60 protein-coding genes and 1 riboswitch are annotated in these 55,628 nt (G+C 54.8%); of the genes, 22 read left to right on the forward strand and 38 right to left on the reverse strand.

Features of this window, described 5'->3' with window-relative positions; all coding sequences use genetic code 11:
- Positions 1–600: 600 nt before the first annotated feature.
- The 4 genes from FH061_RS25140 to FH061_RS25155 form a co-directional block, all read right to left on the reverse strand.
- Positions 601–1,251 (reverse strand): hypothetical protein, encoded by a 651-nt coding sequence (locus FH061_RS25140; RefSeq protein WP_151638582.1) that lies wholly within the window; start codon positions 1,249–1,251, stop codon positions 601–603.
- Between the two features lie 136 nt (positions 1,252–1,387).
- Complete coding sequence (locus tag FH061_RS25145; RefSeq protein ID WP_151638583.1) at positions 1,388–2,080, reverse strand: hypothetical protein; 693 nt, start codon at positions 2,078–2,080, stop codon at positions 1,388–1,390.
- A 625-nt stretch (positions 2,081–2,705) separates the two neighbouring features.
- Complete coding sequence (locus FH061_RS25150) at positions 2,706–3,110, reverse strand: hypothetical protein (protein ID WP_151638584.1); 405 nt, start codon at positions 3,108–3,110, stop codon at positions 2,706–2,708.
- A gap of 79 nt (positions 3,111–3,189) precedes the next feature.
- Positions 3,190–3,864 (reverse strand): hypothetical protein, encoded by a 675-nt coding sequence (locus FH061_RS25155; RefSeq protein ID WP_151638585.1) that lies wholly within the window; start codon positions 3,862–3,864, stop codon positions 3,190–3,192.
- A 686-nt stretch (positions 3,865–4,550) separates the two neighbouring features.
- On the opposite strand from FH061_RS25155, the gene FH061_RS25160 reads away from it, so the two are divergent.
- Positions 4,551–5,582 (forward strand): hypothetical protein, encoded by a 1,032-nt coding sequence (locus FH061_RS25160; protein WP_225984877.1) that lies wholly within the window; start codon positions 4,551–4,553, stop codon positions 5,580–5,582.
- A 410-nt stretch (positions 5,583–5,992) separates the two neighbouring features.
- Here the strand turns inward: FH061_RS25160 and cadR (FH061_RS25165) are convergent, their stop codons facing one another.
- A complete protein-coding gene (gene cadR / locus FH061_RS25165) occupies positions 5,993–6,433 on the reverse strand; it encodes a Cd(II)/Pb(II)-responsive transcriptional regulator (RefSeq protein WP_225984878.1) in 441 nt (146 codons plus the stop codon).
- A 303-nt stretch (positions 6,434–6,736) separates the two neighbouring features.
- On the opposite strand from cadR (FH061_RS25165), the gene FH061_RS25170 reads away from it, so the two are divergent.
- From FH061_RS25170 to FH061_RS25195, 6 genes are all read left to right on the forward strand, one after another.
- On the forward strand, positions 6,737–7,810 hold the full coding sequence (locus tag FH061_RS25170) for a cation transporter (protein WP_404822511.1): 1,074 nt from the start codon (positions 6,737–6,739) through the stop codon (positions 7,808–7,810).
- Between the two features lie 4 nt (positions 7,811–7,814).
- On the forward strand, positions 7,815–8,324 hold the full coding sequence (lspA, locus tag FH061_RS25175) for a signal peptidase II (protein ID WP_151638587.1): 510 nt from the start codon (positions 7,815–7,817) through the stop codon (positions 8,322–8,324).
- Positions 8,317–8,811 carry a protein-disulfide reductase DsbD N-terminal domain-containing protein gene (locus FH061_RS25180; protein ID WP_151638588.1) on the forward strand — a complete coding sequence of 165 codons (495 nt, stop codon included), beginning with the start codon at positions 8,317–8,319 and terminating at the stop codon, positions 8,809–8,811. The genes lspA and FH061_RS25180 overlap by 8 nt, the downstream gene beginning before the upstream one ends.
- Positions 8,812–8,867: 56 nt before the next feature.
- Positions 8,868–10,460: an apolipoprotein N-acyltransferase gene (gene lnt / locus FH061_RS25185; RefSeq protein ID WP_151638589.1), complete on the forward strand. Its 1,593-nt coding sequence runs from the start codon at positions 8,868–8,870 to the stop codon at positions 10,458–10,460.
- Positions 10,461–10,751: 291 nt separating this feature from the next.
- Positions 10,752–11,423, forward strand: coding sequence for an AraC family transcriptional regulator (locus FH061_RS25190; RefSeq protein WP_151638590.1), 672 nt, complete (start codon positions 10,752–10,754; stop codon positions 11,421–11,423).
- Positions 11,424–11,492: 69 nt separating this feature from the next.
- Positions 11,493–12,347 carry a sterol desaturase family protein gene (locus FH061_RS25195; RefSeq protein ID WP_151638591.1) on the forward strand — a complete coding sequence of 285 codons (855 nt, stop codon included), beginning with the start codon at positions 11,493–11,495 and terminating at the stop codon, positions 12,345–12,347.
- Between the two features lie 501 nt (positions 12,348–12,848).
- Here FH061_RS25195 and FH061_RS31535 read toward each other — a convergent pair.
- The 15 genes from FH061_RS31535 to FH061_RS31890 all read right to left on the reverse strand — a co-directional run bounded on the left by FH061_RS31535 (position 12,849) and on the right by FH061_RS31890 (position 26,573).
- Positions 12,849–12,980 carry a hypothetical protein gene (locus tag FH061_RS31535; RefSeq protein ID WP_264158755.1) on the reverse strand — a complete coding sequence of 44 codons (132 nt, stop codon included), beginning with the start codon at positions 12,978–12,980 and terminating at the stop codon, positions 12,849–12,851.
- Positions 12,981–13,807: 827 nt separating this feature from the next.
- Entirely contained in the window at positions 13,808–14,362 is a 555-nt protein-coding gene (locus FH061_RS25205; protein WP_225984879.1) for a protein-disulfide reductase DsbD N-terminal domain-containing protein, read from the reverse strand.
- A gap of 2 nt (positions 14,363–14,364) precedes the next feature.
- Complete coding sequence (locus FH061_RS25210; protein WP_264158756.1) at positions 14,365–15,243, reverse strand: cation diffusion facilitator family transporter; 879 nt, start codon at positions 15,241–15,243, stop codon at positions 14,365–14,367.
- A 139-nt stretch (positions 15,244–15,382) separates the two neighbouring features.
- Positions 15,383–15,814, reverse strand: coding sequence for a hypothetical protein (locus FH061_RS25215; RefSeq protein WP_151638593.1), 432 nt, complete (start codon positions 15,812–15,814; stop codon positions 15,383–15,385).
- A gap of 80 nt (positions 15,815–15,894) precedes the next feature.
- Positions 15,895–19,080, reverse strand: coding sequence for a CusA/CzcA family heavy metal efflux RND transporter (locus FH061_RS25220; protein WP_151638594.1), 3,186 nt, complete (start codon positions 19,078–19,080; stop codon positions 15,895–15,897).
- 18 nt (positions 19,081–19,098) lie between these two features.
- Complete coding sequence (locus FH061_RS25225) at positions 19,099–20,682, reverse strand: efflux RND transporter periplasmic adaptor subunit (RefSeq protein WP_151638595.1); 1,584 nt, start codon at positions 20,680–20,682, stop codon at positions 19,099–19,101.
- Positions 20,683–20,691: 9 nt separating this feature from the next.
- Positions 20,692–21,984 carry a TolC family protein gene (locus tag FH061_RS25230; protein WP_151638596.1) on the reverse strand — a complete coding sequence of 431 codons (1,293 nt, stop codon included), beginning with the start codon at positions 21,982–21,984 and terminating at the stop codon, positions 20,692–20,694.
- Between the two features lie 87 nt (positions 21,985–22,071).
- Positions 22,072–22,461, reverse strand: coding sequence for a cation efflux protein, CzcI family (gene czcI / locus FH061_RS25235; RefSeq protein WP_225984880.1), 390 nt, complete (start codon positions 22,459–22,461; stop codon positions 22,072–22,074).
- 29 nt (positions 22,462–22,490) lie between these two features.
- Complete coding sequence (locus FH061_RS25240) at positions 22,491–22,829, reverse strand: DUF3703 domain-containing protein (RefSeq protein WP_151638597.1); 339 nt, start codon at positions 22,827–22,829, stop codon at positions 22,491–22,493.
- 3 nt (positions 22,830–22,832) lie between these two features.
- The gene (locus FH061_RS25245; RefSeq protein WP_151638598.1) at positions 22,833–23,504 is read right to left on the reverse strand and encodes a cation transporter; all 672 of its coding nucleotides are present in this window, start codon (positions 23,502–23,504) and stop codon (positions 22,833–22,835) included.
- 374 nt (positions 23,505–23,878) lie between these two features.
- Complete coding sequence (locus tag FH061_RS25250; RefSeq protein ID WP_151638599.1) at positions 23,879–24,535, reverse strand: DsbA family protein; 657 nt, start codon at positions 24,533–24,535, stop codon at positions 23,879–23,881.
- Positions 24,532–24,969: a disulfide bond formation protein B gene (locus FH061_RS25255; protein WP_225984881.1), complete on the reverse strand. Its 438-nt coding sequence runs from the start codon at positions 24,967–24,969 to the stop codon at positions 24,532–24,534. The genes FH061_RS25250 and FH061_RS25255 overlap by 4 nt, the downstream gene beginning before the upstream one ends.
- Entirely contained in the window at positions 24,966–25,559 is a 594-nt protein-coding gene (locus tag FH061_RS25260; RefSeq protein WP_151638600.1) for an SCO family protein, read from the reverse strand. Before FH061_RS25260 ends, FH061_RS25255 begins: the two co-directional genes overlap by 4 nt.
- Positions 25,560–25,573: 14 nt before the next feature.
- A complete protein-coding gene (locus FH061_RS25265) occupies positions 25,574–26,002 on the reverse strand; it encodes a copper chaperone PCu(A)C (protein ID WP_151638649.1) in 429 nt (142 codons plus the stop codon).
- 172 nt (positions 26,003–26,174) lie between these two features.
- The gene (locus FH061_RS31890) at positions 26,175–26,573 is read right to left on the reverse strand and encodes a DUF2946 domain-containing protein (protein ID WP_151638601.1); all 399 of its coding nucleotides are present in this window, start codon (positions 26,571–26,573) and stop codon (positions 26,175–26,177) included.
- A 154-nt stretch (positions 26,574–26,727) separates the two neighbouring features.
- Between FH061_RS31890 and cadR (FH061_RS25275) the strand changes: the two genes are divergently transcribed.
- Together cadR (FH061_RS25275) and FH061_RS25280 are read left to right on the forward strand one after the other, a co-directional pair.
- Positions 26,728–27,174 carry a Cd(II)/Pb(II)-responsive transcriptional regulator gene (cadR, locus tag FH061_RS25275; RefSeq protein ID WP_437126324.1) on the forward strand — a complete coding sequence of 149 codons (447 nt, stop codon included), beginning with the start codon at positions 26,728–26,730 and terminating at the stop codon, positions 27,172–27,174.
- Positions 27,175–27,192: 18 nt separating this feature from the next.
- Positions 27,193–28,188: a toll/interleukin-1 receptor domain-containing protein gene (locus FH061_RS25280; protein ID WP_151638602.1), complete on the forward strand. Its 996-nt coding sequence runs from the start codon at positions 27,193–27,195 to the stop codon at positions 28,186–28,188.
- Between the two features lie 444 nt (positions 28,189–28,632).
- Here the strand turns inward: FH061_RS25280 and arsH are convergent, their stop codons facing one another.
- Genes arsH through FH061_RS25315 form a run of 7 tightly spaced genes read right to left on the reverse strand, consistent with a single transcriptional unit; the run spans position 28,633 to position 32,775 of the window.
- Positions 28,633–29,394, reverse strand: coding sequence for an arsenical resistance protein ArsH (gene arsH / locus FH061_RS25285; protein WP_151638603.1), 762 nt, complete (start codon positions 29,392–29,394; stop codon positions 28,633–28,635).
- Positions 29,387–29,818, reverse strand: a complete 432-nt coding sequence (gene arsC, locus FH061_RS25290; RefSeq protein WP_151638604.1) for an arsenate reductase (glutaredoxin) — start codon at positions 29,816–29,818, stop codon at positions 29,387–29,389. Before arsC ends, arsH begins: the two co-directional genes overlap by 8 nt.
- Positions 29,819–29,822: 4 nt before the next feature.
- The gene (gene arsB / locus FH061_RS25295; RefSeq protein ID WP_151638605.1) at positions 29,823–30,893 is read right to left on the reverse strand and encodes an ACR3 family arsenite efflux transporter; all 1,071 of its coding nucleotides are present in this window, start codon (positions 30,891–30,893) and stop codon (positions 29,823–29,825) included.
- 57 nt (positions 30,894–30,950) lie between these two features.
- Positions 30,951–31,460: an arsenate reductase ArsC gene (locus tag FH061_RS25300; protein ID WP_151638606.1), complete on the reverse strand. Its 510-nt coding sequence runs from the start codon at positions 31,458–31,460 to the stop codon at positions 30,951–30,953.
- A gap of 8 nt (positions 31,461–31,468) precedes the next feature.
- Positions 31,469–31,915 (reverse strand): arsenic resistance N-acetyltransferase ArsN2, encoded by a 447-nt coding sequence (gene arsN2, locus FH061_RS31895; RefSeq protein ID WP_151638607.1) that lies wholly within the window; start codon positions 31,913–31,915, stop codon positions 31,469–31,471.
- A gap of 3 nt (positions 31,916–31,918) precedes the next feature.
- Positions 31,919–32,440 (reverse strand): ArsI/CadI family heavy metal resistance metalloenzyme, encoded by a 522-nt coding sequence (locus tag FH061_RS25310; protein WP_151638608.1) that lies wholly within the window; start codon positions 32,438–32,440, stop codon positions 31,919–31,921.
- Positions 32,437–32,775 (reverse strand): ArsR/SmtB family transcription factor, encoded by a 339-nt coding sequence (locus FH061_RS25315; protein WP_151638609.1) that lies wholly within the window; start codon positions 32,773–32,775, stop codon positions 32,437–32,439. The genes FH061_RS25310 and FH061_RS25315 overlap by 4 nt, the downstream gene beginning before the upstream one ends.
- A 152-nt stretch (positions 32,776–32,927) precedes the next feature.
- Positions 32,928–33,097, forward strand: a riboswitch (yybP-ykoY riboswitch).
- 13 nt (positions 33,098–33,110) lie between these two features.
- Between FH061_RS25315 and mntP the strand changes: the two genes are divergently transcribed.
- Positions 33,111–33,677: a manganese efflux pump MntP gene (gene mntP, locus FH061_RS25320; RefSeq protein ID WP_151638610.1), complete on the forward strand. Its 567-nt coding sequence runs from the start codon at positions 33,111–33,113 to the stop codon at positions 33,675–33,677.
- A gap of 107 nt (positions 33,678–33,784) precedes the next feature.
- Here mntP and FH061_RS25325 read toward each other — a convergent pair whose 3' ends face one another.
- Genes FH061_RS25325 through FH061_RS30720 form a run of 8 tightly spaced genes read right to left on the reverse strand, consistent with a single transcriptional unit; the run spans position 33,785 to position 40,984 of the window.
- Positions 33,785–34,198, reverse strand: a complete 414-nt coding sequence (locus FH061_RS25325; RefSeq protein ID WP_151638611.1) for a DUF411 domain-containing protein — start codon at positions 34,196–34,198, stop codon at positions 33,785–33,787.
- Positions 34,199–34,211: 13 nt separating this feature from the next.
- Positions 34,212–34,598, reverse strand: coding sequence for a copper-binding protein (locus tag FH061_RS25330; protein WP_192805254.1), 387 nt, complete (start codon positions 34,596–34,598; stop codon positions 34,212–34,214).
- A gap of 37 nt (positions 34,599–34,635) precedes the next feature.
- Positions 34,636–37,800 (reverse strand): efflux RND transporter permease subunit, encoded by a 3,165-nt coding sequence (locus FH061_RS25335; RefSeq protein ID WP_151638612.1) that lies wholly within the window; start codon positions 37,798–37,800, stop codon positions 34,636–34,638.
- Positions 37,797–39,257 carry an efflux RND transporter periplasmic adaptor subunit gene (locus FH061_RS25340; protein WP_151638613.1) on the reverse strand — a complete coding sequence of 487 codons (1,461 nt, stop codon included), beginning with the start codon at positions 39,255–39,257 and terminating at the stop codon, positions 37,797–37,799. Before FH061_RS25340 ends, FH061_RS25335 begins: the two co-directional genes overlap by 4 nt.
- A 36-nt stretch (positions 39,258–39,293) precedes the next feature.
- A complete protein-coding gene (gene dmeF / locus FH061_RS25345; protein WP_151638614.1) occupies positions 39,294–40,280 on the reverse strand; it encodes a CDF family Co(II)/Ni(II) efflux transporter DmeF in 987 nt (328 codons plus the stop codon).
- Positions 40,281–40,305: 25 nt separating this feature from the next.
- Positions 40,306–40,482, reverse strand: coding sequence for a DUF1289 domain-containing protein (locus tag FH061_RS25350; protein ID WP_151638615.1), 177 nt, complete (start codon positions 40,480–40,482; stop codon positions 40,306–40,308).
- Between the two features lie 9 nt (positions 40,483–40,491).
- Complete coding sequence (locus FH061_RS25355) at positions 40,492–40,770, reverse strand: metal/formaldehyde-sensitive transcriptional repressor (RefSeq protein WP_151638616.1); 279 nt, start codon at positions 40,768–40,770, stop codon at positions 40,492–40,494.
- 40 nt (positions 40,771–40,810) lie between these two features.
- Complete coding sequence (locus FH061_RS30720; protein WP_192805255.1) at positions 40,811–40,984, reverse strand: hypothetical protein; 174 nt, start codon at positions 40,982–40,984, stop codon at positions 40,811–40,813.
- Between the two features lie 540 nt (positions 40,985–41,524).
- Here FH061_RS30720 and FH061_RS25360 point away from each other — a divergent pair.
- A complete protein-coding gene (locus FH061_RS25360) occupies positions 41,525–42,700 on the forward strand; it encodes a GGDEF domain-containing protein (RefSeq protein WP_151638617.1) in 1,176 nt (391 codons plus the stop codon).
- A 230-nt stretch (positions 42,701–42,930) separates the two neighbouring features.
- On the opposite strand, the gene FH061_RS25365 is transcribed toward FH061_RS25360, so the two are convergent.
- Both FH061_RS25365 and FH061_RS25370 read right to left on the reverse strand, forming a co-directional pair.
- Complete coding sequence (locus FH061_RS25365; RefSeq protein WP_151638618.1) at positions 42,931–44,196, reverse strand: type II restriction endonuclease; 1,266 nt, start codon at positions 44,194–44,196, stop codon at positions 42,931–42,933.
- Between the two features lie 348 nt (positions 44,197–44,544).
- The gene (locus FH061_RS25370) at positions 44,545–45,588 is read right to left on the reverse strand and encodes a YVTN family beta-propeller repeat protein (protein ID WP_151638619.1); all 1,044 of its coding nucleotides are present in this window, start codon (positions 45,586–45,588) and stop codon (positions 44,545–44,547) included.
- 559 nt (positions 45,589–46,147) lie between these two features.
- Between FH061_RS25370 and FH061_RS25375 the strand changes: the two genes are divergently transcribed.
- Both FH061_RS25375 and FH061_RS25380 read left to right on the forward strand, forming a co-directional pair.
- The gene (locus tag FH061_RS25375) at positions 46,148–46,480 is read left to right on the forward strand and encodes a DUF4148 domain-containing protein (RefSeq protein ID WP_192805256.1); all 333 of its coding nucleotides are present in this window, start codon (positions 46,148–46,150) and stop codon (positions 46,478–46,480) included.
- Positions 46,481–46,588: 108 nt separating this feature from the next.
- Entirely contained in the window at positions 46,589–47,308 is a 720-nt protein-coding gene (locus FH061_RS25380; RefSeq protein ID WP_151638621.1) for a FadR/GntR family transcriptional regulator, read from the forward strand.
- 194 nt (positions 47,309–47,502) lie between these two features.
- On the opposite strand, the gene FH061_RS25385 is transcribed toward FH061_RS25380, so the two are convergent.
- Positions 47,503–47,856 (reverse strand): copper-binding protein, encoded by a 354-nt coding sequence (locus FH061_RS25385; protein WP_151638622.1) that lies wholly within the window; start codon positions 47,854–47,856, stop codon positions 47,503–47,505.
- Between the two features lie 236 nt (positions 47,857–48,092).
- On the opposite strand from FH061_RS25385, the gene FH061_RS25390 reads away from it, so the two are divergent.
- The 9 genes from FH061_RS25390 (at position 48,093) to FH061_RS25430 (ending at position 55,541) form a co-directional block, all read left to right on the forward strand.
- Positions 48,093–48,530, forward strand: a complete 438-nt coding sequence (locus tag FH061_RS25390; RefSeq protein ID WP_151638623.1) for a YqaA family protein — start codon at positions 48,093–48,095, stop codon at positions 48,528–48,530.
- A 352-nt stretch (positions 48,531–48,882) separates the two neighbouring features.
- Entirely contained in the window at positions 48,883–49,212 is a 330-nt protein-coding gene (locus FH061_RS25395; RefSeq protein ID WP_151638624.1) for a DUF4148 domain-containing protein, read from the forward strand.
- A 924-nt stretch (positions 49,213–50,136) separates the two neighbouring features.
- Complete coding sequence (locus FH061_RS25400) at positions 50,137–50,466, forward strand: hypothetical protein (RefSeq protein ID WP_151638625.1); 330 nt, start codon at positions 50,137–50,139, stop codon at positions 50,464–50,466.
- Between the two features lie 11 nt (positions 50,467–50,477).
- Positions 50,478–51,896: a TolC family protein gene (locus FH061_RS25405; protein WP_225984882.1), complete on the forward strand. Its 1,419-nt coding sequence runs from the start codon at positions 50,478–50,480 to the stop codon at positions 51,894–51,896.
- Positions 51,897–51,909: 13 nt separating this feature from the next.
- Positions 51,910–53,307 (forward strand): multicopper oxidase family protein, encoded by a 1,398-nt coding sequence (locus FH061_RS25410; RefSeq protein WP_151638626.1) that lies wholly within the window; start codon positions 51,910–51,912, stop codon positions 53,305–53,307.
- A 35-nt stretch (positions 53,308–53,342) separates the two neighbouring features.
- Positions 53,343–53,861, forward strand: a complete 519-nt coding sequence (locus FH061_RS25415) for a cupredoxin domain-containing protein (protein ID WP_151638627.1) — start codon at positions 53,343–53,345, stop codon at positions 53,859–53,861.
- Positions 53,862–53,866: 5 nt separating this feature from the next.
- Positions 53,867–54,310 carry a DUF411 domain-containing protein gene (locus tag FH061_RS25420; protein WP_151638628.1) on the forward strand — a complete coding sequence of 148 codons (444 nt, stop codon included), beginning with the start codon at positions 53,867–53,869 and terminating at the stop codon, positions 54,308–54,310.
- Positions 54,311–54,332: 22 nt separating this feature from the next.
- Positions 54,333–54,680, forward strand: coding sequence for a copper-binding protein (locus FH061_RS25425; RefSeq protein WP_151638629.1), 348 nt, complete (start codon positions 54,333–54,335; stop codon positions 54,678–54,680).
- A 228-nt stretch (positions 54,681–54,908) separates the two neighbouring features.
- Positions 54,909–55,541 carry a DUF305 domain-containing protein gene (locus FH061_RS25430; RefSeq protein WP_151638630.1) on the forward strand — a complete coding sequence of 211 codons (633 nt, stop codon included), beginning with the start codon at positions 54,909–54,911 and terminating at the stop codon, positions 55,539–55,541.
- Positions 55,542–55,628 lie beyond the last annotated feature (87 nt).

The following is a 55,628-nucleotide window of genomic DNA, read 5'->3' on the forward strand; positions in this document are numbered from 1 at the left end:
GCCTTAGGCAGAGGTAGACAGCAAGTTATTGATTTAATGAGAATATTTGAAACACGCTCGCCGCAAAGCCGCATGGATGCTTGCTCGCGCTACCGTCGTAATCTGCAGTAAAAACGAAAGCACCCCTAAAAGTACGTTAGAGTAACGGTTATTGCCTAGATGATACATTTTGGGGATGTCAGAGAGCTGGCATCATGGCGCTCGAAGCCGAAGACCGCGACCCATCACGTCGAAAGAAAATATCTCTTGTCAAATTCATGCAGGTGTCGGCACATTTTGACGTCGCAGTGATCAGATGCCGCGGCGAGGCTTCGGCACCCTGATCTTGTTCGTATAAGCGATTGTCACGCATACAATTTCCGCTGACTTGGAGCCACGTGAAAGGGACTGCCGCTACAAAAACACCTGTAGACAACATGTTTTGGCAGCCGGCAGTAGGCGTTACGATCAATCTGCGTGACGTCGAGGTTATCCAGGCGAACAGGAAGCAAGTTGGACGACACATGAAGATTCCAACTCAGGCCTCTGAGGACGCACCGCGCTGCTGCCGGCCGGCCTGGATAAATGGTCTTGACGCCGGTACGGTGTAGCGCGCAGCTGTTAACGCTTCGATGACCTGGTGTTCATGCGCTTAAACATCGTGGCCACCTGTCTCTCAGTGAACTCGATGCTCATGTACACCACCGGTATCTCAAGATGCAGAATGTTCTGCAGTCGCCTTAACTTTTGATGCACATCCTCCGGATCTGCTTTTGGATTGGTGACGCAGTATGCGTGCACGATCTCGGCTAGGTTCGCGTCGGGTGCGAACACACTCGAAATATCGGGTAACCAACCCCTCGGCGGACGCGCGCCAGCGCGTACCGGTCTGAATACCCCGGTTTGTGGATGAAATGCAATTTGCAGAACAGCGTCTTTCTTCCCGTCTGCATCAGGCAAGGGTACGCGGTAAAGAGCCGCCAGTAGTGCCGCAAGACGCCGCTTGCCATCGATGAGCAACAACGGCTCGCCGTCTCTGGCTGAATGTGCATTGCTGTTGCCTTGCGTGCGCTGCATGGTAATCCAGAACGGCACAAAGCCAAAATAAAGCCCCGCGAACAGGGCGGACACATGGCTTGCAGAAAAGAAATATCGACGGGCAAAGGATGCATGGACCATCGTGCCTGCGCGGAGGCTATCAAGCAGATACGCAAGTGGAGCGGTCGTGAGCAGATGCGTTGGCCGTTCGAACGAATGAGTTGCATGGGACATGGGCGGTTCTTTCAATGAAGTGGATTTGACATGGGTCAGCCGCGCTGAAGAGGTGAGGGGATCAGCCCTGTCGTTTGTCTGCGACAGCGCTGGCTCCCCTCAGCAGGCGGTACGACCGAGGGCAAGCGCGTGTTAATCAGCGGTTGAGCGGCTGCACCAGAGCCCCTTTTAGGGCCTTCGCTTGCTTGCGGACCTGATTCTCAGAGCGTGAGGTCCTGTTTGCAACGCAAAAGATGTCCAGCACCTCGCGCCGAGGCAGTCCAGGCTGTAAGTGATAGACGGCAATCGTGTTGTTGAGCATGCTGCGCAAGCGGTGAAGCGTATTCATAATTGCTTCTCGCGAGCAGGCTGGATTCAGAGCGCAATAGTCTGCGGTTACGGCGGCGAGATCGACCTGCGACTCAAAGAGACTCGCGACATCACTCACCCAGGCCGGGTCCGCATCGGTTGCCGAGCTTGCCACCTCTAGAGCCTCCGACGGCTTCAACTGCGGGTTGAGGGCGATGCGAAATCGCACCTGCTCGTAGCGATGTGTCAATACCGGGGCCCTGTACAGCACGGACAGCAGGGACAGTAACGGCTGATTGCCGTCGATCAGTGTCTCGGGCGCGTCGATGCACACAGTGGCGCTGCTGCAAGGGGTCATCGTTTGGACGATCTTGTAGCCCACCGTACAGCCGAGATACATCGAGCGCAGCAGCTCGCACGCTTGTTCAGGTGACCAGACAACTGGACGTGCAAAATCTGCCGGCACCAGAAAGCCGGACTGCAGTCGCTGCAGCAGGTCAGCCAGACGGTCGATTACGACCTGACTTACGACGCGGTTCATCAATCTGTTCTCCTCAAAGCAGGATGGTGATAACTGCCGTAGCCCTTTGCCGCAACAGTCATTTCATCGTAAGGCCGACACGCTTTTCGCAGTGCGAGCACACAGCCGAAAACAGTGAATGAAAAGCGCCATTATTTATGTGTCGTTTTTTAAGACACGCGAGCCGCAGGCAAGGAAATTTGTGTTAGGCACGGCGCATCAGCAGCCTGCGGCTTGGCATGCGCATGCAAGCGGTGACGATGCCTGCTGTCATAGCCGCAGCCGGCATGGTGTCCGGGTACATACGATGGAATGCCGACCAAAGCTGGGCGAAGTGGAAGAGGGTGGTCAGTGTCATAAAAGGACGTGCCGCCTTGGCTATATTGACCAGTCAAGGCAGGTCGCCGGCAGGCAGCCACTAGCCGCTGTGTACGGGGGCGATCTGATGTGGTCGCCATTGAGCCTGCGATCGTGGCGCCAATCAGGAGTTTGACGCACGTTCCTACGGCTTCGTCATGTGCGACGCTTCGCAATAGATTAACGACACGGCGCTCCCTTCCAGGGCCGCACCGTGCATGCTGCGAGCGGCAGAACCCGTCAGCTGTATCAATACAGCTGACGGGTGGTCATACAGAGTTGCGGCCTGCTAAGCAGCTCTCGCGACAAGATACTTCCTTCGAAGTACGTCGATTGCCTTATCGTCCTGCTCTGGCGTGAGAGTCAGGTCTTGTCTTTCCCGTTGCTTCGGATAGACATCAATACGCTGCACGTCGATCAGGTACCAGTCGGTTGCGGCACGGGCGATGCGAAACGCTGTCGCGCCTTGGGCGTAGCTGTAGCTGTTAGCCGACGGGCCTGCCGGCACCTGGTAAAACGACGCGCCGTTGCGCTCGCGTTTGGGAATGCCGAGGGCGTCCAGCTTCGCTTCGGCCCGTCGCATGGCCGCCAATACATCCTGGGCGTCCACCAGATTGACTCGCGCCCGCTGCTGCTGTGGCGCGATCGCTTCGTCAATTGCGACGACGTTTTCCGGCACGATCTTGATTTTCATGAGATCTTTCTCCTCTTTGAAGAGTTTCGTGAATAGCGAGCAGAGTACTGCTGGAAAAATTGCCCGTGACGCCGACTAGCTACCGCACGCGTGCAACGCGTGCGCGAATGTAGTGTTGGACCTCGACCTTTGCTTGTTCGAGCAAGCGTGTTTGATTAAACCGGGAAACTGGAATCCCGGCTTCAAGGAAGATGTCAATGACGGTAAGTGGGCGATCGCTCTTGAGTGCAGCACACTTAATGATTCGCTCGTCCAGATGGTGTAACCAAGGAAGAACCAGACGCAAAAACTTGGCATTGCACACCCGAACAGCGAGCTCCATGTCGTTGTGGTGACGCTGCGCCAGCGGCTGCAAGCGAAGGCCGTGTCGGACCAACCCTTCCAGCACGTCGAGAAGCATGGGCCCATCATCAAGCGTACGTGCGGAGCCGGCGAAGCAATAGTGGACAAAGCCGTTCTTCTTCAGTAAAGATGCCTTGAACAGATCCTCTTTTTGCGTGGCGTCCATTTGTGCCAGAAACGCCTCTAGGATTGGTCCGGCTTGAAGCAAGGCGGCGGACTTGCACAATCCAGCGATAAACTGTTCGGTAAGCGCATGATCGCTGGCCAGCCGCTCGAAGAGTCGGGGAGCGAACACGCGCCAGCTATCATTGCCATGCGCCGCGCAGGCCCACACGATCGCCATGAGATGCGGTCCGCATGTCTGCGTAGCGAAGTCGACCAAACAATCAAGCGGCGATGATTGGGCAGTCATGGTGCACTCCGTTTCTCTGTCCACTATTAACGATGCGCTGGTCGGCCTCTACGTTCGCCAACGCGTCTGACAGCATTATTATTACTGAAGTCCAAACGCATACAGCATTAAACGCCCGTACTGAACCAGTGCCTATTAAGGCAAAATCAGGATGTCGCCAATCTGCAATAGGTATTGACAAATTATGATAATTATTGTAGTAACGATCCAAGCATGACTGATGCCACTATTTTTGCTTTGGAGAGGTGGCGGAAGGCCGCTAAGATTGAGCGATCAACCGTACGGCAGAGCCGCTTGCAGAGCGGTGCAATGCACGGAACGTTGTTGAAGATCAGTTTGATCCATACCTGTGCGGTCAGTGATGAAACGCCACGCCAATGGCAGAGCTAGCTCCGATCAAGCGGGCACGAAAAGTCTACCGCAGGAAATTTTGCAATAATTTTATTTATGTTAAGTTTAATATCGCAGGCCGCGTAGTCAGCGGACAAGAAAGTACATCATGAATGGGCAAGAAAGTCCGAATATATTCTTGAGGGCATAGTTTTCGGGGCATTCGGACTTTGTTGCCCACTTCATTTCAGTGGACAGAAAATTTAGACTTTCTTGCCCGTTTTCGGCCACAAATCTTTCGACGGTAGTTTAATCATCCAACGGTTCGACGATAGCCCCAAAAACCAGCAAATTTCATGGATAAAGCCATAAATCTGGTAGCTATTGGGTTTAAACCATCATTATCACCGTTTAAAATAGGAATTCCTCCAACTATTGCTGACGCACGTTCGCCAGCCTGCCTAATGATCACAATCAGCACATCCAAAGGCCTTATAAAGGTAGAAAATTGGGATGAGATTCAAAACCGCTTCGGGTTCGTAAAGGATCTCGACGCATCAGCGCACAAACTAGACACCATCATTGGGCGCTATAAGTTTGAAGATAAGGTTGCTTGTGGTCTGTCGCACTGTCGTACTCTGCATTCACGAGGGTACATCGTAACGACCAAAGATGGTCACGAGACGAACATTGGCAAAGACTGCGGCAGGAAATACTTCGGAGTGAATTTCGAGATTTTGGCTAATCAATTCGACCGCGACCTCACTGAACAAGAAAACAGAGAATTTCTCTGGAATTTCAAGCTCCGGTTGCCAGAGTTGCGGGCTCGTATTGAGGCGATGCGAAAAGGAGCCAAAGGTGCAGATTGGGTGCATAGATATAGTGATCTACTGATTACTCCTTCCACGCGTTGTCCGAAAGAGATTTCCAGACAAGTAGCTGACATGGTGAAGACCAAGTCTAATTCCCTCATCATTTCACGGGAAGCTACGGAACAGGAGATCCAGAAAATGGAGAACGATCAGAAGAAGTCTTTACCAAGACCGCACTATGTTCATGAGACGATTGCCCAAATAGCAGGCCTCGAAGCACTATACCCGGAGAACAATCTCAAAAAGCTGCTGGTGCTGGACTTGGAAGAAAACATCAAGGCTCTTAACGACCTGAACATCGATCTACTGTCATTCGAGCAGTTAAGTCGTTGGAAACGATGGGCAGGAACAGTCGAGAATGCGCTTGAATCGGCAGCGTCCATTGTCAGTACAGGGCACGTACTTCTGACTTATAAAAATCTCAAGCCTCTTGTCAATGTGTTGACTGACCACCGTGAGATTCCGTTGTTCGAGGGTTTCCTCGCGGCCCTCAACGGGACACCGGTACATAGCTAAGGATTTGCGAGGCCTTTAGATTGGCGAATGGTTTAAAGGCCTCGTAGCTCTAGTGATGTTCCACAGTCACTTATTACAAAAGCCGCCCTGGCGGGAATTGGTAGCAACTTCGGCCGGTTTTTCGTGCGTTTTTTCCAATTCGTAGTCCTTTTATGCTTTTCAACAGTTTTTAATAAGAACCCGTAACAGGCGTCATAAAACCTTCAAAGGTTAGTGGATACTTCTTTCTTACGCCAGAAACAGTGAAGGACTTTACATAAGGAAACTTCTATCGTTTTCGCGTGTAGGTCCCAAATAGTGATATACGAAGAAATAATGGCACTTCCCCATTGGCATCTGATGCTTAGTAAAAGCTTTAGCTACGTGGTTGTTAGTGTATGGCATCATCAAGCTGCTTCTTGTGAAATGACTTAAGCCGATTCACTTGAGTGTTCATCTTCTAATTTTGCTTGAGAGGCAGTTTCGTTTGCCAGCACAGAAAGTACACCGCATCCGGAAGACGCTCCGGGTACCGTGCACTGGCTTCGAAGTTCTTTCAGTTGATCCCGAAGAGCCTGCAAAGCCTTCATCTGGTTTTCGACCTCTACAAGGTGCTTGTCTAGGAATGCATTCACATCACTGCAATCAACACTTGGGTTGTCGTGAATTTCAACCAACCGCTCGACCTCTTGCAACGTCAATCCCAGTGAACGGCAGTTTCTGATGAAAGAAAGCCGTTCCAAATCCTTAGCCGCGTAGATACGGTAGTTCGAGTCCGATCGCTCTGCCTTCCCTAGTAAGCCTTTGCGCTCGTAGAACCGGATCGTTACTGTTTGGCAACCTGTTGCTTTAGCTAATTCACCAATTTTCATGCATTCCTCCATTGACCTTATACCTAGTATAAGGTCTATCCTCTACCAGTGTGTAGAATCGCCTGGAGCCAAATAGTGTCTGAATCGAATGTCCGTCGTCGCAAAAGTATCTTTTCCATACCCAAAATGGATTGCCCTTCGGAAGAAAATCTCATCCGCATGGCGCTCAATAGTAGAGAAGATGTCGAGTCATTGTCCTTTGACTTGAGAAAGCGTGAGCTGGAAGCACTCCATAGAGGCGAACCCGACGACATTCTCAGTCGCCTGGAACCCTTGAAGCTGGGCGCGGTACTCCGCGAATCTATGGACCTTCCCTTGACGGACACGACGGAACATAGGGAAAGTACCTTCTCCATCCCGAAAATGGATTGTCCGTCTGAGGAAAACCTTATTCGGATGGCGCTCGGCAACGAGTCAACTGTCACGTCATTGACGTTCAATCTCGGCCAGCAGGAGTTGAAGGTGAGGCATCAGGGCGAGCCAGAGTCTATCCTTGCCCGACTCCAACCCTTGAAGTTGGGTGCAGTCCTTAAAGACTCCCAAGTGCGGCCTTCTTCGGCACCCGATGGAGAATTGCTGAAGAGCACCTTCTCCGTCCCGAAGATGGACTGCCCTTCGGAGGAAAACATGATTCGGATGGCCTTGAGTGACTTATCAAACATCAGTTCTCTTTCCTTTAACCTCTCCAAGCGCGAGGTTGTGGCCATCCACGGTGGCGACGCCGATGCTGTCCTCAATCGCTTGGAGCGACTGAATTTGGGCGCTGTGCTTCGTGAATCGGTGCACGTTACGGCTGGGCAGGCGACTGTGAAAACAAAAGCTGCCGAAGATGCGGCCGAAGCACGTACCCTGCGTACACTTCTGGCAATCAACGGCGTGATGTTCGTCTTCGAGCTTGCTCTCGGTTTATTAGCGGAGTCGACTGGCCTGATTGCTGACTCTCTGGACATGTTTGCAGATGCGGCTGTCTACGGGCTTGCACTTTATGCCGTCGGTAAGGCGGCCAGCTTGAAGTCGAGAGCCGCCCACCTTGCCGGCTGGCTTCAGCTTCTCCTGGCAGTAGGAGCGCTTTCTGAAGTCGTTCGCCGCTTTATCTTTGGCAGTGAACCGGAATCAGCGCTGATGATGGGCGTGGGCCTGATTGCTTTGGTAGCCAATGTGACATGTCTCGTCTTGATATCGAAGAAGCGAGACAGAGGCGCCCATATGACGGCCAGCTATATCTTCTCGGCGAACGATGTCATCGCAAATCTGGGAGTCATGACTGCCGGTCTTCTGGTGGCTTGGACGAAGTCTTCATACCCTGACCTGGTGATCGGAACGATCATTGGCGTCATCGTGCTGAACGGCGCGCGCCGGATTCTTCAGCTTAGGTAGATCCATGATTCCATCAAACAAACCTGCCAGGAAACTGGCAGTCGTTGTCGCGATCCTGGTCTTTTTGACGGATCTTGCGACCAAGGAAGCCATCTTCCGTTCCTTTGCTCTACAGGAATCGATTCCGATCACTTCGTTCTTCAACCTTGGCTTCTGGCTCAATCCGGGTGCCGCCTTTAGCTTTCTTAGCGACGCAGGTGGCTGGCAGCGCTATTTCTTTTCCACGATCGCCTTTGCTGTCATCACTTGGCTGGGTGCTGGAATCCTCTTCAATGGCTCGCTGACAAGGACCGTACGGATGGCGTTTGCTCTCATTGCCGGGGGCGCTGCCGGCAATCTCTACGATCGGATTGTCCGAGGTGCCGTCATCGACTGGATCGATTTACATTGGGCCGGCTGGCACTGGCCGGCGTTCAATATCGCTGATATGGGGATTGTGTGCGGTGCCGCCCTGATGGTGGTGACCAGCATGCGACCGACTGAGTCGTCTGTCCAACGAGGAACCCATGGTTGATCTCGCCTTCCGTTTTTATGCAACCCCTGCCGTGATTGCATTTGTAATGGCACTGTCGGTTATCCCGACGCCTGCTGCATTCGCACAAGGCGGCATGGTTGAAAAACTCATCGGAAAAACAGCCGAACCTGTGTCGCCTGACCTAGCCTTTTCCGTAAAGGCCAGGCGCGTTGACGCCACGCGCATTGCGCTCGACTATTCGGTTCGGCCAGGCTATTACCTGTATCGCGAGCGCATGGTGATCGCGCTCAAAGACGCCCCGGGGGTGCGCATCGCGCGAATCAACTTTCCGCCGACCGTAACCAAGGAGGACAAAACCTTCGGTCGATCTGAAGTCTTCAAAGCGTCGTTTATCGTTACCGTCCAGCTTGAAGGCAACACAAAAGCTGCGGCAATGGTGATGACTAACTATCAAGGCTGCTACGAAGCTCTCGGCGTGTGCTATCCACCCGAATCCAAGGCCATCACGATTCCGCCCCATAGCTAGCCGGCCATTGGCTGCAGGACAGATGGCGGCAGGCCGTGGGACCATAAGAAGGCCACATGACTCACCTAAGCAGAATCAATAGCTTCCCGAGCTACGCCCGCAGGCGGGATCGCCTGGATAATGTCGTGCTCGATAGGCCCGTAGTGAGCTACGTGCTCGCACTTGTTCTTGGCATGACAATGGTGTTGGGGTACGCCCCCTTCCATCTGTTCTTGGTGCCAGTGGTAGCCCTTGCCGGCTTGTTCCGGTTGGTAGCAGCGCAAGCTTCGGCCGCCCGTGCCGCGTTGGCAGCATTTTGCTTTGGACTCGGCATGTTTGGCACAGGCGTCAGTTGGGTGTTCATCAGCCTGCATACCTATGGCGGAATGCCTGCCATGCTCGCTGTGGGTGCAACGGGCCTGTTTTGCGCGTTTCTTGCCCTGTTCCCAACGCTGTTTGGTACGGTGTGCTGGTACGCGCATTCTCCGGCTTTGTCATTCCGTATCATGACAGTTCCGGCGTTGTGGGTCGGTTCAGAATGGTTACGTGGGACCCTGTTCACCGGATTCCCCTGGTTGACTGTAGGCTATTCCCAAATTCCGGGCAGCCCACTATCAGGGTATGCGCCCGTGTTCGGTGTTTATGGCCTGTCAGCGGTCGTCGCCCTCACCGCTGCGATACTGCTGCTGGCCTTGTTCCCAAGTGCGGTTGTAAGGAGAGCGATTCCCGTTGCAATCGGAATTGGTCTCTGGATCATCGGTGCTGCTCTTCAGCAGGTCGCCTGGACCTCACCGGTGGCCACGCCTATCCCCGTGGCGGTATTGCAGGGTAATATTCCGCAGGACCGGAAATGGCGTGCAGATGCGTTGGCCCCAACGCTGCAGTCGTACCTGTCTCTGGCGCGACAGAGCCAAGCGAAACTGGTCGTGCTTCCCGAAACCGCGATTCCAGTTTTCGCCGATCAGATGTCTGCTGCATACGCGACATCACTTGCGCAGCATGCCGCAAACAATAATGGCGACATGATCATTGGTATTGTAGAGCGCGTTCATCATAACGGCAGTATTCGCTACTACAACAGTGCAATCAGCACGGGCACCTCTCCGGCGCAGACGTACCGTAAGCAACATCTTGTGCCGTTCGGCGAATACATCCCGCCATTGTTTGGATGGGTTCTCAACGTGTTGCAGATCCCACTCACGGACATGACACCTGGTGCACCGGCCGGGGCGACACTTAAGGTCGCCGGAGAGAAGGTTGCAACCAACATTTGTTTCGAGGATGTGTTCGGGGAGGAGATCATTCGAGCCCTGCCTAACGCGACGCTGCTCGTCAATCTCAGCAATATCGCCTGGTTCGGCGACTCATTGGCAATACCGCAACACTTGCAGATCTCGCAGACACGGGCGCTCGAGACCGGACGATATATGCTACGGGCGACAAATACCGGTGCCACGGCCATCATTGATCAACGCGGGCGGGTAGTGAGGCGGGCGCCTTCGCACGAAACCTTCGTATTGACGGGCATGGCGCAAGGGTTTAGCGGCGCGACTCCTTACGTCAGGTTCGGCAATGCGCCAACCATCGTCTTTATCTGCGCCGGCACGTTCATGGCGCTATGGTTCGCCATCCGCCGCCGTACTGAATTACGCACCTGCGTTCTGCCATGAATCGCCACTTAAGCAAACATAGCCAGTGATTTGAAAAGACATGCATCAACGTACACCACAACGGGCATTTAATGCCCTGCCTCCCGATATCGGGCAGGTCATCGCTTCGCTTACCGACAACGAGTTCAGAGTCAAGTCGGTGATGACATCACTCAGAGTGAAGGATCTTCCAAGATTGCAGCTAACGCGAAAGTGGTGACACCTTCATCCGTCAGGGACGCGTTATGGATCGGTGATACCGCCCTTCGCCCTGGGATCGGCGTGTTTCGGGGGCACTCCGGCGACAATCACATGCATGCGCATTATGCGCATCAGCTCACCGTCGGGATCACACAGCCAGTGTGCATTACATTGGGCTCTGAAACGCGCTGTGCCCCTGCCCTGTTCATACCCGCGGGTATTGCACATCGACTTTCGCCGGGGAATGTACTGTCCCTGTATCTGGATCCGACTACCGATGAAGCAAGGGCGGTACTGCCATTGCTCGATAGGACAAGAGATATCGTCGAACCGTCCCGACAATTGCTCTGCATCGTGCTGGACTCGTTCAGTGCGGACAAATTGACACAGCACAGTTTTGAGCGTTTCCGCAGGCATCTGCAGCTAGGCGCCTTGCCGCCACGCGATGCCCGACTGGATGCAGTATTGCACCTGTTAAATCAGTCACTTGATCAGGAAGAATTCCTCAGCCGACGCTCTCTTGCGTCGAGCTCGGGCCTGTCAGAAAGCCGCTTCTCCCACTGGTTTCGTGAACGTACCGGCATGCCGGTACGCAGCTACCGAAAATGGCTTCGTCTCGTACGCGGCATCGAGCACGTACTTGCCGGCGATAGACTGACTGACGCTGCGCACGGTGCCGGATTTTCCGATCAGGCCCACTTTACACGGACCTTCGTCGCAACCTTCGGCATCAACCCGTCACTCGCCCTGGCTCGCCTTTCCAGCCAGTCGCCCGATCAGTAGCAGTTTCGTTCAATTGCTGCATGCGGTCTTCGGACAATATGGCCTCATATCGTTGTCTGGACACCTATCATGAACTTAGTTATTCGACGCATCGTGCGCTGGAGTGCCTATCCCATCGTACTCGGCGGCTGTGCCGTCGCGCTCGTCCGCATCACATCGAGTCATTTACCTTATTGGCCATTGGCACCGCTTGTTTCGTTGTTTGGCATCGCCTGCGTGGCCCTGCTGGAGCGCCTGCAGCCGTATGAACCTGCCTGGCTGGCGGATCACGGCGACACCCGTGAGGATATGCTGCATGCCTTCGTCAGCCTGACGCTGATCTTCACCTCGGTCAAAGCGATCGACTTGGCACTTCGCTATCTCCACGTGCCAAGCACAGCAATCTGGCCAACGCAATGGCCGATGTGGGCCCAAGTGCTGCTTGCCGGAGCCATCATTGATTTCGGCTTGTGGTTCATGCACTGGGCCAGTCACAAGAATGCTTCCTTGTGGCGGCTGCACGCATTGCATCACAGCGCAGAACGCCTTTACTGGCTTAATGGCGAACGACGCCATCCACTGAGTGCAATGGTGCTCGGTACGCCCGGACTGGTACTTGCTGCGCTGGCCGGCGCCCCGCCAGCAGCCATTGGATGCTGGCTGGCCATCGTATCAGTTCATCTCGCCTTCCAGCATGCCAACCTAGATTACAGCGTCGGCCCTCTGCGTCGACTGCTGGGTGTGGCGGAAATTCATCGCTGGCATCATAAACGTGAGTACGAAGATGCCCAAGTCAACTTTGGCGAATTCTGGCTTATTTGGGATCAACTTTTCGGAACGTTTCATTACCATCGCAACGGAGTTGGTGAAGGCGACGTAGGACTGCGCAATGAACGTATGCCGGATACTTATCTTGCACAGCTCACTTGGCCGTGGCGGCGATAGGTCATCGTCGCTCTTTCCGCTCATTGTGATGGGCGCTGCAGGCAATGCTACGATCAGATGCCTAAGGTTCAGTTTTTCATTGAATAGAATTGCACTGGACAGGCTGGGATCGGCCAGTATAAACCTTGTCAGTCACATGATCGTTGTCCGAGCATATGGTGGTTACGGCACGAATATTGAGGGCTTCGCAACCGTACTACGCTGCCGTAAGGCATTGCGTAGCCCACCCGAATGTCGCGGAATATGGGAGCCGTCAGATTACCAACAATGACGGCTCCCGCTTCACATTACGGTAAGTGGATAAACAACCTTGCCGTTACCGACTAGCCCCCGCCTTGATAGACGCTACCGAGTTCAGTTGGATGTTTGCCGGCTTGGCTAGTATTGCCTGTTCCGAACGTAGAGCAACCCGCCAAGACAACAACCGCAACTGCGATGAAAAGAGTCTTCATCCTGTATTTTCCTTTATAAGAGATTGTTTCAGATGCAGGGCTTTCGCTATTACCGGGCACCGCCTCGATAGAGGTCTTCATACCCGGAAGTTGATTTAGCAGGTGTGTTCATCGACTTCGAACCAAAAGTTGAGCAACCTGCGAGAACAACAACTGCGACAACTGCGAACAGCTTTTTCATGGAATTTCCTTTATTTCAAGTTTAAAGATATGGTTGGGTGGCTGATACCGACACCAACCGAGCATCAATGACGCGGCCACGGCGGAGCAACGGTAGCTACCGGATGCACGCAACGTAGCCTTGGACGCCAAGATTCATTTGCTGCGCCTCATTCCGACACGCCGTTCTCGAGACGCAATACGGCTTGTTCAGCGGTATTTGTCTCGCCCAGAATGCGCAAGGTGACACTCGTAGCCATGTCGGCATACAAATTAACCTTGTATGGATTCCCCGCCAGTCACGGCAAGACACCTGTCGCAGACGGTGGACGAAATCCTTCCGTGCAAGACAATGTCAGCCTGTTTGGCTCTGCGTGTATTCGAAGGAGTTCAGCGAGAGTCCCACCCGAACGACAGGGACAGAAAGCAAAAAGCTCGTCGCTTATGCGGTAAGCCGCCGGTCAGGTCTATCAGGACCATCCGGTATATGGGAGGAGTAAAGCAGCGGCGGCGAAGCGAGTGTGCTACGGCCGTGCAGGAGGAAGGTGGAGGAGATTGCGGGAGCTAACGACGCCTGGCACGCCTGATGGCAATACTCACATTCATGCAGGGACGCTGACTTTCCTTTGTCCGGGTCACCCTTGCCCTTAGCGCCCTTATGGTCGTCAGCATGATGTCCAATGTGGGTGACATGTTCTTTCTCGTGTTGGCAATAGGATGCAATCACTGCCCACGAATATTGCAGTGGAAGGAGTGCCAGCAGAAAAATGAGAATCAGTTTTTTCACAGATGGATTGATAGCGAACGAGGACGCAAGTTCAACGCGTATTTTTTCGAGGCCGTAACAAGTTATGGCAACACAAGGTTGACCGCTTTCTCAATGGGCGGATAGCAGACGCCCAGCTTTTCATGGCATCCCTGGTATGACGCGACCAACGTGATTGTCTTACCCTTTGTCGCACCATTTAACGCCAGTTCGACTGGGACGGCCTTCTTATACACCTCTGTCCGTCCAAAAATCTGGTCAGTCTTCATTTCACCAGGTGGCAATTTCACTGCATTGATGCTGACGCCATTTGCGTTCTTGAGCGCAAATTGAACTCGCTGCTTGTAGAGGTAGTACCCCTTTGCAGGAATAAGGTTTGCGGACAAGGCGTTGGTCCCCTTTGCCACCACTTGAAATTTGAACGCTGCATCAGGCTCAAGCAATTCATCTTCGTTGGTATTCGAGAACAGCCCTTTGACCTTGTCCTGCAAACCTGGCGAAGACGATTGCTGCGCATGCGCAGGCAAAGTCAAAGCCGCCACTAGAGGGGTAAGGATTATTGCTGCCTGTATTGCCTTGATTTTCATAGCGCGTTCTTCAATGTACACAGCTTCGCAGAAGCGGTCTATTTCTTCCACACCTAGTGCTGATGATGTGTTTCAGTTTCAGTATGTTCCGGACCAGATCCAATGACACAGAGCTCCCCTTCCAATTCCACATCGACGGTCACATGCTCGAAGGTATGCTCGTCAAGGAGACTTCGGACACGTGCCTTGGCATCGATCATTTCCTCGCGGCTGGCATCGCGTTGCATCACGAGGTGGGTCGTGAGGACATGGACCTCGCCATCAACTGTCCAGCTGTGCGTGTGATGGACTGAAAGGACCTTGGGATGAGCAAGTACTGCTCTCTCGAATGCCACCACATCAAACGCTTCCGGTACCTTCTGGATGAACACATTGAACACCTTGCGCAGATTTCGGACTACGTTCCAGAGCACAAACAGCGAGATGCCGATGGACAGCAACGGGTCAATGATGGGCAAGTCCCATACGGTCATGATGCCGGCGCCGATCAGAACCGCAAGCCAGCCCAGCGTGTCTTCCAGAAGGTGCCAACTGACGACTTGCTCGGTCAGCGAAGTGCCGCGCCTTACCCGGAGTACAGCCGCGCCGTTGAAAGCAACACCGATCACGGCCAGGATCATCATGCCCGGAGCGTTGACTTCCTCGGGAGCGAACAAGCGAGACGCCGCGTTCCAAAGTACAAAGCCCAGGCCAACGATCAGAACCAAGCCGGTAATCAGTCCGCCAAGTAGAGAATACCGACGATAGCCATAGGTATTCTTTGCGGTACGACCACGCCGCGATAACCTATCGAAATACCAGGCCAGGCCGAGCGACATCGAGTCGCCCAAGTCATGAACCGCGTCGCTCAGGATGGCAATACTGTTTGTATATAGGCCGCCAATCACTTCAATAATCGTGAAGGACAGGTTGAGCAAAAAAGCAGTTTTCAAATTTCCGCTGCTTCCATGCCCATGACCATGGTCATGACTACCGTGTGAATGACCGCTACCCATTTTCGCTCGCTGTTGTGTTGTCCAAATGATGGGACGTGCCGCCGCAATCAAGCCGCACGCCAACTCCGAGTCGGTATTATTTCAGTGTGAAGCGAACGCTTTGCGGCTTGCCACCGGTCGTAACAGACGCAACGACCTTGGTGCCCTTGTCGACTTTAAACGTTCCTTTGGCCTGAAGCTTGTTCTCGCCCGCCGGAGCCAGTTTGACTTCAGATTTGTCGGAAGCCGACAGTAGCGTCAACGTCGCGCTGGCATCCTTGGTATCGACCGGCTTGCCATGGTCGGTGATGTACAAAGTCAGTGTGTCGGACTTTGCAACCAGTTCGTAGTTCACATCCTTGACGACCGACACAACGCCGCCGTTTGCCGGTTTGGCGTCGTGCGCGTGCTCGCCACCTTTCTTGTCGTCGTGGTTATGGCCTTTGTGGTCATCGGCCGCCAAACCGAGATTTGCGAGCGACAGGGCGAGAACGGCGATAGACGCGGAAGCCAATTTGTGCAATTTCATAGTTTCTCCTGAGTAGTGATGGAACACTTTGGTATTTCAATCATAGGTGTCCCCGTCGTCGCACAACGGGGACGGACTGCTTAAGTAGGCAATTGCTGAGGAACCGCCTTTATCGGGGCAACTTGTTCTTCGATTTCCTCTTCCTTACGGTAAGCAAGACGATACAGAAGCGGAAGAACCAGAAGCGTCAAGGCCGTCGACGAAAGAATGCCGCCAATGACTACGGTGGCCAGCGGGCGCTGCACTTCAGCCCCTGTACCTGTTGCAAGCGCCATGGGCACAAACCCAAGCGATGCTACCAAGGCGGTCATCAATACGGGACGCAATCGGGTCAGCGCGCCTTCACGCACGGCGGAATCCAGGGAATGACCTTCCTCTCGCAGGGTACGAATGAAGGAAATCATCACCAGACCATTCAACACCGCCACTCCGGAGAGGGCAATGAAGCCAACCGCCGCGGAGATGGATAGCGGAATACCCCGCATCCATAGCGCGACCACACCGCCTGTCAGCGCGAATGGAATACCGCTGAAGACGAGAAGTCCATCCTTGAGGTTGCCAAACATCGCAAACAGTAGCGTGAATACCAACAGCAATGCCAATGGCACGACGACTTGCAGGCGCTGAGCAGCAGACTGCAGCTGCTCGAACTGGCCACCCCAGGTTGTCCAATAGCCGGCGGGCACTTTAACTTGGTCACGGATGGCCGATTCCGCTTCAGACACGAATGAACCGATGTCCCGTCCGCGCACGTTGGCACTGATGACGATACGCCGCTTACCGTTTTCTCGGCTGATCTGGTTGGGTCCGGGAGCAAGTTCCAGATTGGCCACTTCACCCAATGGAATGAACGTCGCTCGTCCATTGCCGTTTTCTGCGCGGGGCAGCGAAATCGGCAGCCGCTTCATCGCCTCGAGGTCGTTGCGCAAGTTTTCCGGAAGCCTGACAATGATGTCAAAGCGACGGTCGCCCTGGAACAGCGTGCCGGCTTCCTTGCCACCAATTGCGGTTGCCACCATGTCCTGAACATCGCCGACATTCAAACCATAGCGGGATGCTTTCTCCCGGTCGATATTGATGGTCAACATAGGCAGGCCTGTAGTCTGTTCCACCTTGACCTCGGCCGCCCCAGACACCCTGCCCAACGTGGAGGCAATCTTGGCCGCCGTGTCGTTGAGCACATCCATGTCGTCGCCGAATAGTTTGACCGCTACGTCGCTTCGCACGCCGGATATCAGCTCATTGAAGCGAAGCTGGATTGGCTGTGAAAACTCGTAGTTGCTGCCCGGGATTTTGGAAATGGTTTGCTGTACAGCCGCCAACAATTCATCGCGAGTCTTCCTGGGCTCAGGCCACTGATCCTGGGGCTTGAGCATGATGTACCCGTCCGAGATGTTGGGCGGCATCGGGTCAGACGCAATCTCGGCCGTACCGGTACGCGCGAAGATGCGGTCGATTTCTGGATGCTTCTGCTTCAACGTCCGTTCAAGCTGCTGCTGCATTGCCACCGACTGCGACAAGCTGGTACCCGGGATGCGCAGTGCCTGGATCGCAAAGTCACCCTCGTTCAGACTCGGCACGAATTCGCTTCCCAAACGGGTGGCCAGCAGGCCCGACAGGATGATGGTCACCGCGGCAAACGTCAGTACCACGGGCTTGTTCGCCATCACGAAGTCCAGTACGGGGCCATAGAGACGCTTGGCTCCCTGCATGACGACATTCTCTTTTTCAGCCACTTTGTTGCCGATGAAGAGCGCGACCGCGGCAGGGATGAAGGTAATCGACAGAATCATCGCGCCCAGCAAGGCGATCACCACCGTCAGGGCCATCGGATGGAACATCCGGCCTTCCACGCCGGTCAGCGCGAAGATTGGCAGGTAGACCACCATGATGATGAGCTGGCCGTACAACAGCGGCCGACGTGCTTCCCGGGATGCGGCAAACACTTCATGGAAGCGCTCGGCCCGCGTCAATGGCCGTCCATGGTGCGCCTGAGCATGGGCAAGCCGGCGGACGCAGTTCTCGACAATCACGACCGCACCGTCAATGATGATGCCGAAATCCAGTGCGCCTAAGCTCAGCAGGTTCGCACTGACCTTGTTCGATACCATGCCACTGAAGGTGAACAGCATCGACAGTGGAATGACCATCGCCGTGATGAGGGCTGCGCGGATGTTCCCAAGGAACAGGAACAACACCGCAATGACCAAAATAGCACCCTCGATCAGATTCTTCTTTACCGTGTCGATGGCCTTGTCGACCAGGACCGTGCGGTCATACACGGTGATGGCCACCACACCTTCCGGAAGGGTGCGGTTGATCTCGGCCATTTTCTTGTCCACGGCCTGGGAAACCGTACGGCTGTTCTGGCCAATCAGCATGAACACCGTACCGAGGACAACTTCCCGTCCATTCTCGGTGGCAGCACCGGTACGCAGCTCGCGACCAATTTCGACTTCGCCGATATCGCGCATCCGAATAGGCACGCCCTGGACGGTACCCAGAATGATATTACGGATGTCCTCGATGGACTGTACCTGGCCGGGCGCACGAATCAATAGCTGCTCGCCGCGCTTTTCGATGTAGCCAGCCCCGGCATTGCCATTGTTACGGTCAAGCGCGTTGACCACGTCCTGCAGTGTCAGGCCATAGGACGCCAGTCGTTCGGGAACCGGTGCGACCTGGTATTCCTTCTCGAAGCCGCCAATCGAGTTGATTTCCGTGACGCCAGGAACGTTACGCAGCTGCGGCTTGATGATCCAGTCCTGGATTTCACGCAAATCGGTCGGGGTGTACGGCGTGCCGTCGGGCTTTTTCGCGCCATCCTTGGTCTCGACCGTCCACAGGTAAATCTCACCCAGACCGGTGGAAATCGGTCCCATGGCTGGCGTCACCCCCGCCGGCAACCTCTCCTTGGCTTCCTGCAGTCGCTCATTGACGAGTTGCCGAGCGAAGTAGATATCGGTGCCATCCTTGAAGATGACGGTGATCTGCGACAGGCCATATCGCGACAACGACCTGGTTTGCTCCAGATTGGGCAAACCGGACATGACTGTCTCTAGCGGATAGGTGATCCGCTGCTCCGTTTCCAGAGGCGAGTATCCCGGTGCTGACGTATTGATTTGGACCTGAACGTTGGTAATGTCAGGGACCGCGTCAATGGGCAGTTTTTGATAGCTGAATATGCCAATGGCGGCCATGCCGAACACGGCAAGCAGGACCAGCCATCGCTGCTCGATGGCAAAGCGTATGATGCGTTCAAACATGGATAAGTCCTTTTCGCATCAGTGAGTATGTTCGGCGCTGGCTTTACCCTGCTCCGACTTGACGATGAAGCTGCCCGCGCCTGCGTACTTGCTGCCCGCCTTCAATCCCTTGACCACCTCGACTACCTTGCCGTCAGTGCGGCCGAGGGTGACTTGCTGGGGAAGGAAGCCGCCGGGAACGCGAACGAAGATGGTCGGCTTGTCGTTGACCGTCTGAATGGCATCGGTACTCACCGCGACCGGAACTTCGGCTTGGTTCGAGACGATTTCAACATTCACGAACAGACCTGGGCGCCAAGACATGTCTGGGTTCGGCAGTGAAACCCTGGCTTTGGCGGTACGGGTTTGTTCGCCAAGCAAAGATCCAACGAAAGAAATCGTGCCGGGTGCTTTCGCATCGAATGCCGTCGCCTTGACGGTAACTTTCTCGCCGACGCGAACTGCGTTCAGGTCTTTTGCAGGGACAGCAACCTCCGCCCACACTGTCGACAAGTCCGAGATCGTGAAAATGTCAGCGTCTTCCTTGATGGCTTCGCCGAGGGAGATGTGTTTTTCCATAATCATGCCATCAAACGGTGCCCGGATTTCGTAGGCATTCAGTGAGCCACGGCTGGATGCGCCGGTACCCAAGGCACTGAGTTTTTGCTGAACATTCCGGACAGCGATTTCCGCTTCCTGCATCGCCTGTTCAGCCTGCAGGTAATCCTGCTCCGCCGAAATCTTTTCCTGCCAGAGCTTCTTTTCGCGTTCGTACGTGGTTTTGGCCAATGCGAGTCGCTTTTGTGCGGCCAACAATTCGCTGCGTTGCTCTGACAGGCCCGAGCTTGCCAGGACGGCCAACACTTCGCCTTTCTTGACCTTCTGCCCGAGATTGACCTTGACGCTCTCAACGACACCGGCCATCCGAGGTACGACATGCGCTGTCCGGTCCTCGTTGTAGCGGATCTCGCCAGGCAACGTGAGCGAGCTGTTGATCCTTGCCGGACCTGCGGTATTGACAGTAACGCCGGCCGCCTTGGACTGCTCGTCATTCATTGCGATCGTGCCTTCCATCTCCTCGAAGGTGAAGAGGTAAGGCTCGTTGGCTGTTTGTGCTGCGACCGTCGCTTCGAATACGTGGGGTTCCGGCACCGAAGTGCTGCTCTTCAGGTAATCCTTTTCAGGAGTAAAGGCGAGTTCCTGTTTTCCGCCATCCGGACGGGTGAGAGTAATAGAAACTTTTGCTGAATTCGGAGGGAGCGGCTTTTCCTTCTCGTACATGTAGACATGGAAACGTGGCTCTCCGCCTTCTTCGGCCATCAGCACCTCAAGCCCGAAGTCGCCTTCGGTGAACAATTTCCCGCCATGAGGGCCTTTTGCCTGTTCTTCCTCATGACCATGTTCATCGCCATGCTCATGTCCGTGCCCACCTTTCTCTTCAGCGTGTGCGTGCTTGTCACCGCCTTTTTCGCCGGCATGTTCTGCATGCCCGCCGCCGCCGTGGCCGTGTCCATCACCTGCCGGTTTGGGCTTATTCATCGTCATGATGAGCACGCCAAGCAAGACGCCGATGATAACGATGGCGAGAATGGAAAATAGCTGTTTCTTCGTAAGATTTTTCATGATCTGCTCTTATTGCTTGGTCGCGGGCGTAGCTTCCCCGAGAATGCGGTCGATATCGGCGGCTGCCCGGTGCGCCTCAGACAGCGCTCGCAGGTACTGGGACTTGGCTTGCAGCAGCGTGCGCTGGGCATCGAGCACATCCAGGAAGCCGAATTTCCCGAACTCGAACCCTTTCGAGGCGGCGTCATAGGCGCTCTGGGCACCCGGGATGACTTCCTTCTGCAGGGACTCCGCCTCCTGACGCGATACACTCAATTTTTCATAGGCCTGTGCGACCTCGCCATCCAGCCGGATCTCTGTGGCGGACAGTTCGTCGCGTGCCTTGTCGACGCGGCGTAGCGATTCCAGGACGTTTCCGCGATTGCTATCGAAGAGAGGAAGCGGGATCGAAACGCCAACCACAGCTTGGTTACGGCCCAACTCTTCAGAGCGCTTGACGCCGAGAGTGACTGCCATGTCCGGGATGCGGCGGCTGCGCTCTACCTGTGCCAGTGCCTGGCGATGATCGACTTCGTAGCGAGCCCGGGATAGTGCCGGAGACGTTGCCAGTCTCCGGGTAAGCATGTCTGTACTAGGCAACTCGGGCAACACATCAAGCTGACCTTCAGCCTTCTCGAATCGAGGAATCAGATTGCCCCAAGTGGCACTGAGCCGCTTGCGAGACGAGCTTAACTCGCTTCTTGCCTGAGCCAGTTCAAGGCGAACGCTCGATTCCGCCACGCGTGCCTTCGTTTCTTCCACAGGCGACACCTTGCCGGCTGCAACGCGTTTGTTGGCGACATTCGTCGCTCTCTGAGCAAGTTCACCTGCTTCCTCGGCAAGGCGAACGCGTTCCTGTGCGGCGAGAACATCAAAGAATGCAGTAATGACGGCCGCACGGATTTCGGCTTTTTTAGCGTTCAACTCGGAAGACGCAGCGGACAGGCTGCTTTCGGCAGCGCGCATGCGCGCAGAGCGCTTCCCGCCTAGCTCAATCGGCTGACTGACTGTTAACGTGGACTCCCGGGTCTCACGGCGCCGGTCTTCAATACCCACTTCCAGCGAGGGGTTGGGCAGCACATTGGCTTGCAGGAGCGTGGCCTCGACCGCCTGAAGCTCATACTGGGCTGCGGACAGGTCCGGGCTGGAATTCATCGCCAAGGCTATTGCAGCCTGTAGCGTCAACGGCAACGCCGGTTCGACTGCACGGCCGGCATTAGCCTGTGCAGCCAGGTGTGCGCTACCAAGTCCGGTCGTTACGGTTTGCGCACTCCCAGGCAAACTGAATACGGCCAGACTGAGCGGTAAAAGATACCGATACATCAAATTCTCCTGACAAATGGGAAAGAATTTGACGAGACGTCACCCCGGTTTTACGTTTTGATAGTCGTGGCAATTCGTCTCGTCGCGTTAGGCGACAAGACGCCAGTCTGGCTTTCGGGGGCCAGATGGAATATGGGAAGAATAATTGTCCGGTAATCGTGCATGATGCACGACATCATTGGGTGGGACACCCGCAGGGAAGGTGGTTAAGAACGATGCCTGAGCAGAAAACTGGCAGATGCCACAATCGTTGTCGGCCTGGGTGTTCTTGCTCGGTTCTTCCGAGTCATCCTCCTCGGCCTGGTGCTGATGCGTATGGTGGCCAAAGTGGGAGGTTTGCTGTTCTTGTTCGTGCTGGCAATACGCAGCCGCCGCTGCCCAGGCATACTGGAGCGGAAGTACGGCTAACAGCAGAATAAGAATAAGCTTTTTCACGGGCGAGATATTAGCATTGATTTCTTGCCTTTTGGCCTGCAAGAAATCGATAGACGGCCATTTGAGTGTGGTTAGTCAAGCAATGTCTTGATGGCGGGATCAACTGGCAGCCGCTTGAACATGTTGATGTTCGTGCCTCCGGTATTTCCTGTCGGGACGATGCCAACGGCTGAACCGATGGCACCAAGAACAATACGCACACCTTGACCAACCACTTCACTTGCCGATCGGCGCTTGATGCCAATTCTCAGCATGCCCCAATGGGTAATGATGTGCGGCACGACATACCGTTGTCCCAGCACATGGGCAACCTCCAGATGCTTGTACGCCTGGTCAAGCTGCCCTCGTGCGTAGCGATTGCGCGCAGCCGCCATTTCGGATTCAAATGCTTTCTTCAATTCAGCTTTCATAGATCAACGGCGTTTGAGTTCGATGGTGACAGTCCTCGGTGCAACGGTCACAGGAGCTGTTGCTGTTTTCATCTCAGCGCGTGCCTGCGTGATGACGGACCGTGCAGCGCTCAAGCCAAGAAGACCCATGATGCAGGCCACCACAATGTCGGGCCACCCGGAACCCGTACCGAACACGCCCAAGGCCGCCAGCATCACGGCAACGTTGCCAATGGCGTCATTACGCGTGCAGAGCCAGACAGAGCGCATATTGGAATCGCCATTACGGTACGCAAACAATAATGCCGCTACGAGCAAATTGGCCAGTAGCGCAACGAAGCCAATGGTGCCCATCGTAATGTGTGCAGGCACGGTCCCGGTTGTGACACTCCAGAACGCAGCGGCCAAAACAAAGATGCCATAGCCTCCCATCGTCAAGCCTTTGATCAGAGCCGTACGCGAGCGCCAGATAGGCGCCAAGCCCAGAACAAAAAGCGAGACCGCGTAGTTCGCCGCGTCACCGAAAAAGTCAACGGCGTCGGCCAGCAACGATACCGAACCGGCGGCCCAACCGCTGAATAGCTCGACGCCAAACATGCCGGCGTTGACCACCAGCGCGATACAGAGAATACGACGGTAGGTCGGGTCTACTGGAGGTTTATCTGAGGCGCAAGCGCCTGCGCAACAATCAGCCATTTGATGCTCCTTCTCGTCTATAGCAGCATTACACACCCTGTAGTGACTACAGGATCAAGCTCTTTTAAAGAGGAAAATGTGGCGAAGAACTTGTATAAATGTCATTTCTTTGTATGCGTCTTACTTCCGCTTGACCGCTTCGCGCTGTCTTTCCTGGCGTAATCAGCTGCGTCTTTTCCGGAGCGCTTCTTTGGACGCTTTGGAGGTCGTCGAGACAAGTAATAATAAAGACCAATCGCAATTGGGATGAATACAAGCAACATTGCCACTTGGATATTTATAAGAAAGTCAGGCATGGCGATGTACCTTGTTGAAACCTGCGGCTAGCAGGCGCTGTGTATCCGCAGGTTGGTGAAACGTCGTTGTTGGGCGGGTTATTTTGCCGCCGCGGTGGTCAATTCCTGTTCCACCAGTTTCTGCAATTGCTCCGGACCGAAGGATGGTAGCGGCTTCCCATTCACAAAAAACTCCGGTGTGCCCCTGACGTTCAATGTTTTCACGTCCTGAAGGTCTTGCTCGATGATGCGCGTGAAATCCGGGGATTTCATATCGTCTTTCAAGCGTGCCATATCAAGGTCGAGTCCTTCAAGGTGAGGCCACAGTAGATCGAGATGCGCTGAATGGTCCGGCGCCCACTGCGGCTGCGCTGCAAGCACCGCTTCAAGCGTTTGCCAGTACTTGTTCTGCTTCCTGGCGGCTTCCAGAACCTTGACCACTTCGTCTGCGCCCTTGTGGAAAGGTGCGTATCGGATGGTCAGCCGAATTTTCTCGGGATTTGCCTCCATGATCTTTTTAACAAAGGGATAAAAGGCGCGGCAGGACTCGCAAGCCGGGTCGAAGAATTCGACGATGTGTACCGGCGCACTGGCATTGCCCAAGGTCGGCGAGTGGAACCGCACAAGCGCCTCACTGTTCTGGGAGGTGGCTTGCGTCGCCTGTTCAGTCTTTTTCGATTGATAGAGATTGATGCCGAGAGCAAATGCAACCGCCAGAATGACCGCGGTCGCGACGAAGATGGTCTTTTGTTTCATTTTGATGCCTTAAAATGAGTAATGATGAGCAGTGCAGCGATGGCTGCGAAGGCGGCCACGGAGAGCATCGGTATGGTCAGAAATCCAAACCATTCGATCTGCTCCTGCGAGCACGGCACGCCTTGTGTGCAAGGTGTCATCGACTCGGCAATGACGCCTTCGGCAACCAGAAGGTGGAACACAGCAATGCCCAATCCAATAAGTGACAGCGGAAAAGCGTATCGCACGACTTTCACGTCCAGAGGAAAAAGGCCTGCGCTAAGAATGAGTACGAGCGGGAACATGCAAATGCGCTGGTACCAGCACAGCACACATGGTGTCAGCCCCATGACCTCACCCAGGAAAATCGCCCCAAGGGTGGAAACCGTTGCCAAAACCCAGCTCAGGAATACCAAGGGCCATAAGGAAGTTTTTATGTCTGTTGATGCCATCATGTTTTGAGCAGCGTTTTGAGGTCTTGTACGATGTCTTCGGCTGGCTGGGCATCCCTGAAAAACAGGCGAAGGCGGCCCTGCGGGTCAAACGCGTAGGTTTGGCCGGAATGGTCCACCGTGTAAAAGCCGTCTTCATTTGGCTTCTGCAGCACGCGAATTACCTTGAACTCCTTCGCCGCAGCGTCAACCTGTTGCTCAGTTCCAGTCAAGCCAAGGAACGGCGGGTGAAAGGCGGGAACATACTTGGCCAGCAGCTCCTGCGTGTCCCGTTGCGGGTCCAGCGTGACCATCAGCACTTGTACCCTTTCAGCGTCCTTGCCAAGCTTTTCCATGGCTGAGGCCAGCTTCACCATTGTCGTCGGGCAGACGTCGGGGCAATTGGTATAGCCGAAGAAGAGGACAACGGCTTTGCCCTTGAAATCAGCAAGAGTCCGCGGCTTTCCAGTATGGTCTGTCAACTGGAATTCCTTGCCCCACTCGCCGCCGGTAATGTCCACCGACGCAAACTTCTGGTCAGGGATGCTCTTGTTGTCACATCCAAGCAAGACGGTGCCAGCCAGAAGCAACGCTGCTACATATCGTAATTTCATGTGCGACCTCCGCATTACTTGCCAAGTGGACGGACTAGCACTGAGACGACTGAAGTATTTCTCGCCTTCTTAGCATCTTCGAACGTCAGCTTCATTGTCAGGTTTTCCCCGGCCGACAACGGCTTCTTGAGACCGAGCAGCATCAGGTGTAAGCCGCCTGGCGCAAGGTCGACGGTTTGCCCGGCTTGAATAGCTAGTTCACCGTGCTCCCGCATTTTCATGACGCCATCATGGTGATGCATGGTGTGAACCTGAACGTCCTTGGCAACCTCGGTCTGAATGTCGACCAGACGCACAGCATTGGAACTGCTGACTTTCATGTACACGGCTCCGACCGGCTGCCCTGGGACAGTCGCACGTGCCCATGCATCAGTCACCGAAACGTCGGCAAATGCGCTTGAGGTCACACTGGCAAGTAATGTGGCGAGCAATAAAGTTTTCATGGCTTCAAAAAAGTGGAATTTGAGGATGGGCGTCAAGCCTGCAGTAGGTCGCGCGCTCAGCGCCCTGCGTAACAGAAGCAGCCAGAACAACCGCAACTAAGATGGCGGAAGCTTGGTTCATAGGCGTAGCTACCCCGCCCTAACTACCTGAGCGGGAGCACTGCAAAGAAAATCAAGAATGCGTAGGTGGGGCGCGAGATTGTGCGGGCGCCCATGTGAACAAGGGTCGAGGCGCCTGGTAGAAGAGGAATGGGCGGGGAAAGGAAGCTACTGTGTTCAATATGGCCGACACGGTAGCAGGGACTGGTCCTGGCGTATCACTGTGGATTCTGCAAAATGGACAGTCTTCAAAATGCTGGTCATGTTTGACCGTCGAGAACGGCTTCAAGGTGCCTTCGTAAGGAACACTAACTTGCTTGACTCCCGAGGCCGTGCAGATTTCGACCGTCTTCGGTGATGAAGGACTTTTCGCAGCAAAGGCGTGCGAAATCGACGGCGCAAGAGCGACCAGCAGGATGGCGAGCAATGCCATCCATGCAGTCAGGAGTCTTGTGTACCGAGTTGTTCTCATTTTTGTATTTTATCGCACCCGTTCTGTTGAGACCTCCGAACAGACCTCAGTGGTGCTCGGTCACAAGCGTAGTTGCAATCCTCTCTATGGAAAATAGACGCAACCAAATTGACGTACAATGTCCGTAGTAACTACGGGGTTTCGGCAAGGGGGGATGAATATGCGTATTGGGGAACTGTCAAAACGTACAAGTTGCGACATTGAAACTATCAGGTATTACGAGAAAAGCGGTTTGTTGGCAGAACCGGGAAGAAACAGTAGCGGATACCGTGAATATGCGACGGAGCACCTCGAGCGACTCCAGTTCATCCGCCACTGCCGTTCGTTGCAGCTGAGCTTGGCAGAAATTCGTGTGCTGCTTGACCTGCAAGCCAACCCTGCTTTGGGATGCCAGAGCGTCGATGAGCTCCTTGATGGGCACATTGCGCAAGTGCGCGAACAAATGGCTGCTTTACGTACTCTTGAGCAGCAACTGGTCAAGCTCCGCAAACAATGCCAAGGGCCACATTCAGTTGAGGAATGCGGCATATTGCAAAATCTGAACGAAGCGGCTGAAAGTCATGAATGTGCTTGCCATGATGACGGCGATAACACTAAGTAATTGAAACAGGAATCACGGATGGCAACAGTTTTCTTCTCATATAGCCACGTTGACGAAGCGCTCAGAGACAAGCTCGAGGAGCACCTGTCGATGTTGAAGCATCAGGGCCTCATCGAATCTTGGCATGACCGGCGTATTCTCGCTGGGTCCAACATTGACGATGAAATTGATGAGAATCTCGAGAAAGCGGACGTCATCCTCTTACTCGTAAGTTCTAGCTTCATTGCGTCGAGCTATTGCTATGGCCAAGAAATGAAGCGCGCAATGGAGCGGCATCACGAAGGAACGGCTCGAGTCATTCCCGTGATTCTTCGCACATGTGACTGGCACCCAGCTCCGTTCGGTAAGCTGTTGGGTGCGCCTAAGGACGGCAAGGCCGTTACCACTTGGCCTGACCAGGACGAGGCCTTCACCGACGTAGCAAGACAGGTCCGCCAAGTAGTTACAGCAACTACTACTAGAAAGGAAGTGGCACAGCCGGCTTCGGCTACCGGCGCTCGTCAAGAGGCTTTCCTGGCATCGCCCGCGAGACCCGCATCGGCGGCCGCGCAGGAACCAAGCCTCACCCCGCGCTCCAGCAACCTCCGTTTGAAGAAGGATTTTACGGAGTTCGACCGTGACCAGTTTCTGCTCGACTCATTCGAATACATGGCGCGCTTTTTCGACACGTCACTGCAAGAGCTTGCGGCCCGCAATCCTGGCACCCGAGGACGTTTTCAGCGCATTGACGGTCGTTCTTTTACTGCCGTAATTTACCGCGACGGAAATGGACTTGCTGAATGCACCATTCGCGTCGATGGTCACGGCGGACGTAATAACTACCTGTCGTACGTAAACAGCGCCTCGGCGCCTCCGGGCACATCAAACGAGATGATGCATGTCGAAAGCGATAACCAAACGCTGTACTTCAAGCCGCTCGGAATGCGAGTTTTTGGCGGCCGGCAGGAGCAGAAGCTATCTCAAGAGGGAGCGTCGGAGTATTTCTGGGATATGTTGATTGAGCACCTCCAGTAAGAGGTCGGGAATCAATTCCCATTTGGATCAGTAGAAGCAAGTGTATGCGTAGTTGGCTGGCCTCTACAGCGTTATATCGGTAGGAATTCGTTGATTTCCCGAGCTGTGTCTCGAGCGCTACGCATCACCCCAATGAGCGTAGCAGACGCGAAGCCAGTCCACTCGCCATAGCCTACAAGCCAAAGACGTCCTTCACTTTTTGCGTGGGTCCCGAGCACATCAACCCGCCCGTTCGGCGTAACACCACCCAATTCTTCGAGATGCTTTAGAACTGGCTCGAAGCCAGTGCACCAAATAATTGCTTCGACGACCTCCTGGCTATTGTTGGTCCAGACAACCCCACCTTCTGTGAAATGGTCGACAACTTTAGGGTGGTCGAACACTCCTCGAGAACGAGCTTCACGAACAGGCGGAACCATGACAATGCGCACAGCTGTTCCGGACTTACTCCAGTTCGTCCTTTGTTTCGTCCTGGCTAGTTTCGTGGCTCATTGCGGCTGCAGCTAAGCTAGTAGCCAAATCCGGAAACGCTTCCTTTCGTTCACTGTATCGGCTCGTCAGGTAGTCCGAACGGTCTCGCACAAGCAAAGTGAACTTGTAGAGCTCTTCCATGACGTCCACCAGACGCTCATAGTAGGACGATGGCTTCATGCGCCCGTTATCATCGAACTCCTGATACGCCTTGGCCACCGAAGATTGGTTCGGTATGGTCACCATCCGCATCCACCGCCCCAAGACTCGCAGCTGGTTGACCGCATTGAAGGACTGCGAACCTCCCGATACCTGCATGACCGCCAGAGTACGTCCCTGTGTCGGGCGAATGCTTCCAATTTCCAGAGGTAGCCAATCGATTTGGGACTTGAACACGCCGGTCATCGCACCGTGGCGCTCTGGACTGCACCAAACTTGCCCTTCGGACCACTCTGACAGCTTTCGGAGCTCCTGCACCTTGGGATGGTCCGCGGGACAGCTGTCCACCATTGGGAGGCCGTGCGGGTCAAACACCCGCGTTTCCGCACCGAAGTGCTGCAAAATACGCTCCGCTTCCAAGGTAAGGAGGCGGCTGTAGGACTTCTCGCGCAGTGAGCCGTACAGCAGCAGGATGCGCGGCGGATGCGTAGACACCGTCGCTGCATCTAGCTTTTCCTGCGTCGGCACGTCGAGATGCGGGGCGCTGACGTTGGGGAGGTTCGACAGGTCAGCCATTTCCTTTGACCCTCCTACCATCGGCGTCAATGACAGCTTCACCGTCTTCCTTGCTGAACGGGCCTTTCTGCGGCAATGGGAGGATGTCAAGCGCTACCTCGGACGGGCGGCATAGACGAACGCCGACCGGGGTAACGACGAAAGGCCGATTGATGAGAATCGGGTTGGCCAGCATAGCGTCCAGCAGTTGCTCGTCGGTCAGCGCCGGGTTGTCGAGGCCGAGCTCGGCATACGGCGTACCCTTTTCCCTGATGGCTTCGCGCACCGTCAGGCCGGCTTTCGCAATTATTTCCTTCAGTTCTTCCCGGCTAGGTGGCGTGTTCAGGTACTCGATGACCTGCGGCTCGACACCGGTATTTCGGATGAGCGCGAGGGTGTTGCGAGACGTGCCGCAGCTAGGGTTGTGGTAAATCTTGATATCCATGGGGTTATGCCTTTGCTTCGTACCAAGTCTGCGAGCGGTTGACGACACCAACAACTAGCAGCATTACAGGGACTTCGATGAGAACGCCGACGACCGTCGCCAAAGCAGCGCCGGACTGAAATCCGAATAGGCTAATGGCGGTAGCTACTGCCAGCTCAAAGAAGTTAGACGCTCCGATAAGACTGGATGGACCAGCAACGCAATGGGCGACGCCCAACTTCCGGTTCAGGAGATACGCAAGACCCGAGTTGAAGAACACCTGAATCAGGATGGGCACGGCCAAGATGGCGATGACCAGCGGTTGCTCCGTGATTGCTTCACCCTGGAAGGCAAACAGGAGCACAAGGGTCAGAAGCAGCGCCGAAATCGAGAACGGGCCGAGTTTCCCGACCGCGCTCTCCAGGTGACCCGGTCCCTTGGCCAGCAAGGACTTGCGAATCAGCTGCGCGAGGATGACCGGCACAATGATGTACAGGCCAACCGACGTAATCAAGGTGTCCCACGGCACGGTGATAGAAGACAATCCGAGCAACAGTGCGACCAAGGGAGCAAACGCCACAATCATGATGGCGTCGTTGAGGGCGACTTGGGATAGCGTGAAGTACGGGTCACCTTTGCACAGCTGGCTCCAAATGAAAACCATTGCCGTACACGGGGCGGCTGCGAGCAAGATAAGCCCTGCAATGTAGCTGTCCAGTTGGTCTGCCGGCAGCCATGCAGCAAACACGTGGCGGACGAATATCCATCCGAGCAATGCCATCGAAAACGGTTTTATCAGCCAGTTGATGGCAAGGGTTACGCCGATACCGCGCCAGTGCCCCTTCACCTGCGAAAGCGCGGCAAAATCAATCTTGATGAGCATCGGAATAATCATTACCCAAATGAGTATCCCAACCGGAATATTCACTTGGGCGACCTCGAGTTGTGCGATGCCATGAAAGACCGAGGGAAATGCCTTGCCGAAGATGATGCCGGCAACAATGCAAAGCGCTACCCAGATAGTGAGGTAGCGCTCAAAGAAACCGATGGCCGGAGCAGCACCGCCGGCAACAGCAGTAGTGTGTGTCGTTGTCATTATTGTGCAGACGTTGAAAATGCCACGCATTTTCCGAGACGTGGCGGTAAATCAAATTTATGCCGGCGTGACCGGTGTATCGCCAATCTTTTTGATTTCCTGCTGAATGGCGTGCTTTTCGAGCATGTTGAGCGGCAGGCTGACAAATGCATTCATGCGGGCCATGATTTGCTTGAAGATCATTTCGAATGCGTCACGCTTTTCTTCATCTGTGCCTTCAACGGCTGCTGGGTCTTCGAAGCCCCAATGCGCAGTTGCAGGATGGCCGGGCCAAATCGGGCATTCTTCACCTGCAGCGTTGTCGCAAACCGTAATGATGAAGTCCATATGGGGTGCACCAGGAGCGGCAAACTCATCCCAGCTCTTGCTCCGCAAATTGTCGACTGGGTAACCAGTCTTCTTCACCTGTTCGATGGCGAAAGGATTGACCTTGCCGCCAGGCTTGCTTCCAGCGCTGAAGCCCTGAAAGCGCCCATGTCCCATAGTAGTTACGAGTGCTTCTGCCATGATGGAACGTGCGGAGTTGCCCGTGCAGAGAAACAGCACGTTGAAAGTCTTGTCGGTCATGATTTTCCCTAAGGTTCTTGGATAAGGCGCCGCCGCATGCAGACAGCTTGCGACGGACATAAGCTAGAAAATTCTGCTGTTTTCTGTAGTTCAGACGGTGCCGCGCGGCGCTCGATGAGTTCATACCCACGGCGCTCGAAGAAATCGGCTGCGGTTGTCGTGAGCAGGTACAGGGTGCCCACACCGGTTCGCCGAGCATGCTCTTCTATGGCGTCGGCCAATTGCTTGCCGAGCCCGGTGAACCGGTTTTCCGGCCGTACGGCGAGGGAGCGCAAGAGCGCATCTTTGCCGTATCGCTCCAACCCCACTATCCCAAGGACAGACCGCCCACCTTCCGCGACCAGGAGATCAGCGAGGTGCGCAGTGGTCAGGTCTTGGTACGGGAGGCCGGTGTCCTCGAGTAAGCCGAGGACTGCCGGCAGGTCTTGTGATGCGGCGAACCGAAGCGGGGTCATGGTTCAGCAGCAGGCGGCCGTTGTGCTCTTCTGCGTATTCGGCACGCAGCACGGCGCGTCAGCCGAAACTTTGATACGCGGCTTAGCGAGCGGTACGCAGCATGCCTCGGTGCCGGCAGCGGTTTCTCCCGGTGCGGCGGTCTTATTAGGCTCGCCGAATACAGGAATGGTGTCGAGCGTATGGAAAGTCTCCCATGCGATTCCGGAGGGGTCGTTGACCCAATACTTGTCCGACTTGGCGTAGCAGCAGGCGACGCCCTCTTCCTTCTCCACGTCCGGCTGGAGGGCACCGAGGCGGCACTGCATTTCGCTCAATTCTGTGCCCGACTCAACCTGGATGCCGAGATGGTTCAGGCCCACTTCGGCTCCACGCTGAGAGATAGCGAAATTTACGCGAGGGTCATCGAGCATCAACTTCGCATAGTCCGTTTTCACGACGGTAGGTTCCGTGGCAAACATGCCAGAGTAGAACTTGATGCTGTCAGCAAGGTTGTCGACGGAGACGTGTACGTGCAGGCGTTTCATGAGCAAGCTCCTTCATTGGAACAGTTGGAAACGCGGACAGGAGAACAAACATTCCCACCGCAGCAGTTCTCGGTCAAAAACCCGAGCAAACCGTTCATAGCCTCGAAATTGGCCGCGTAAATGAGCGAACGTCCTTCCCGCGTCTGGGACACTAGATTGGCGTGCAGCAACTCCTTCAGATGGAAGGACAGCAGGGACGGAGCGATTCCGACGCCCTCTGCAATTTGCGTCGCTGGTAACCCACCAGGGCCGGCTTGCACTAGGAGGCGAAAGACCGCCAAGCGGGTCTCTTGTGCAAGGGCTGCGAGGCCAGCAACAACGCTTTTGACATCCATTTCAATATTCCTTGAATTGTTTTATTCAATAATAGTTGAAATGTTTTACTATTTCAAGACAAGATTTATGACTTTCCTTGCAACAAAGGGCATTGTTCTATTCCAAACACCAAGTCAGTTAGGACGAGAACAAAATAAGCACGTGGTATATTCAAATTCCCTATGGGGAGTAGCCGGCTTCCACGCAGGAAGCGTCCGCATCAACATACTCGGTGGAATCAATCCATCGTGGTGCGGACAACCGGAAGGTTGGCGAGACCATTGGCATGCCAGCACGAGGTAGGACGGGCCGTGCTCCGCATGCCATTTGTACTCGCCCGGCCTAAAGGCTTCCAATGAATTTCTTCTCCACTATCCTGATTGCCCTTGCAATGTCTACCGACGCCTTTGCGGCGGCAGTAGGCAAAGGTGCTGCACTTCACAAGCCGCGATTACAGGAGGCACTTCGGACTGGGCTCATCTTTGGAATCATCGAAGCACTGACGCCAGTTGTTGGTTGGCTAGTTGGACAAGTCGCCGCACCGTACGTTGAGGCATGGGACCACTGGATTGCTTTCGTCCTACTTGGAATTCTTGGCGTGCGGATGATTCAGGAAGGTTTTTCTGAGCCAGAAGTTGAGGACACCAAACCAGGAAGGCACTCTTTCTGGATATTGGCTGTGACCGGTTTTGCAACGAGTATCGATGCAATGGTCGTTGGGGTCGGCTTGGCGTTTATGGACGCAAATATCGTGATTACTGCCGCTGCCATTGGGCTGGCCACGTTCACCATGGTTACGCTTGGAGTAATGGTTGGCAGAGTGCTTGGCATCATTGTTGGCAAGCGAGCGGAAATCATGGGTGGCATCATCTTGATTGGTATTGGATGCCTCATCCTTTACGAGCATATCGGTAAAGCATAGCCATCGTTTCCATTGTGCTGGCTCTTAGGAACTTACAAATAGAAAGGGACAAGCTCAGCTTGCCCCTTTTGTCGCTCGACAAGTCATTACCATGACCTGCTCGAAAATCAGTCCTTGGAAAAGGCTTTTCCAGAAAAGTCGACTGTCACGAGCGTCCCGTCCAGTTTGCCCATACCAGGCGCATTTAACGGCATGCCCGGAGCCGATACCCCTTTGACCTTCGGCTGCGCGATGAGCTTCGCAACTGCGGCTGCTGGAACATGTCCTTCTATGACTTGACCCGATGCCTCGGCCACCCCGGTATGGCAGGATGCCAGCTTTTCCGGCACCCCAAGCCGCTTCTTGACTGCCGACATATCCTCAGAATTGATGGCATTGACCTTGTAACCTGACTCACGCAGGTGCTCAACCCATCCTTCACAGCAACCACAGTTTGCGTCCTTGTAGACGGTTATCGCTTCACCCCCGGCATACACCACCGAGGAAGCTGCAACAAGCAATGAAAAAAGCAATTTCTTCATAGTCAAATCTCTCTTACTTTTGAACGGTCAACGAGGTGACCATCGGGGCATTGTCTACGTTCTCAATGGTGAATTTCACCTTGTCACCGGCCTTCACGTTGGACAGCATTGCGGTATCGCTGACAGTGAAAGCCATCGTCATTGGCGGCATTTCAACCGTCTTGGACTTGATAGGGCCATGGTTCAATGTGATGCTCTTCTTTGCCTTATCAACAGCCTTTACTTCAGCTTCATTGTCGCCAAAAGTCCTTTTTGTAGTCTTTGTGCTTTGGTTTCCCATGTTGTCCATTTTCATACCACCCATGTCGCTCATGCCCCCTTTGCCTTGGTCAGCGGAAGCGTTTAGAGCCAGTGCAGCCATTGCCGCAACGAGTGCGAATTTGTATTTGGAAGAGTTCATTTTGTTGCTCCTGTAGGACTAGGTAAAAAATAATGTGTCATGCCTTGACACTATTCGGCTGAAAATTTACGGCAATACGCAGCTTCCGCTCCTGGAGAAGACGCCACGCTGCCGGAATAACAAAGAGCGATAACAGGGGGGCTGTGACCATGCCCCCTACCATCGGTGCGGCAATACGCTGCATGACCTCGGACCCGGCACCGCTGCCGTACATAATGGGAAGCAAACCAGCAAGAATCACCGCGACGGTCATGGCTTTGGGCCGGACGCGCAGCACTGCCCCCTCTCGAATTGCCTCGAGAATCAGTTCCTTGGTCAACGGCTGCCCGCTCCGAAGGCGAGCGTCCAGCGAGTTTCTAAGGTAGACCAGCATCACAACACCGAACTCGGCCGCCAGACCGGCCAGGGCGATGAACCCGACGGCGGTGGCCACCGAAACCGCATGCCCGAGCGTCCAGACAAACCAGAAGCCGCCAATCAGAGCAAACGGAACGGTCAGCATTAGCAGCAGTGCTTCAGACGTAGAGCGGAACGCCAAGTACAGGAGCAGGAAAATCACCGTCAACGTCAATGGGATAACCGTCTGCAGCTTCGCCGCCGCGCGCTCCAGGTATTCGAACTGCCCTGACCATCCAATTGAATAGCCTGGTGGCAGTTTGACCTCCTTCTGTACTGCTGCCTGCATCGCATTCACAGCAGACCGTAAGTCCGTTCCTCGCACGTCGACGTACACCCAGCCGGATAGCCTGGCGTTTTCGCTACGAATCATCGGCGGGCCATCAGTCACCTGGACTTGGGCCACGTCACCCAGCCGAATCTGTGCCCCTCGCTCCGTCACTACGGGCAGTTCTCGTAAGTTTTGGACTGAATCCCGGTAATCCCTGGGATATCGGACGTTAATAGGGAAGCGCTGTCGTCCGTCGACGACTTCGCCGACGTTTTCACCTCCTATCGCCGAAGAGACCACGGACTGGACGTCGGTGACGGCAAGGCCGTAGCGAGCTGCTTGTCGTCTATCTATGGTGACGTCAATGTAGCGCCCGCCGCTCAGCCGTTCAGCCAAAGCGGACGTCACGCCCGGCACCTTTTTCACAACGGCCTCAATCTGACTCGCAATTTGGTCAATCTGGTTCAGGTCACCACCAGACACCTTCACACCGACAGGCGTTTTTATACCGGTCGAGAGCATGTCGATGCGGTTACGAATCGGTGGAACCCAGACATTCGACAATCCAGGCACCTTGACGACGCTGTCCAGCTCTTCGACCAGCTTCTCGGGCGTCATTCCCGGACGCCATTGGTCCCTTGGCTTGAACTGAATAGTCGTCTCGAACATTTCCAGAGGTGCCGGGTCGGTCGCTGACTCAGCCCGTCCCGCCTTGCCAAATACGGTTGCCACTTCCGGCACTGTTTTGATGAGCCGGTCCGTTTGCTGCAGCAGTTCGCTGGCTTTCGATGCCGCCAAGCCCGGAAGCGCAGATGGCATATACAGCAAATCTCCTTCATCAAGCGGCGGCATGAACTCACCACCAAGCCGGGAAATTGGGATAGCGGTCAAGGCAAGAGCCACGACGGCAACCGCGATTACTACGATTGGATGCCGCAATGTAGCTTCCAACAGCGGGCGGTACGCCGCTATCAAAATCCGATTGAGGGGATTGGATGCTTCGCTTGGAATGCGCCCGCGAATCAGGTAGCCCATCAGCACAGGCACCAAGGTGATAGCAAGGCCTGCCGCCGCTGCCAGCGTGTAGGTCTTGGTGTAAGCCAGAGGCGCGAACAACTTGCCTTCCTGTGCCTCAAGGGCAAAGACAGGCAGAAACGACAGGGTCACAATCAGAAGCGAGAAAAACAGGGCCGGACCGACCTCAATCGACGCGTCCGTCACAATCTTCCAGCGCTCCTGGGTTGTGAGCTCCTTGTCGGGATGGGCGTGTTCATAGGCCTCAAGGTGCTTGTGGACATTCTCAATCATGACAATGGCCGCATCGACCATGGCTCCAATCGCAATCGCGATGCCCCCGAGCGACATGATGTTTGCATTCACGCCCTGGTAACGCATGACGATGAACGCAGCAAGAATACCCAGTGGCAAGGAGACGATGGCCACGAACGCGCTGCGAAGATGGAATAGGAATATCGCGCAGACGACAGCGACAACGATGAACTCCTCAATGAGCTTATTTCGCAGGTTGTTGACCGCTGCTTTTATCAGGTTCGAGCGGTCGTAGGTTGTGACCACCTCCACTCCCTTCGGCAAGGAGGACTGGAGCGTGTCGAGTTTGGCCTTCACGGCATCAATCGTCTGTAGGGCATTTTTACCGGAACGCATCACGATGACGCCACCAGCAACCTCTCCCTCGCCATTGAGCTCGGCAATACCCCGCCGCATTTCAGGACCAAGCCGGATGGTGGCCACATCACGCAGCAAAACCGGCGTTCCGGCCTCGTTTGCATTCAGGACGATGTTCCGGAAATCTTCCAACGAACGCAGGTAACCGCGCGAGCGCACCATGTACTCAGTTTCGGCCATTTCGACGACCGAGCCACCTGACTCTTCATTTGCCTTGCCAAGCGATTCAAGGACTTTGGCGTGGGAGATACCGAAGACACGAAGCTTGTCTGGGTCCAAGACGACCTGATACTGCCGGACCATCCCACCGATGCTGGCCACTTCCGCGACATCCGGCACCGTTTTCAGCTCGAATCTCAGGAACCAGTCATTCAACGCACGTAGCTGGCTCAAGTCGTTCTGCCCGGTGCGGTCAATTAGTGCATATTCGAAGACCCAGCCTACCCCGGTACCGTCCGGCCCCAGCTCCGCACGTACGCCCTGCGGTAGGCGGCCCTGCACCTGGTTGATGTACTCCAGCACCCGAGAACGGGCCCAGTACAGGTCGGTAGAATCGTCAAACAACACGTAGACGAAGGAGTCACCAAAGAACGAATATCCACGTACGGTCTTAGCGCCTGGGACAGCCAGAAGCGTAGTCGTCAGTGGATAAGTGACCTGGTCCTCGACAATCTGAGGCGCTTTACCAGGATACTGAGCGCGGATGATGACCTGCGTGTCTGACAAGTCGGGCAACGCGTCGAGCGGTGTCTTCCCCAGAGACCACAGTCCCCAGGCAGCCAGAATCGCCGTTGCGAACAGGACAAAGAAGCGGTTGGCGATGGAGTGCCGAATGATTTGGGCAATCATTTCTTTCCTCCGCCAGCTGGCTTCACGTCCTGAAGCATGTAGCTGCCGTCATCACCCTCCTTGAACGAGAACTCCACGTCTTGGCCAACCTTGGCCTCCGCAAAAGCGTCTGGCTTTGGTTTGCCGAAGTCCATTGTCATGGCGGGCCACTTCAGCTCAGGAATCGGTCCATGGGACAAGGTCAGTGAGCTTGGGGACACCTTTTCGACCTTGCCGACCCCTCGGTAAACCCCTGGAACAGCGATAGGAGAATACTGCGGTTGAGACTTCTGCCCTTGCTCTTGTTCGCTTCCGGCAAACTTCGGCAGAACCGATTTCAGCCGCGCCTCCGAGTCGATGAGGAACTGTCCTGAAGCGACCACCTTTTGGCCCTCGTTTAAACCGCTCAGAATCTCCGTGTCGTCGCCGATATCTCGCCCGGTTGTTACTTGTACCGGCTGGATGCTATTGTTTTCGCCCGTAACCAAGACGACCGAGCGCTTCCCGCTCGTAATAACGGCTTCGGTTGGAACAAGGAGCCGTGGCACCGCCTTCTCGCCGCCGACCTTTACCCGCATCAGCATGCCCGGTGTGAGGCTGCCGTCACGGTTGTCCAGTTCCAGCCGTGCCTGCACCGTCCTGGTTGTCGAACTCACGCCTGGGAGAACTTCCCGGACCTTTCCGGCATACTTCTGCTCCGTATTTCCTGCAAAGGTTGCCTCTACCTGCATGCCAGGACGGACCAAATTGGCCTGTTGTTCCGGGATTTCGGCCAGTAGCCAGACCTTGTTAAGGGCAACCACTTTGGCGACGGTCATGCCTGGCGAAACCATTGCACCATCACGAACGCCGAGTTCCGTAATGACGCCGGTAACAGGCGATGCGAGCGTCAGGGTTCTCTGTACTTTTCCAGTCCTCTCTAACTGGGTCACGAAGCTGTCAGGGATGGAAAGTGCGCGCATGCGGTCGCGAGCAGCAGACGCCAGAGCATCGTTGCCGCTACGCTTCAATGCCAAGTACTCCTCCTGGGGCGCAATCCACTCAGGCACAAATAGCGTCGCAACCGGTTCGCCGCGCTTAACGCGCTGCATGGGCGCCCGGGCATGAAGTCGCTCGATGTAGCCGGTCACCCGACTCTGCACGACTTCTGCAACGCTCTCGTCAAACTGGGTAGTGCCAACCAACTCGAATGCGTCTCTAGTCTCCTCTCGCCGAACGGTGGCGTATCGGATACCCAGATTCTGCTGGAGTGTCGGATTGACCGTCACTCCTCCTTCGCCACCGGCCTCGTCCGCGTAGACCGGGACAAGCTGCATGTCCATAAAGGGACTTTTGCCCGGCTTATCGAATTTCTGGCCGGGCACCATGGGGTCGTGCCAATACAGGACCTTGCGTCCGGTCTTCGGGTCAGTCTTCTCGCCGGACGCCTCTTGGCTCGTTGCAGCCGGCTGCGAGTACTTGCAGTTGGTTGACCGCATTGGCAACTGTATTCGGGCTCTATGGCTATTGCAGCTCTAGCACTGATGGTGAATCTCAATTGTCGAGTGCACGATTTCTTCATGTATCGACAGCTCATCTCGGATCTTGCTGGCTGTAAGGCATGTGTCTTCGGTGACTACACTTAGGGCACAGGAGTAGAACCGCCGCCCTACTCGCCAGACATGCAGGTCGACAAGCTTGGTATGCCTGATGTTGTCGTTAGCCTCGATAACCTCCCGTATTTCCGCAACAACGGGTGCGTCCATTTCCCGATCTACTAGCACTTTACCAGTGTCTACAATCAGGTTCTTTGCCCAGACAGCCACCAGCACGGCACCGACAATCCCCATTAATGGGTCAAGCCAATTCCATCCATACAACCATCCGCCTACCAGTGCAGCAATCGCCAGGAACGATGTGGCAGCATCTGCGATAACGTGCACGTAGGCGGACTTGAGATTGAGGTCATGGTGCCCGTGATGGTCGTCATCGCCATGTTCATGCTGACCGTGCTCATGGCCATGATGGTGCCCATGCTCACCATGGTGATGGTGCGCACCGCCAAGAATCAGGGCGCAAGCAATGTTCACCACAAGACCGATGGCTGCAATGATAATTGCATCTCGATAGTGAATCGGCTCAGGCGCAAAGATCCGTTCAATGGAGCTGATCGCCATCACCGCTGCAATACCCAGCAAGAACACTGCACTTGTATAACCAGCCAATATCTCGATTTTCCACGTCCCAAATGCGAACCTCGGGTCTTTTGCATACTTACGGGCAGCTGAGTAAGCGAAGGCACTGAGTCCAATCGCTAGCGTATGGGAACTCATATGCCACCCGTCAGCCAGAAGTGCCATCGAGTTGAACCACCACCCGGCCGCTATTTCAACAACCATCATTACTGCGGTAATCCACATCACGAGGCGCGTACTGCGTTCAGCAGCATGGCTTCCCTCAGCGAAAGTGTGGTCATGTACCCAATTGGAGACCTGGTTGTCGTGCCGCTGTGTACTGCTCATAACAATTCTTTCCGATATCGATGGCTTACTTGCCTACCAGTTTCTTTTCGCGTCGTGCGCGTTCATTGATGATTTGGTGGCGCCGGTGGTCTGTCATTTTCTTCCACTCCCGTGCCTCTGCTGCAGTGCGCAGGCAACCAGTACAGAATCCCGTCCTGCCATCGAACTTGCACAACTCAATACAGGGTGATTTCACAGCCATCTATATGCTCTACTTCAGGTAGGTTCGAACGACCTCAACTAGCTCATCAGCGCCTTTTGCACGTTCAGCATCACTCTCAATCGCAGGGCTGGCCACGTGCTCACGAATATGGTCTTCAATGACCTCAGCCATCAGGCCGTTCATCGCCCCGCGAGTCGCAGCCAGCAGTTGTAGCACCTCGGAACAACCGGCCTCGCCTTCAAGGGCACGCTCGACCGCTTCAATCTGGCCGCGAATGCGACGTACACGGTTTAGCAATTTGGTTTTCTCGCGGGATGTGTGTGCCACTAATTTCTCCATAAGGCTAATACCATAGGGGGGTATACTATCAGAAACGTTCGATACCCTTCTGACAGGTCGTTCTTAGCCCACTACTGCCGGCGGCAAATTTGGTAGTGTCGACGTTGGCATCGCCCGTACTGGAACGGATCGCCTTGGCGAGAGCAGCGAAATCATCTGCATGCATGTTTTGTAGATCGGGCCCCACCAGGTTGTTGGCCATGAGGACGCCGCTAACCGTCCCTTCAGTTTCAGGGCACGCCTGCGGTCCCGCAGGTCCATTAACCAGGTTCGAGCGATAAACTGTAATGACACCGCCAGCCATATGGCGTTGCCCGAAATAAATAGGAGCTTGTGTTAACGGACTGCTGAAACCGGAATACGAAGGTATGTAATCGCGAAGAAGTCGGCGGCACTTTATTATGATCAGGTTGTAAGCGCTGTTTGCCTGAGCCGGTAAAGGCTTCGTAGGGTTGCGCGTTGTTCGTCGAAAGCCGTGCTTTTAGGGAAACCCTCGGTCTCCCTGACGTTTGCGATGGGAAGATGAGCTTGTTGCGAATAATTGACTTTTCCACACTCTTTGCCATAAGCATTTCCGTATCGTCCCATCTATTGCAAAATTGCTATTGAACTAAGCGCGCGATAGTGGTTGCCCATATGCAACCTGTATGCGACCATCTTCCCTCTCGTACGGCAAACTCGATAACGAGAAGATGTTGGTAATATGGCAATTTTGAAGACGATGATTTGAAGGAAGTATGCTGTGCCGGGAATCGATCCCCTTGCTTTTATTATCATTTCCGCAGCTTTCGGTACCCTATGTGCTTTTGTCCTGTTTGTGCTGGGTTCCGGATTCCTTCGCGATATCAAGGGACTTGCGCACTGGGGTGCCGCTTGCATTACGATGGCTACGGCAGCATTCTTGTTTGCCCTGCGCGGAACAGTTCCGGTCTTGTTTTCGAGCTTTCTGCCAAATCTGCTAGTCGCTGTCGGCGTCGTTACCATGCACGCCAGTCTGACTGAGTATGGCGGCTTTAAAAGAAAGACAAAACTGCTGTTTCTTATATTGGGTGCCGCAGCACTTGCCCTGGCGTGGTTCACCTTCGTACAAGACAACTATCGGGCTCGCGTCATCACCATGAGCAGTACGCTTACTGTCCTCTTTACTGCATGCGCTCTATTGATTTTCCGGCTCAAGAAAAAAGGATTCGCGGAGCGATTTACCGGGTTGCTGTTTCTGGCTACCTCGGTCGTCATGCTGGCCCGTTGCACTGCCGCTTTCTTACAAAACAGCCGTGTGAGGCCAGATACCGATACCTCTCTGGTTCATAGCGTCTACATGGGCACGTTTGCCTTCTCGCTCGTCGCGCTTAGCCTCGGCTTCATGCTCATGGTCAGCCGTGCGATGCACATGAAACTCGAATTCCTGGCGACACGGGACCAAATGACGGGCGTGTACCGACGGGATGCGTTTCTTGCGCTGCTGGACCAGACGATTGCACAATCGAGACTGAAGCGACGCCCGATGTCGGTATTAATCATTGATCTCGACAATTTCAAGGAGGTCAACGACCGCCATGGGCATTTGACGGGCGACCAAGTGATTATCGATTTCTCATCGAAGGTGCGGCAACTTCTTCGCCGCGGCGACGCCATAGGACGCTATGGCGGCGAAGAATTCCTTGTGCTGTTGCCCGACACGACTCAAGACGATGCCTATTCAGTTGCCGACCGCATTCGTGCTATGGCAGCTGAAGTGTGGTCCAAGGAGGTTCCTGCTTATACCGTCAGTATTGGGGTGGCTCCGCTGGTGGCCGACTATACCGATTCTGCCACCCTGATCGACGCGGCGGATAAGGCACTGTATGCGGCTAAGAAGGCCGGCAAAAATCACGTAATGCTCGCCTGTAGTCAGTCGTACGGAATCACTCCCAGTTGAAACACGTTTCTGGCACCGGGAAGCATGCCATTACTGCCCGTCGTTATCCATCACACCAGCACCTGCCGAACCAAGGCGCCTATCGTTGCCAGTGCACCTCACTCAAGCGAGTCCTCTCGAGAACCAAGACCAGAGCGTCGACCGTCATCTTGACGGACACATTGTCTGAGCACGCAAACCGATGGCTGTCCTGCGTACTCCTGATGAGCAACGAGTCCAGTTTCGGAGAATCAGTGCAGGCCCTGTGAAATCTCCAGAAGCGGTTTAATACCTGTTCCAAAGCGGGCGATCGCTCCACGATGCTCTTTCAACTGGCTGTAAGGCAAGTACTGGATGTTCAGTTCGGACACGCGTGAGAATGCCGGCCGACGCAACTGCACCTTGACTTCATCACGACGATTGTCTGGAGCAACCAAAAATAGCGTGCAGTTTTTGCCGACCTCGGTTCCAAGGGCAAGATCAAGCATTCGAACAATGCCTGAGTAGATCGACGTCGAGTGTTCAACTTCGAACGCGCCGGCCACGTTGTGTTGGCCCTTGGTGAGCCAAACAACATCGATGAGCCGTACCGAATCCATGCCCTTGGTGACCCCATCGGGAAGCTGTGCGAGACACTTATCCCCGAGCTTGCCATCCAGGTAGGTGCGGCTCTTGTCATTGGCAGCGACCCAGACATCAAACCCGAGCGCCAATCCCAAATCGCGCAACCATCCCTGGATTTCCGTATGGGTTGCGTCGCTCTCACGTGCAGCCTCCCATTGTTTCTGGGCAGCCGCCGACTCCACTCTTACGCGCTCCAGATCGGCCTCCCATGCAGAAAAAGCGGCGGCGTCATCAAGACGAGGCGGTGCGGCGTAACGTCCTGCGCCCACATCAAACATCAGTCCGGCAATCGCGCCCAAATCATTGGATAGCAGCGTCCGATACTCTTCATTCAGGCGAATCAAACCTTCCCGCATCGATAAATAATGATCCCAGCGCCCCAGCTTCACGTTGCCGCCGGTGACGGCGTTGAAGCCTTTTACGATGGCTGTATTGAAGGGTGAGACGAAGGTGGGATGAATGAAGTAAAGAAGGTTGGCCACCGCGGGGCCGAGCCCTTTGATAGCCAGCGCATCGATGCGCTGTATTCCTGCGATAACTTCTTCAGCCGTATTGCAGCAATCGCAATGATGAAGTAATTGGGCGAAGGCCGCCTGATTCTTTGGGTTTTCGTAGATGTCCGGGATGCGGAGCTTTGGCTTCCAGAGAAAGGCATGGTCCGCACCCTTGAATACCTGTCGCTGTTCGGCAATAGACCCGACCACGGTCTCCAACGAAGAGCCGCGGTACGCGTTGCCAAAGGTACCAGCCTGTATGTCGCGCACGACTTGGCCAATGCCACGCCGGATGGAGCGGAAGTTCTTGATGCGCTCTTCCCAAAGAAACCACGTGTTATAAGTGCTGTGCGCATCGGCCTTCCAATGCTCAATCAGTTTTGCCAGCGCGTCACCCATCCGTCAATCCTTTATCGCTCTTGTTGTACGGGTGTATTGTAGCGATTTCCTCTAAAATCAGCCCGGCAAGCGTTGCCATTCTCCACGATGTGGCCACCGTTGTTGTCCATCGATATAGCTGCCCTAGCGGCCGCAGTAGCGTCAATAGCCTTCTCGGAGCGGCAGGATACGTCCGTTCGTCTCAAGATCATCAAAGTCAAGCACCTGTTGGTGCTCACCAGGATGAGGAGCGGCGACAGTCCAGTATAGTGGAGACACAGTGTCCGCCACACCGTGCAGGCACGTGCTAACTGGACCAGGCTGCGAGTTGGCCGCCTGACCCGGTCTCTAGCCACCTCAATGCAGCCTTCATGGCAGCACGCTTATACCATTGGGCGCTTCGCCAACCGGCGTCGTTGCGACGACTTTACCCGAACGGATATCGATTGACGATACAGTATTCGCATAGGTATTAGAAACGTACGCACGATCGCCTCGTTCATCCACGACTACGCCATGCGCGCCTTTCCCGGTTTCCACCGTTTTAACCACCCTTCGGGTAGCGATATCAATGAAGCTTACCGTCTTGCCTGGATTTGCTTTGGAACCTTGGTTTGCAACGATCACGGTCTTGCTGTCTGGCGTCGCGTACACCTGGATCGGCACCGATTCAACGCCAACTTTCGAGATCATCTTTCTCTGCCGTGGGTCTATCAACGCGACTTTTGCCTCGCCTGACAGTGACACAAAAGCGGCTGATCCATCAGGCGTGAAACCGACCTGCGCCGGCCCTTTCCCTACAGTGATTTCAGCCACCTGCTTCCGTGACGCCGTGTCGATAACCGAAACGGTACCGCTTTTCAGGTTCGCCACATACGCCTGCTTTCCGTCGGGGCTAATTCGTATTCCGTGGGGATAATTCCCTACCTTGACAGTAGCGATTACCTTCTGCGCTTGCAGATCGACGATGCTGACTGTACCCTCGCCGCCATTGGTGACATAGGCCTGAGAGCCGTCAGGAGTGAGCACCACATGCGCTGGATGAACCCCTACAACGATCTGTGCAACCACGCGATCGGTTTGCGTATCAATCGCCCAAATCTCACCGCCGGAGCTCTCGGTGGTCTGGCCGTGTTTGTCCGCGTCCTGATGTGTATTTCCATCAGGCTTGTGGGGCCCGTCATTGGTGACCCATGCGAACTTCCCATCCGGGCTTAACTGTACGTTGTGAGGATTCCGGCCGACTTGGATGTTTCTGACTGGCCTGAATGTCGCAATATCAACTACACTGACGGTCGAATCGCCCTCGTTCGCAACATAGATACTATTGGGGGCCGCGATCGCTGCATTGGCGAGGGTTAGCAATGCAACCTGAACTAATGATATCGCTCCGACTCGTTGTAGATTCTTCATAATGGATCGTCCTAAGTAAAATGATGCAAGGCCCCAGCCTGGCTGTTGACGCCGTTGCTCAACGCGTCGAATAGCGAACCGAGAATATCCCTTCACCAATGCTGGCGAATATGATTCAGATCAAGTTTCACCTTATCGGACGAGCGACCTCCTACCCATAGACAGGGGTCGCTTCCTGGTTATTCGGGAAGCGCCGTGATGCGCAGGTATCCCGTGCCTAAGCGCCGTCCACAGGAAATTGCGCTCGCCCACTTAGGTGAGCGTCGGCGAACGTCACGCGATGCCGGATTGAGATGCGCACCCGGCTTGACTGGCTAACGTCACTGGACGGCTTATTCTGCTTTGACGCGGTGACCACTACGCTTAGCAGCAGCATGGTCATGGTTAACTGGATCGCACTCTGCAGATTACAGGTGTGTAATGTTCGCCATTCCCATTTAGCGTGTATGACAAGGTTGTAATGTCGGTGTCACGTTGTCGTTGCCTTGCGGCTTCTATACTTCCTCCATCAATGAAGCAAGTCACGGGATTGATGATCTTATTAGCAAAGGAATGCACCATGAAAAAGAAACTGTTGTTCGCAATTGCAAACTTGGTAATGATTGCTGGCGTAAGTTCGAGCGCGCTGGCGGACGATAAATGGTTAGGTAACCGCGGCTCGAACTGGGAAGACCATGTTAAGTCGACGAAGTCCCGCGCGGAGGTGCGCGCTGAACTGGAAGAGGCCCGCAGAAACGGTACGCTCCAGGTCAGCAACGGTGCGTTCTATCCCCAAGCACCCCAAGCACCCCAAGCATATCAGGGGCGCTCACGCGCAGAGGTCCGCGCCGAAGCAGTACAGGCTAACCGCCAGGGGAACGAGATCTTCGATTCGATTTATTTCGGAAGCTGATCATCTTCTTCCAAAAGAATGGGCCGTCTACCGGCCGGATAGAAGGCGGGTTGGCGTTCCATCGAACTTGCTGCGGTGCTCGGCAAATGGATTAGACTATGTTTTGTTATGAGCCTCGACAAAACTAACCCTTTGTCCCTCCGCAACAATCTTGTAGACGTAGTCCATCATGCCATCCTACAGCAGATTGAAAGTGGCGGGATCAAAGCAGGTGAGCGCCTCCCGACCGAAGAGGCGCTATGTCACCATTATCGTGTATCCAGATCAACCGTACGCGAGGCACTTATACGCTTACGCGCCGCCGGCTTAGTGATTTCGCGACCGAGGGCAGGTACCTTTGTTAGTACGCTTGCGAAAGCAGCGACGCTAACCCTTCCTTCGATTGCCTGCGTCCAGGACATCCAGCGATATTACGAGTTTCGCTGCTGTCTTGAGACAGGCGCGGCGAAACAGGCTGCCTTGATGCAAGATTCTCGGGACATCACTTCAATTAGAAGTGCCTACCATGCAGTTTCCTGCTCATCCGCCTATGGGGATTGGTGCGTTGACGCAGACTTTGCCCTTCACAACGCTATTGCCGTTGCATCTAAAAACCCAATGTACGTTACGGGGTTGATCGCGCTGCGACCGCACATGTTATTTACGATGCAAATGTCATTCGAACTCTCGGCGCCGCAATGGACTCAACGGTCGTTCCAAATTTGCAGCGAGCATCATGACATAGTGGAGGCAATCATCAAGAGGGATTGTCGCGCGGCGTCGGATGCGATGCAAACACATATCAAGAATTCGATGCGGCGTATCCTGGGGGATGCGGTCAAGGTGTAACGATCGTCGCCCCGCCTAAGTGAATCTTTCTGGTCTAGCCAATTAGAACAGCCCATTCTACTGCGCCGCAGTGGCAGCCTTTGTCGATAACGTTGCGCCGTTAAGGTACATTGCAATCCCCAGAGCGCCTCAATGATGCAGTTGATGCGCGCAAAGTCCTTCAGTCAATGGCCCGAGAAGCATGCTGGCCCAACCTATCTCAGGACTTGCAGTGTAACTATCGTCGGAAAGCCATCAAGGTATTCGGCGATGAACTTGACTTTGTCGCCCGCCTTCACCCCCGCCAGCAATGCGGCATCCTTGACCGCGAACGGCATGGTCATTGGTTCCATTTCCATCGTTTTGCTCTTGATAGGTCCATGCCTGAGCGTGATGCTTGGGGTGGCCAGGTCCACGTCTTCTACTTCGCCCTCCGCCATGGTAGAGGCACTGGCCGCTTTTTTCATGGTTCGGCCGCCTTGGTCGCCGGCTTTTTGATCTGCGAGTGCTACCAGGGTGAATGACGCAAGGCCGACGATCCACAATGCCTTATATATCGACTTTTGCATGGCTTGACTCCTTGGAGCAAAAGAAGGAACGGCATGCGCCGTCCCAGCCTGTGCATTTGAATAACAGACTATACTGGAGCAATAACCAACGATAATCGCCAGATTACAGTCATCGTACCATCTATCATGATGAACATAGTACTGTGGACGTGCCGCCCCCTCCTTCGGCAATTACTTCTATCAATGAGCGATGTACGACAATGGTGAAAGGTTGAGCAGCTTGATGGTCCCAACGCATGAATGACTGGGCGGCCTATAGTGGCATGTTTTCGGCTGCCTTATTGGCAGCCACCATCCTGCCGGCGCAATCCGAAGCAGTGCTGGTTGCACTGCTATTGGCGGGCAAGCAGCAACCATGGTTGCTGATACTGGTCGCCAGTATTGGTAACACGATAGGGTCTTGCATCAATTGGTGGCTAGGACGGTATCTTGAACATTTTCGTGGCAGGAGATGGTTTCCAGCCAATGATGACGCACTCACGCGTGCGCAGCGGTGGTACGGGAAAGTTGGCCGATGGTCGTTGCTGCTATGCTGGCTACCGATCATCGGGGATCCGCTCACACTGGTTGCAGGTCTGATGCGCGAGCGCTTCTCCATTTTTCTGAGCCTTGTCGCAATGGCGAAGACCGTGCGTTATATCGCCTTGGCTGCCGTTACCCTAGGAATCACATAAAGCACAGATCCTACCGGTCTATTCCCGTCAACGCGGATGGCATTCGTCTATCGGTTGCGTTCGGATAGTTCCCCCGTTATCAAGAGCCAGCCTGGGTCAAATGCCCTCCAGCTACAATGCCCGATTAGCGTTCTGTTATTACCGCATGATCACCGGGCCGCTGCTCGCCTAGCTGTCCCCCTTTGAAGATTGCAGTGTTGACACCTTGCTCAATGCCCCCCACACGCCCCTCGCTGCTACATTACATAGTTGTAATGTAGGCGTCACGTAACTGTTTCCCCGCGGCTCTTAAACTGGATGTATGGATTGAGATGACATGTCAGTCCACCAACCACCAGCGTAGGAGTGCAATATGAAAACGAAGCAATTGATGATGTCGGCTGTAGCCGGCCTGGTGTTAATCACTGGAATGAGCACCAGTGCCTTGGCAGATGACAAATGGCTGGGTGACATCGGCACAAACTGGCAGGATCATACACAGTCGACCAAGTCGCGTGCCGAGGTGCGTGCCGAACTGGAACAGGCACGCAAGGATGGATCGCTGTATGTTGGTAACGACTCCTCGTATCCGCCGGAACCCACTTTCGTCGCCGGCAAGACTCGTGTCCAGGTGCAAGCGGAAGCGGTGCAAGCCAACCGCTACGGGAATTCAAATTTCAATTCCATGTATTACGGTAGCTAACAGCTGACCGCGAAAGAAGGGCGCACTGCCCTTCTTTCCGGTTCCGAGCGCTTGAAATTTCGCCGGTATGACGCAATATCCATATGTTGAAAGTGCTAATTTTTCGTGGCTACGATTTCCTGTGAATCAGGTGATTAGTGTTTTACAGGCAGATCCGCCATCGAGAGCATCTTTCCAGTGCACGTTTATACGCCGGGCCCGCACGCTCCTCTTTTTCGTAGAACCAATACAGGAAAATGCTTTCGAACACATTATTCGTCACAAGCGAAAAGTGTCATCCCGCATTAAGATCGCTTGACCTTGCCACCGTTGGAAGGTCTACACTGACTGTGGTAAAAGTTGCTTTAAATCACGTACCCTTGTGCTAAACTGAACAAATGAACCGGGTCTTCAAGACATTTTTGCTTTGGCTGCTGATTGCCGCTATGCCGATTCAAGGCGTGGCGTCTGTCATCAAAGCGTCTTGCGGGCCCAATCATCACGCTATTTCACCGGCAATCATGTCAGGAGCAACTGAGCATCATCATATTGATGGTCAAGGCGCTCATGAGCATGGCGACCATGGCACAAGCATGGCCCTGCCAGACGTCCACAAGGTGGATAGTGGGGGTGACCAGGTATCTGACATCCAGCCCTTCCACAAAACATCGTATTGCAGCGCCTGTGCGGCATGCTGCTATGGTGCGACTGCACCTCCGGCCTCCGTCTCGCTGACGCCTGTCTTCAGTACCATCCACACTGTCGTCCTTCCCCCTGTCGTTTCCTTCACCGGCTTCATCCCGGCCGGGTTGGAACGCCCCCCAAGGCTCCTCTCCGTTTAATCACGACCGGGCGCCGACTACAAGCATTTACTGCTTGTTCGGTTAGTACCCAAGTAAGTTCGCGTGTCTTCGCACGTCTGTTCTGCCGATTTTGAGGAAAATAATGTCATCCAAGCAATGGCTTGCCGTCGCCGCATGGGTATGCGTACCCCTTGCCGCGTCTGCACAACAACAAACCCAACCGAACCCGCTCGACGCCAACGCACCGACTGCTGCGGTCAGCTATGAGTCCGCCTTTAAGAATTTCCGTGCATCAAATGACGAAGGCACGACTCCCGACAAGCTCTGGCGTTCGGCCAACGACGAAATGGGCAAGATCGGTGGCCATGCCGGGCACATGAAGGATGCCGGCAGCACACCAGTCGCACCAGCTAATGCCAATACCCCCGCCCCCCAGCAAGGCGGTGCGGTGGACCATAGCAAGCACCACTAAAGGGGGAATCCATGAACATGCAATATCAATTTCCTCGCCGTTCAACGCTGGCGGTGGCCGTACTGACCGTCTTCCTTACGGGCTGCGCTACATTTTCCGGCGATGGAGGACTGGATTCCGTTTCGACCATGACCAAGGAGCGTACCGGTCAAGCGGTTCAGTTTTCCAAACCGACAACCGATGCCAACGCAACCCCGGACACCGTTGGCCAGTTGCTGCAAAAGCCATTGACCCCGGATACCGCGGTGCAGATCGCATTACTCAATAACAAGGGACTCAAGGCATCGTTTGCCGAGCTCGGCGTGGCGGAAGCGGATCTGGTCCAGGCCGGCCGCATGCGCAATCCGAGCTTCTCCTTTGGCCGCATGCGTGCTGGCGAAGATGTCGAAATTGAGCGCAGCGTGATGTTCGACCTGCTGGGATTGCTGACGATGCCGATCCGTAGCGGCATCGAGAAGCGCCGCTTTGAACAAGCCCAGTTGCAGACCGCATCGCAAGCCGTACAGCTGGCTGCCGACACGCGCCGCGCCTACTTCAACGCTGTGGCTGCGCAGCAGACGGCCACATATATGGAGCAGGTTCAGAGCGCAGCCGATGCCGGCGCCGAACTGTCCCAGCGTCTGGCACGGGTGGGCAACGTGAGCAAACTCGATCAGGCACGCGAGCAAGTGTTCTATGCGGACGCAACGGCACAAGTCGCACGGGCTCGTCACAACGCGACAGCGGCTCGCGAGCAATTGACACGGTTGATGGGCCTGTGGGGCGCCAATGCGTCATTCAAATTGCCTGACCGGCTGCCGGACTTGCCCAAGGCACCGAACGAGATGGCCAACGTCGAGCAGATCGCGATGGACCAGCGCCTTGACATACAAATAGCCAAACGCGATGCCCACGCGACCGCGCGCGCATTGGGCCTGACAAAGGCAACTCGTTTCATCAACGTGCTGGATGCGGGATACGCAAACACCAGTGAGACCGGCGAACCTCGATCCAATGGTTATGAAATCGAACTGGAGCTCCCCATCTTTGACTGGAGCGGTGCGCGCACGGCGCGTGCAGAAGCCATGTACATGCAATCGGTTAACCGCACTGCAGATCTGGCGATCCGCGCCCGCTCCCAGGTACGGGAAGCATACTCCGCCTATCGCACCACTTATGATCTGGCGAAGCATTACCAGAGCGAAGTTGTGCCTCTTCGCAAGAAAATTTCGGAGGAGGTACTGCTCCGCTACAACGGCATGCTGGCGAGCGTCTTCGAGCTACTGACCGACGCACGTGACCAAGTAAGCAGCGTCAATGCCGCCATTGAAGCGCAGCGCGATTTCTGGATCGCGGAAACAGACTTGCAGGCCGCCATGAATGGCACTGGCGGAAGCAGCGTACAAATTCGCACGGCCGCCCCTGCCGAGGCCGGCGCAGCTGAACATTGAACAAGGAAGAATCATGGTATCGCGTAGAGATTTTTTTAAGGGCGCCACCGCGTTGGTTGGCGCGGGCGTAGTCAGTCGCGTTGGCGCGGCGTCACTGCCGGAAGCGCCGATCATGGAAGGCACCGCCACGCAGGCACCGCTGATGCCGCCCAATGGCCGTCCCTATAACCCTGTCGTGACCCTGAACGGATGGTCGCTGCCCTGGCGCATGAACAACGGCGTCAAGGAGTTCCACCTGGTGGCCGAGCCTGTCGTGCGCGAACTGGCGCCCGGCATGAAGGCGAACCTCTGGGGGTATAACGGCCAGTCGCCGGGCCCGACGATCGAAGTCGTCGAAGGCGACCGTGTGCGCATCTTCGTCACCAACAAGCTGCCGGAACACACCAGCATCCACTGGCATGGCCAGCGCCTGCCCAACGGGATGGATGGCGTGACCGGGCTGACCCAACCTGGCATTCCTTCTGGCAAAACCTTCGTCTATGAATTCGAGGCGAAGCGGCCTGGCACCTTCATGTACCACCCGCATGCCGACGAAATGGTTCAGATGGCCATGGGAATGATGGGCTTTTGGGTTACTCACCCGAAGAACCAGAATTTCATGAAGGTCGACCGCGACTTCGTCTTCTTGCTGAGTAACTACGACATCGAGCCGGGCAGCTTCACCCCGCGCACCAGCACCATGACTGACTTCAATCTGTTCACCTTCAATAGCCGCGTCTTCCCGGGCATTGATACGATGAACGTACGTCAGGGTGATCGCGTCCGTATTCGCATGGGCAATTTGACCATGACGAACCACCCGATCCACTTGCATGGTCACGAGTTTGTGGTCACCGGCACTGACGGGGGATGGACTCGTCCGGAATCACGTTGGCCGGAGGTGACGACCGACGTTGGCGTTGGCCAGATGCGGGCCATCGAGTTCGATGCGACCGACCTGGGTGACTGGGCGTTCCACTGCCATAAGTCCCACCACACGATGAACGCGATGGGACATGAGGTGCCGACGATGATCGGTGCCGACCACCGCGGTGTCGCCCAGAAGATCAATAAGCTGGTCCCTGACTACATGGTCATGGGTGAACGTGGCATGGCTGACATGGGTGAGATGCAAATGCCGATCCCGGACAACACGCTCCCGATGATGAGTGGCCAAGGGCCTTTTGGGGGCGTCGAAATGGGCGGCATGTTCACGGTGCTTAAAGTTCGCAAGGAGCAGAAACCGGGCGACTACAAGGATCCGGGCTGGTACAAGCACCCGGCGGGCACCGTTGCGTACGAATGGAAGGGCGAAGCGCCGGCCCCTACCCGCAGCGGCTCTGCAGGCGGGCAATCGATGCCCTCTGCGAACAAGGGTACCAACATTGAAATGACCGTACGCAAGCCATCCGGCCACGGCGGTCATCACTAACCTAACCAGCATTATCTAATCTAAGGGAAAACTATATGAACAAGCAACTCACAATCAAAGCCGTGTCGGCTGCGCTGTTGTCGATCGGTCTTGCGATGGGGGCCTCCGTGGCGTATGCCCATGGTGACGAAACCCATAAGAAGCCGACTGCGAATGCGCCCATCTCCACAGATGAGCATCCGTTCGGCAAGCAGGGCGACCCGAAAAAGGTCTCCCGAACCATCACCATCGACATGAGTGACACGATGCGCTTTACTCCAGGCGATATCACGGTCAAGGAAGGCGAGACGATCAAGTTTGTGGTCGCAAACAAGGGAAAGATCATGCACGAAATGGTGCTCGGCACCATGGATGAACTCAAAAAGCACGGGGAGTTGATGAAAAAGAACCCTGGCATGGAGCATGATGAGCCGTATATGTCGCATGTCGGCCCGAGCAAGAAAGAAGAAATGGTGTGGCAGTTCACGAAGGCAGGCGAATTCTTCTATGCCTGCCTGATTCCTGGCCATTTTGAAGCCGGCATGATCGGGAAAATCACAGTGAAGAAAGGATAAAGACGATGAGAAGGCACTTGCTCTTGAAAGCAGCGATGGTGAGCTTGCTCACTGCGCATCTTGGCGTGTCGGCCGCCACGCCCGTGGTGGAAGTCTACAAGAGTGAAAGCTGTGGCTGCTGCGCCGAATGGGTGAAACACTTGCAAGCCAACGGCTTTACCGTCAAGGCGCAGAACGTTGCGAACCCGTCCGACTACCGGGAAAAGTTAGGCATCCCTCAGGACCTGGGATCATGCCATACCGGACTAGTGAATGGCTATGCGCTGGAAGGGCACGTGCCGGCCTCTGACATCAAGCGACTGCTCGCAGAAAAGCCTAACGCCAAGGGCCTGGCTGTACCTGCCATGCCATTGGGCTCGCCGGGCATGGAAGGCCCGCGCAAGGACCCGTACGACGTCTTGCTGGTACAAGGCAATGGACGCTACACGGTCTACAAGCATTACAACTAGTGAACTCCGAAAGGAACGTACCATGAAGAAAATCGTGAACCTGGCTATTATCACCGCCCTCCTGTCCGCCGCGCCGTTCGGCGTCTATGCGGCATCCGATTCAGCTGCATCGGCATCTCCGTCGGCAACCTCTTCTGCTTCCGCCGATGCGATGTCGGAAGGCGAAATCAGGAAGGTCGACAAAGATGCGAAGAAGATCACCATCAAGCATGGTGAGCTGAAGAACCTCGATATGCCTGCGATGACCATGGTGTTCCAGGTAAAAGATCCAGCCATGCTCGACAAGGTCAAGCAAGGCGACAAGGTGAGCTTTGTAGCCGAGAAAGTAGGCGGTCAATTCACAGTGACACAAATCGAAGTCAAACAGTAAGTCCGCTTCCTTACAAAGGGATGCCTGTGCATCCCTTTGTAATGCGCTCGGATGGATCCCGGATCCAGGGGAGCGCTCGTCCTTTTACGCTCTAAGCTGGCGCATTTAATCTAAAAAATACGCATAGATACATTACAAACTGCGAACAAATTCTCTTATAGGTACTCCTACGGGATGTTATCGATTTTGCATTTCGATTGAATTAAACATCCCAGAAAAGGAGGAACTATGCGTATCACGTCCCTGGTCACTATTGCGGTGACCGCCCTCGCCTTCAGCGGCCCCGTCGCCTCGCAACAAAAAGACACCCAGCATTCGGGCATGCATGGCGGACAAGGATCCGGTGCCCAGATGGGGCACGCAGGTATGCAAAGCTCACCCGGCGCGGAAAAAGCGCCGTTTGACCTCCAATTTCTTGACACGATGTCGGCGCACCATCAAATGGCCATTGAGATGGCGCAACTCGCCGAGAAACAGGCTTCGCATGACAAGCTCAAGCAGATGGCCAAAAAGACGATCGATGATCAGCAAAAAGAAAAATCGCAGATGCAAGAGTGGAAAGAACAGTGGTATGCCGACAAAGGCGACGCACTCAACATGAAGATGCCCGGCATGGCGGAATCGATGAAAAGCATGTCGATGGACAAATTGCAGGCGGCTCGCGGAGACGCTTTCGACGCGCTATTTATTGACAGCATGAGCCGCCACCATCAGCAGGCCATCAAGATGGCGCAACACGCCGCCGGCAAGGCGCAGCACAAGGAAGTCAAGGATCTTGCCAAGAAGATCATCGATGAACAAAAAAAGGAAATTGCTCAACTGTCGAAATGGAAGAAGGAATGGAAGCTTGCCGGTAAGTAATGCATGAGGAAAGCAGCTATAAAGCTGCGTCGAACGCTCAAGGAGGATAAGTACCGCATCGTTCTGACACTCACTTCAAAGGAATCG

The organism is Noviherbaspirillum aerium, from assembly GCF_008929045.1.
Classification (GTDB): Bacteria; Pseudomonadota; Gammaproteobacteria; order Burkholderiales; family Burkholderiaceae_D; genus Noviherbaspirillum; species Noviherbaspirillum aerium.

Excerpts from the sequence above, each read along its gene's own strand:
- FH061_RS25225 (WP_151638595.1), bottom strand. The coding sequence starts at position 20,682 with ATGAAAAATCTTACGAAGAAACAGCTATTTTCCATTCTCGCCATCGTT.
- FH061_RS25170 (WP_404822511.1), top strand. The coding sequence starts at position 6,737 with ATGGACCTTCCCTTGACGGACACGACGGAACATAGGGAAAGTACCTTC.
- dmeF (WP_151638614.1), bottom strand. The coding sequence starts at position 40,280 with ATGAGCAGTACACAGCGGCACGACAACCAGGTCTCCAATTGGGTACAT.
- FH061_RS25385 (WP_151638622.1), bottom strand. The coding sequence starts at position 47,856 with ATGCAAAAGTCGATATATAAGGCATTGTGGATCGTCGGCCTTGCGTCA.
- FH061_RS25315 (WP_151638609.1), bottom strand. The coding sequence starts at position 32,775 with ATGGATGTCAAAAGCGTTGTTGCTGGCCTCGCAGCCCTTGCACAAGAG.
- FH061_RS25180 (WP_151638588.1), top strand. The coding sequence starts at position 8,317 with ATGGTTGATCTCGCCTTCCGTTTTTATGCAACCCCTGCCGTGATTGCA.
- FH061_RS25265 (WP_151638649.1), bottom strand. The coding sequence starts at position 26,002 with ATGAAAACTTTATTGCTCGCCACATTACTTGCCAGTGTGACCTCAAGC.
- FH061_RS25325 (WP_151638611.1), bottom strand. The coding sequence starts at position 34,198 with ATGAAGAAATTGCTTTTTTCATTGCTTGTTGCAGCTTCCTCGGTGGTG.
- arsN2 (WP_151638607.1), bottom strand. The coding sequence starts at position 31,915 with ATGACCCCGCTTCGGTTCGCCGCATCACAAGACCTGCCGGCAGTCCTC.
- FH061_RS25350 (WP_151638615.1), bottom strand. The coding sequence starts at position 40,482 with ATGGCTGTGAAATCACCCTGTATTGAGTTGTGCAAGTTCGATGGCAGG.
- FH061_RS25370 (WP_151638619.1), bottom strand. The coding sequence starts at position 45,588 with ATGAAGAATCTACAACGAGTCGGAGCGATATCATTAGTTCAGGTTGCA.
- FH061_RS25230 (WP_151638596.1), bottom strand. The coding sequence starts at position 21,984 with ATGTATCGGTATCTTTTACCGCTCAGTCTGGCCGTATTCAGTTTGCCT.
- arsB (WP_151638605.1), bottom strand. The coding sequence starts at position 30,893 with ATGACAACGACACACACTACTGCTGTTGCCGGCGGTGCTGCTCCGGCC.
- FH061_RS25375 (WP_192805256.1), top strand. The coding sequence starts at position 46,148 with ATGAAAAAGAAACTGTTGTTCGCAATTGCAAACTTGGTAATGATTGCT.
- FH061_RS25300 (WP_151638606.1), bottom strand. The coding sequence starts at position 31,460 with ATGACCGACAAGACTTTCAACGTGCTGTTTCTCTGCACGGGCAACTCC.
- FH061_RS25395 (WP_151638624.1), top strand. The coding sequence starts at position 48,883 with ATGAAAACGAAGCAATTGATGATGTCGGCTGTAGCCGGCCTGGTGTTA.
- FH061_RS31890 (WP_151638601.1), bottom strand. The coding sequence starts at position 26,573 with ATGAGAACAACTCGGTACACAAGACTCCTGACTGCATGGATGGCATTG.
- arsH (WP_151638603.1), bottom strand. The coding sequence starts at position 29,394 with ATGGCTGACCTGTCGAACCTCCCCAACGTCAGCGCCCCGCATCTCGAC.
- FH061_RS25240 (WP_151638597.1), bottom strand. The coding sequence starts at position 22,829 with ATGAAAGCTGAATTGAAGAAAGCATTTGAATCCGAAATGGCGGCTGCG.
- FH061_RS25410 (WP_151638626.1), top strand. The coding sequence starts at position 51,910 with ATGGTATCGCGTAGAGATTTTTTTAAGGGCGCCACCGCGTTGGTTGGC.
- FH061_RS25215 (WP_151638593.1), bottom strand. The coding sequence starts at position 15,814 with ATGAAATTGCACAAATTGGCTTCCGCGTCTATCGCCGTTCTCGCCCTG.
- lnt (WP_151638589.1), top strand. The coding sequence starts at position 8,868 with ATGACTCACCTAAGCAGAATCAATAGCTTCCCGAGCTACGCCCGCAGG.
- FH061_RS25380 (WP_151638621.1), top strand. The coding sequence starts at position 46,589 with ATGAGCCTCGACAAAACTAACCCTTTGTCCCTCCGCAACAATCTTGTA.
- FH061_RS25145 (WP_151638583.1), bottom strand. The coding sequence starts at position 2,080 with ATGAACCGCGTCGTAAGTCAGGTCGTAATCGACCGTCTGGCTGACCTG.
- FH061_RS25425 (WP_151638629.1), top strand. The coding sequence starts at position 54,333 with ATGAAGAAAATCGTGAACCTGGCTATTATCACCGCCCTCCTGTCCGCC.
- FH061_RS25415 (WP_151638627.1), top strand. The coding sequence starts at position 53,343 with ATGAACAAGCAACTCACAATCAAAGCCGTGTCGGCTGCGCTGTTGTCG.
- FH061_RS25280 (WP_151638602.1), top strand. The coding sequence starts at position 27,193 with ATGGCAACAGTTTTCTTCTCATATAGCCACGTTGACGAAGCGCTCAGA.
- FH061_RS25140 (WP_151638582.1), bottom strand. The coding sequence starts at position 1,251 with ATGTCCCATGCAACTCATTCGTTCGAACGGCCAACGCATCTGCTCACG.
- FH061_RS25190 (WP_151638590.1), top strand. The coding sequence starts at position 10,752 with ATGCATGCGCATTATGCGCATCAGCTCACCGTCGGGATCACACAGCCA.
- FH061_RS25245 (WP_151638598.1), bottom strand. The coding sequence starts at position 23,504 with ATGGCTGATTGTTGCGCAGGCGCTTGCGCCTCAGATAAACCTCCAGTA.
- FH061_RS25160 (WP_225984877.1), top strand. The coding sequence starts at position 4,551 with ATGGATAAAGCCATAAATCTGGTAGCTATTGGGTTTAAACCATCATTA.
- FH061_RS25220 (WP_151638594.1), bottom strand. The coding sequence starts at position 19,080 with ATGTTTGAACGCATCATACGCTTTGCCATCGAGCAGCGATGGCTGGTC.
- FH061_RS25150 (WP_151638584.1), bottom strand. The coding sequence starts at position 3,110 with ATGAAAATCAAGATCGTGCCGGAAAACGTCGTCGCAATTGACGAAGCG.
- arsC (WP_151638604.1), bottom strand. The coding sequence starts at position 29,818 with ATGGATATCAAGATTTACCACAACCCTAGCTGCGGCACGTCTCGCAAC.
- FH061_RS25420 (WP_151638628.1), top strand. The coding sequence starts at position 53,867 with ATGAGAAGGCACTTGCTCTTGAAAGCAGCGATGGTGAGCTTGCTCACT.
- FH061_RS25260 (WP_151638600.1), bottom strand. The coding sequence starts at position 25,559 with ATGAAATTACGATATGTAGCAGCGTTGCTTCTGGCTGGCACCGTCTTG.
- FH061_RS25155 (WP_151638585.1), bottom strand. The coding sequence starts at position 3,864 with ATGACTGCCCAATCATCGCCGCTTGATTGTTTGGTCGACTTCGCTACG.
- FH061_RS25405 (WP_225984882.1), top strand. The coding sequence starts at position 50,478 with ATGAACATGCAATATCAATTTCCTCGCCGTTCAACGCTGGCGGTGGCC.
- FH061_RS25250 (WP_151638599.1), bottom strand. The coding sequence starts at position 24,535 with ATGAAACAAAAGACCATCTTCGTCGCGACCGCGGTCATTCTGGCGGTT.
- lspA (WP_151638587.1), top strand. The coding sequence starts at position 7,815 with ATGATTCCATCAAACAAACCTGCCAGGAAACTGGCAGTCGTTGTCGCG.
- cadR (WP_437126324.1), top strand. The coding sequence starts at position 26,728 with ATGAATATGCGTATTGGGGAACTGTCAAAACGTACAAGTTGCGACATT.
- FH061_RS30720 (WP_192805255.1), bottom strand. The coding sequence starts at position 40,984 with ATGGCCAACAACCTGGTGGGGCCCGATCTACAAAACATGCATGCAGAT.
- FH061_RS25390 (WP_151638623.1), top strand. The coding sequence starts at position 48,093 with ATGAATGACTGGGCGGCCTATAGTGGCATGTTTTCGGCTGCCTTATTG.
- cadR (WP_225984878.1), bottom strand. The coding sequence starts at position 6,433 with ATGAAAATTGGTGAATTAGCTAAAGCAACAGGTTGCCAAACAGTAACG.
- FH061_RS25330 (WP_192805254.1), bottom strand. The coding sequence starts at position 34,598 with ATGAACTCTTCCAAATACAAATTCGCACTCGTTGCGGCAATGGCTGCA.
- FH061_RS25340 (WP_151638613.1), bottom strand. The coding sequence starts at position 39,257 with ATGCGGTCAACCAACTGCAAGTACTCGCAGCCGGCTGCAACGAGCCAA.
- FH061_RS25400 (WP_151638625.1), top strand. The coding sequence starts at position 50,137 with ATGTCATCCAAGCAATGGCTTGCCGTCGCCGCATGGGTATGCGTACCC.
- FH061_RS25365 (WP_151638618.1), bottom strand. The coding sequence starts at position 44,196 with ATGGGTGACGCGCTGGCAAAACTGATTGAGCATTGGAAGGCCGATGCG.
- FH061_RS25255 (WP_225984881.1), bottom strand. The coding sequence starts at position 24,969 with ATGATGGCATCAACAGACATAAAAACTTCCTTATGGCCCTTGGTATTC.
- FH061_RS25195 (WP_151638591.1), top strand. The coding sequence starts at position 11,493 with ATGAACTTAGTTATTCGACGCATCGTGCGCTGGAGTGCCTATCCCATC.
- FH061_RS25310 (WP_151638608.1), bottom strand. The coding sequence starts at position 32,440 with ATGAAACGCCTGCACGTACACGTCTCCGTCGACAACCTTGCTGACAGC.
- FH061_RS31535 (WP_264158755.1), bottom strand. The coding sequence starts at position 12,980 with ATGAAAAAGCTGTTCGCAGTTGTCGCAGTTGTTGTTCTCGCAGGTTGC.
- FH061_RS25430 (WP_151638630.1), top strand. The coding sequence starts at position 54,909 with ATGCGTATCACGTCCCTGGTCACTATTGCGGTGACCGCCCTCGCCTTC.
- mntP (WP_151638610.1), top strand. The coding sequence starts at position 33,111 with ATGAATTTCTTCTCCACTATCCTGATTGCCCTTGCAATGTCTACCGAC.
- FH061_RS25335 (WP_151638612.1), bottom strand. The coding sequence starts at position 37,800 with ATGATTGCCCAAATCATTCGGCACTCCATCGCCAACCGCTTCTTTGTC.